This is a genomic window from Paracoccus sp. J39 (genome assembly GCF_000518925.1).
Taxonomy (GTDB): Bacteria; Pseudomonadota; Alphaproteobacteria; order Rhodobacterales; family Rhodobacteraceae; genus Paracoccus.
Window position 1 is genome coordinate 1 of the sequence record NZ_JAEN01000023.1, and the last position, 55,077, is coordinate 55,077.

Sequence of the window (55,077 nt, forward strand, 5' to 3'; positions counted from 1 at the left end):
CAGCAACCAGCAACCAGCAACCAGCAACCAGCAACCAGCAACCAGCAACCAGCAACCAGCAACCAGCAACCAGCAACCAGCAACCAGCAACCAGCTCATTGTTGTCGAAGGGGCGTGTTCGCGGCGGCATTCCTTCGTAGCGCCCCGGGCCTGCGGAGTTGTTGGCCAAGGGCATGTCTGGCAGCCGCGCCTCTCGCGGCCTTGACCTCGGCGGCGATCCGCGGATGCTGGCCGGGATCCTGACGGAGTCCCGCCCATGTCCGACGACCCCGCCGCCCGCCCTCCTTCGCCCAGCACCGCTGGCGACGGCGGCGCCCCTGATCGCCGCGGCGGCAGCAGCAGCGACGCCAACGCCCCCGGCATCGCGCAGCCCGACAGTCCCGAACCCGGTGCGGTTCGCCCCGGCTCCCGTCCGACCGGCCCGGAGGTCGTCGGCTTCACTCCGCCGCCGCTGCCCGGTCCGGCGCGGATCGAAGGCGGCCATGTGCTGCTGGAGCGGCTGGACCACCGGTGCCATGCCGGGGATCTGTTCGCAGCCAATCAGGGCCAGGACTGGGTCTGGGACTATCTGGGCTATGGGCCCTTCGTCGATCTTGCCGCCTATCGCGACTGGCAGGCCGAGATGGCCGCCAAGAGGGATCCGTATTTCTATGCCTTGCGCGACCGCGTCTCGGGCAGGGTGGGCGGGCTGGCCGCCTTCCTGCGCATCGATCCCGCCAATGGCGTGATCGAGATCGGCCATATCGAGATCGCGCCCGCGATGCAGCGCACCCCCGCCGCGACCGAGGCGATCTCGCTGATGATCGGCTGGGCCTTCGATGCGGGCTACCGCCGGGTCGAGTGGAAATGCGATGCGCTGAACGCCCCTTCGCGCCGGGCCGCATTGCGCTACGGCTTCACCTTCGAGGGGATCTTCCGCCAGCACATGATCTATAAGGGGCGCAACCGCGACACGGCCTGGTTCGCCATCATCGACCGCGACTGGCCGCGGCTTGCCGGCGCGCATCGGGCATGGCTTGCGCCCGGAAATTTCGATGCCGAGGGCCGGCAGCGGCAAAGCCTCTCGGCGCTGACCGCAGGCTGACGGCTCAGGAAATCCGCGCCGCGGCCAGCCTGTCCTGCACCAGCCCGCTGATGCGCGCCAGATCGGTGGCCAGGGCCTGCCCCCGGGCATGGTCGCGGGCCAGCGCCGTCGCCGCATCCTCAAGCGTCCGGTCATGCGCCGAGCGCGCAACCCCCGCCAGGAAGCGCGCGATATAGTCGATGGCCGCCGTGTCGTCCGCCTGGGACAGCACATCGGCGACATGGGCCAGGTCGTCGCGCAGCGCCTCGGGATCGGCGGCGATCATGTCGTCGGGCAGCACGCGCAGGCCCGGAGGGCGCGCCTCGGGCGGCAGGGCGGCCAGGATCGCCTCCTGGAATGCGGCGAGGCTTTCGATGGGCTTCGTCAGGAAACCGTCCGCCCCGGCCCGCATCACCGCATCCCGATTCGCCGGATCGCCCGAGATGCCGAGGATCACCGGCACCCGCGGCAGCGCCCGGGCGATGGTGGCGATCATGTCCGCGCCGTCGCCGTCGGGCAGGCCCATGTCGACGATCACCGCGCCGGGGCGATAGGTCTGCAGATGCCGCAGGGCCGAACGGATGCTGTCGGCCCGACGGATGCGCGCGCCGGAGCGCAGGCACAGCAGGCGCACCGCCTCGGAGGCGACGCGCGAATCCTCGACCACCAGCACCGTCAGGCCGGTCAGCGGTCGGTCGGGCAGGGTGGCCCGCCAGGTGGGGAATTCTTCCGCACCGATCCTTTCCTGTTCCATCTCGCAAAATCCTAACTGGGAATCACCGTCTGTCCCCGAGGATTGCGCGATTTCCCTAAGAAGCGGTTAACGGCGCTTTCTTTTCCTTTCCCCCGCCGCCTTGTGGTCCTAGAAGGGCGCAAACGACGGAGGAAGTGATGATCGGACGCCTGAACCATGTCGCCATCGCCGTGCCCGACCTGAAGGCGGCGGCCGCGCAATATGAAAACAGCCTTGGCGCCAGGGTCGGCGCGCCGCAGGACGAGCCCGACCACGGCGTCACCGTCGTCTTCATCGAACTGCCGAACACCAAGATCGAACTGCTCTATCCGCTGGGCGAGAACAGCCCGATCAGGGGCTTTCTGGACAAGAACCCCTCGGGCGGCATCCACCACATGTGCTTCGAGGTCGAGGACATTCTGGCCGCCCGCGACAAGCTGAAAGCCGAAGGCGCGCGCGTGCTGGGCGATGGCGAGCCCAAGATCGGCGCCCACGGCAAGCCGGTGCTGTTCCTGCATCCCAAGGATTTCAACGGCTGCCTGATCGAGCTGGAGCAGGTCTGATGAGTCTGACCGGGGGCATCGTGCTTTATGCCGTGCTGTGGTTTCTGGTGCTGTTCGTGCTGCTGCCGATCGGCCAGCAGTCGCAGGCGGATGTCGGGCAGGTGACGCCGGGCACCCCGGCCGGCGCCCCGCACGAGCCGAAGCTGAAGAAGAAGATGCTGTGGGCGACGCTGATCGCCGCGCTGATCTGGGGCGCGATCGCCTATGTCATCATCGGCGGCATCATCACCCGCGCCGATCTGGACGCCTGGACGCGCTGATATGGTAAAGGTGGGTGAAGCCCGCCGCCGCCAGCACCGGAACGACCACGTTCAGCACCGGCACGGTCAGGAGAGCCGCGATCAGCACCCCCAGCGTGGTGGCCTGCGCCGTCAGGCCGCGGCGCAGGGCGGTCGCTTGCGGTTCGTGCAGGTGGCGGCGCGCCGCCATCTGGAAGAATTCGCGTCCCAGCAGCCAGCCGTTGCCGCCATAGAACAGCACCGAAGCCAGCGGGCCGAGGAAGGGCGTCAGCACCAGCGTCGCCAGCGTGACCAGGATCACCGCGCCCATGACGGCCAGCGATTCCCAGAGCCCGTCCCAGAAATCGACCGGCAGGCCCTTGGCGGAGGGGTAATGCGTTTCCTCGACCGCCTCGGCGACCTGCTCGGCGAACAGGCCCGAAAAGCCCGCCGCCACCGGGATCATCAGGAAGATGCTCATCAGCGGAAACAGCAGCAGCGAGCTCCAGGACAGGGCCGGGGCCAGGGGGACAGCGCCGATCCAGGGCAGGGTCAGCGTCTCGGGCGCGAAGGCGCGGATGGCCCAGAAGGCCCCGGCCTGCAGCGCCGCGAACAACACCAGCGTCAGCGCCACGCCAAGCGCCACCACGCCGAAGATGCGCGGCCGCAGCAGGTCGCCCCAGGCCAGGACCAGCGCGCGGATCACCATCTAGAGGAACGTCGTCTTGGCCGCGACATCGGGGCGCGGCCGCTCGGGCGGGGTGGCGCCGCGCTGGCCGATATGGATCAGGCCGACGATGCGCTCGTCCTCGCCGATGCCCAGATGCGCGCGGGCGAAACCCGGCTCGGCGGCCGGGCCGGTCAGCCAGGCTGCGCCATAGCCCGCCGCCAGCGCCGCATTCAGCAGCTCCAGGCAGACCGCCCCGGCCGAAAGGAACTGCTCCCATTCCGGGATCTTGGGGTTGTCGACCGGGGCCGAGACCACCGCGACGATCACCGGCGAGGCGAAGGCCGAGCGGGCCTTCTCCACCGCCGCGTCGTCGCCGCCCCCCTCGGCGACATGCTCGGCCAGCACCGGGGCCAGCCGGTCCAGCGTGGCGCGTTCCAGCACCACGAAGCGCCAGGGCTCCAGCTTGCCGTGGTCGGGGACGCGGGCCGCCAGCTCCAGCAGGTCCATCTGCTCGGCGCGCGAGGGGGCCGGCCCGCCGAGCAGCTTCGGCGGATGCGAGCGGCGGCGGCGCAGGAAGGCCAGGGTGGCGGGGTCGGCATGTTCCATTCGGTCCTCGTCGGGTTCGCGCATGTCCTGGTCCCAGATAGCCCTGCAGGCCCGGCAGCGCCAGCCGGCATTGCCTTTTTCGCCGCGCCCGGCTTCAAGGGGGCATGACCGACCTGAGCCATCTTGCCCGGCCCGGCGCCGAAATCGCCGTGCGCGTCACCCCGCGCGCCTCGCGCAACGCGGTGATCCTGGACGGAGAGACGATCCGCGTCACCGTCACCACGGTGCCCGAGGACGGCAAGGCCAATGCCGCCGTGGTCAAGCTGCTGGCCAAGGCGCTGGGGGTGGCCAAGTCGCGGCTGGTGCTGGTGCGCGGCGCCACCGCCCGCGACAAGCTGTTCCGGCTCGATCAGCCGCGCTCCAGCCGGTAGTTGCCCTCGGGCAGGTTCAGCGCCGCCCGCAACTCCTCGAGCTGCTCGATGGTCATGACGATCTGCGCCAGCTCGCCGGTGTCGGGGTCGAACTGTTCGATCACCACCCGGTCGTCGAAGCTCTGGATGACCACGTCCTCGTTCAGCGGCCGCGTTCCGGCTTCGGCCTCGGGAAGTTCGTCGATCAGGGTGATGACGGTGGCGTCGAAATCGTGCTCGATGGTGAACATGGCAGTTCTCCCGTTCAGCTTTTCTCAACAATCGCGTGATATTGCGGCCGGGGCAAGCCCGGGGCTTGGCGCGGGCCGAAAGGGACGGCTAGAGTGGCGCGAACAACTGATGCAGGGGCAGGCGATGGCAAGGATGTGGCAAGCGGCGGCGGCGATCGTGCTGGTCCTGGCGGGCTGTGTCGCGCCCGTGCCGCAGCCGGGCGGACCGCAGCCCGGCGCGCCGGACGTCACCATCACCCCGGCGCCGGATACGCCGGCCAATGCACCCGCCTCGGCCCGCGCCTTCATTTCGGTGATCAGCCGCATGGAGCCGGCGGTCGAGCGCGAATGCCTGGTCCGCCGCACGCAGCCGATCAATTGCGATTTCCAGTTCGTCGTCGATGACCGCCAGGGGCTGGAACCGAACGCCTTCCAGACCGTCGATGCCAGCGGCCGGCCGATCATCGGCTTCACCCTGTCGCTGATCGGCGAGGCGCGCAACGCCGACGAGCTGGCCTTCGTCGTCGGGCATGAGGCCAGCCACCACATCCTGGGCCATATCAACCGCAAGACCAGCGCCGCCACCATGGGAGCGGTGATCCTGGGCGGGCTGGCCAGCGCCTATGGCGGCAATCCCGAGGCGATTCGCAGCGCCCAGGATTTCGGCGCCCAGTTCGGGGCCCGCTACTATTCCAAGGAATGGGAACTCGAGGCGGATTATCTGGGCGCGATCATCGCGCTGAACGCCGGATTCGACCCCGAGCACGGTGCGCTGTTTTTTGCCCGCATCCCCGATCCGGGTGATAAAATTCTGGGCACTCACCCCCCGCGCAGCGCAAGAATGGGGCAGGTCGCCCGCGCCGTGGCCGACTACCGGGCAGGCCGGGTGCGATAGTCCGACGCTGTTGCATTGCTGCATCGGTCTTGTTTTGCCTCTGGAAATCCCCGATTTGTCCAGGAAATCCCGGCTAGTACCATGCAGTTGCGCCACCGCTGCGGGGAAAAGGATCGATTTGTCTGCATGACCCGACGTCAAACTGAACGGTTCCGCCAAATTTTGCTTTCATAGGCGAGAAACTGCCGATAGTTTCCGTTCTGGGTTGTGCTGCCTCCCTTATTATCGGGCGGATTTGGTTTAGGAGCTTTCATGATCGGCGTCATTCTGTGGAGCAGTCCGGCCAAGGAGAAGGCTGTGATCTGGTGCGAGGATCATGGTGCCCTGGCCTATCTGCAAGGATCCGAAAATCTGGCAATATCATCCGAATGGCCCGAGGCGGGCGATCTGGTCGAGCTCGAGGTCGAGCTTCTGGCCGATCTGCGCCATGCCCGCGCCGTCAGCCTCGTGGCCGGCAACCGACGGTCGGAGCTTCCGGACCTGTTGCGGGGCATGGGCGAGAAGCCCGACCGCAACCGGCCGGTCCTGCGGGTGATCTCGAATCGCGAATCGGAAACGCTGGAGCGGCCGCTGAAGCTTGCGGCCGCCCGCTAGGTCCGGTCAGGCGCCGCGCGCCAGGGCCGCGACGCCGGTGCGCGCCTGATCCGACAGGCCCAGGGGGCGCATCAGCTCGGCGAAGGCGTCCAGTTTCTCGGGCGTGCCGGTGATCTCGAAGACGAAGCTCTCCAGCGTCGAATCGACCACGCTGGCGCGGAAGATCTCGGCGATCCGCAGCGCCTCGACCCGCTTGTCGCCCTTGCTCGTGACCTTGAACAGGCCCAGCTCACGCTCGACGCAGGGACCCTCGACGGTCAGGTCGTGCACGTCGTGGACCGGCACGATGCGGCCCAGCTGCGCCTTGATCTGCTCGATCACCGCCGGCGTGCCGCGGGTCACGATGGTGATGCGTGAGCGGTGGCCCAGATGGTCGACCTCGGCCACGGTCAGGCTGTCGATGTTGTAGCCCCGCCCGGAAAACAGCCCGATGACCCGCGCCAGCACCCCCGGCTCGTTCTCGACCAGCACCGCGAGGGTGTGGCTTTCGATGGTCTGGGCGTTCGGGTCGCGCAGGTCATAGGCCGAATGGCTGGATGCGCCCTTCTGGATGTTCAGTGCCGCCATGTTCTTCTCCTAAACTCAGACCAGTGCCGCGCCGGCGCCGGTGATGGCGCCTTCCGTCGAGGCCTCGCCCAAGAGCATCTCGTTATGCGGCTTGCCCGAGGGGATCATCGGGAAGCAGTTCTCGTGCTTCTCGACCAGAACGTCCAGGATGAAGGGGCCGTCATAGTCGATCATCTCCTGGATCGCCGCGTCCAGGTCGGCCGGGTCGGCAACCGTGCGCCCGCCGCAGCCGAAGGCCTCGGCCAGCTTCACGAAATCCGGCAGGCTTTCCGACCAGCTCTGGCTGTAGCGTTCGCCATGCAGCAATTGCTGCCATTGCCGGACCATGCCCAGGCGTTCGTTGTTCAGGATGAACTGCTTGACGGGCGCGCGGAACTGCACCGCCGTGCTCATTTCCTGCATGTTCATCAGCCAGGACGCCTCGCCGGCGACGTTGATCACCAGCGCCTCGGGATGCGCGACCTGCACGCCGATCGAGGCCGGCAGGCCATAGCCCATGGTCCCCAGCCCGCCCGAGGTCATCCAGTGGTTCGGGTCCTCGAAATGCAGGAACTGCGCGGCCCACATCTGGTGCTGGCCGACCTCGGTGGTGACATAGGGGTTGCGTCCCGCCGTCAGCGCCTGCAGCCGCTGCAGGGCGTATTGCGGTTTGATGACCTTGTCCGAATTGCGATAGGCAAGGCAGTTCCGCGTCTTCCACTGCTCGATCTGCGCCCACCATTTCCGCAGGCCCTCGGCATTGGTCTTGCGCCCGCGGGATTTCCAGATCTTCAGCATGTCCTCGAGCACATGGCCGACATCGCCGACGATGGGCAGGTCGACATGGATTACCTTGTTGATCGAGCTGGGGTCGATGTCGATCTGCGCCTTGACCGAGCCGGGGCTGAAATCCGCCACCCGCCCGGTGATGCGGTCGTCGAAGCGCGCACCGACCGCGATCATCAGGTCGCAGTCATGCATCGCCATATTGGCCTCGTAGAGGCCATGCATGCCCAGCATGCCGATCCAGCCCTTGCCCGAGGCCGGATAGGCGCCCAGCCCCATCAGGGTCGAGGTGACCGGAAAGCCCGTCGCCTCGGCCAGCTCGCGCAGCAGCTGGCTGGCGCCGGTGCCGGAATTGATCACCCCGCCGCCGGTATAGAAGATCGGCCGCTCGGCCGTCTCCATCAGCTCGACCAGCCGGGTGATGGTGGCCGGATCGCCCTTTTTCGCCGGCTGGTAGCTGGGCGTCTCGATCTGCTTCGGTCCGACATAGTCGCCGGTGGCGAATTGCACGTCCTTCGGGATGTCGATCAGCACCGGCCCGGGCCGGCCCGAGGTCGCGATGTGAAAGGCCTTGTGGATCGTCGCCGCCAGCTCGTCGGTCTCTTTCACCAGCCAGTTGTGCTTGGTGCAGGGGCGGGTGATGCCGATGGTGTCGGCCTCCTGAAAGCCGTCGGTGCCGATCAGGAAGGTCGGGACCTGCCCGGTCAGCACGACCAGCGGGATCGAATCCATCAGCGCATCGGTCAGGCCGGTGACGGCATTGGTCGCCCCAGGTCCCGAGGTGACCAGGACGACACCCGGCTTGCCGGTCGAGCGGGCATAGCCCTCGGCCATGTGGACGGCGCCCTGCTCGTGGCGGACCAGGATGTGCTTGATGTCGTTCTGCTGGAAGATCTCGTCATAGATGGGAAGTACCGCCCCGCCCGGATAGCCGAATACCGTATCGACGCCCTGATCGCGCAGAGCTTCGATAACCATCCTTGCACCCGTCATCTGTCGGGACATGCCCATTCTCCATTTCTGAACCAAACACGCGGCAGGCGGAAACGGCCCCCCTGCTGCGTCGCGGAAAACTATGGGCGCGGCGCGGCGGGGTCAATGGCGATTGTCCAAGAAAATGACGCGTGGCCGCGAATTCTTGAAATATTCTTACCGAGTTTGCCCTGTTTCGGTAATCATCTCCGGCTGGAGGGAAGGTTGATGCGCGCGACCTGCTCGACGATCGGGTCGATGGACAGCGGATGGATGTCGGAGGTGTGCTGCGCGGGGTCGCCGATCGGCTGCCAGACCCCGCCCTTGTAGATCTCCAGCGCCGAGAACTTGGCCTTGTAATCCATCTTCCGGCTGCCGGGCACCCAATAGCCCAGATAGACGAAGGGCAGGCCGGCGCTGCGCGCCAGCTCGATATGGTCCAGGATGATGTGGGTGCCCAGGCTCATGCTCTCCAGCGCCGGGTCGTAGAAGCTGTAGACCAGGCTCAGCCCGTCATCCAGCACGTCGGTCAGGCAGACCGCCACCAGCCGGTCGCTGCCGGGCGGGGGCGGGGTTTCGCTGCTGTCGCCCTGATGCGTGCGATATTCGATGACGCGGGTGCGGACCGGCGTTTCCTCGATCATCGCGGCGAATTCGAAGATGTCCATGTCGGCCATGCCGCCATCGGCATGGCGCTCGTCCAGATAGGCGCGGAACAGTTCATATTGTTCCTCGGTCGCCCAGGCGCTGGTGGCCAGCCGGCGCAGATGCGCATTCTTGCGCGCCACCCGGCGCTGCGTGCGCGAGGGGCTGAACTCGGCCACCCGGATGCGGGCCGACATGCAGGCGACGCAGCTTTCGCAGCTGGGGCGATAGAGCACGTTCTGCGAGCGGCGGAAACCCTGGCGCGACAGGGCGTTGTTCAGCTCGTTGGCCGAATCGCCGGCCAGCGCGGTGAAGAGCTTGCGCTCGGCCCGGCCATGCAGATAGGGGCAGGGCTGCGGTGCCGTCACGTAGAATTGCGGCGCATGAGGCAGACTGTGCCGCATCAGCCGCGCCCCCGGGATCTGGGGCGCGCCGCGCCCTGGGGCGCATGCGGTCGGGTCACTCTCATGTCGGCGCGCATCGGCGGCGGCTTGGGCTCTGCTGTCAGTTGCACTCGGGCAGAGCCTAGCAACAGTTCCTCCCCGCGCCAAGCAGGGAAAACCGCAAGAATTGAACGCTCCGGTGCAGCAGCGCGGCATTGACGCGGCGCAGGCGGCGGCTAGGCTCTGGACATGGATTTCGCCGCCCGCATCACCCGCCTGCCCATTCCCGTCGATCCCGCCCGCGGCCTTTCGGCGCTGCAGGCGACCGGCATCGCCGATCCCCGCCTTGGCGACTTGATCCGGGGCGCCGCCGGCTGCAGCCCCTATCTGGCGGGGCTGGTCGAGCGCGAGGCCGACTGGCTGCCCGGGGCGCTGGCGCATGAGGATGTCGTCGCCCGCGAAACCGCGGGGTTCGAGACGCTTTCCGCCGACGCCCTCGGCCCGGCGCTGCGCCGGGCCAAGCGGCGGGTGGCGCTGTGGACGGCGCTGGCCGATCTGGGCGGCGTCTGGCGGCTGGAGCAGGTGACGGGGGCGCTGACCGACCTGGCGGATCGGGCCGCGGACCTGGCGCTGCGCGTCCATGTCGCCGCCGAGCGGGCGCGCGGCAAGCTGCCCGAGACCGAGGCCGATGCCGGCGGCATCGTCGCGCTCGCCATGGGCAAGATGGGCGCCGGAGAGCTGAACTATTCCTCGGACATCGACCTGATCGTGCTTTACGACGACAGCGCCTATGCCCGCGACGACCAGCACGAGGCCCGCGCCAGCCTGATCCGCGCCACCCGCAAGGCGGCGGCGACCATCTCGGACAATACCGACCAGGGCTATGTCTTCCGCACCGACCTGCGGCTGCGGCCCGATGCCGCGGTGACGCCGGTCTGCATCTCGATCTCGGCGGCGCTGGCCTATTACGAGGCCGAGGGCCGCACCTGGGAACGCAGCGCCTATATCAAGGCGCGGCCCTGCGCCGGCGACCTGGCGGCGGGCACGCGCTTCCTGCGCGAACTGCGGCCCTTCGTCTGGCGGCGGCACCTGGATTTCGCCACCATCCAGGACGCGCATGACATGCGGCTGCGCATCCGCGAACACAAGGGCCTGCACGGCCGCATCGAGGTGCCCGGCCACAACATGAAGCTGGGGCAGGGCGGCATCCGCGAGATCGAGTTCTTCACCCAGACCCGCCAGCTGATCGCCGGCGGCCGCGACCCGGACCTGCGGGTGCGCGGTACGGTCGAGGGGCTGGCGCGGCTGGCCGAAAAGGGCTGGGTGCCCCCCGACGTGGCCGAGGAGCTGACCGCGCATTACCGCGAGCATCGCGAGATCGAGCATCGCATCCAGATGGTGAACGACGCCCAGACCCATGCGCTGCCGAATTCGGCCGAGGGGCTGGAGACCATCGCCCGGATGATGGGCGAGGCCGATACCGCCGCCTGGTCCGCGCGCCTGGCCGGCCGCCTGGCGCGGGTCGAGGCGCTGACCGGCGATTTCTTTGCCCCCGGCGAGCAGCGGGCGCGCCCGAAGCTTCCGCCCGAGGCCGAGGCGATGGTGGAACGCTGGCGCAGCTACCCGGCCCTGCGCTCGGCCCGCGGCCGCGAGGTTTTTGCCCGGATCGAGCCCGACCTGCTGACCCGCCTGACCGCCGCCGCCCATGCCGGCGAGGCGCTGGCCCGCTTCGACGCCTTCCTGGCCGGGCTGCCGGCCGGGGTGCAGCTCTTCTCGCTCTTCGAGGCCAATCCGCAGCTGATCGAGCTGATCGTCGACATCTGCGGCACCGCGCCCGGGCTTGCCGCCTATCTGGCCCGCCACCCCGAGGTGCTGGACGCGGTGCTGGGCGGCAGTTTCTTCTCGCCCTGGCCGGGCGCGGCCGGGCTGGGCCGCCAGCTCGACCAGCTGCTGGCCTCGGCGCTGACGGCCCCGAACGGCGGCTATGAACAGGCGCTGGATGCGGCACGGCGCTGGGCGCATGAATGGCAGTTCCGCATCGGCGTGCATCACCTGCGCAGCCTGATCGGCGCCGAGGAGGCGGGCGGCCAATATGCCGACATCGCCGATGCGGCTGTGGCGGCGCTGTTCCCGGTCGTCGCGGCGGAATTCGCGCGCCGGCACGGCCCGCCGCCGGGCCGCGGAGCGGTGGCGCTGGGCATGGGCTCGCTGGGGGCGCGGCAACTCAATGCCGCGTCGGATCTCGACCTGATCGTGATCTATGACGCCGCCGGGCAGGACAGTTCGGAGGGGCCGAAGCCCCTGGCGACGCGGGCCTATTACGCGCGGCTGACCCAGGCGATGATCACCGCGATCTCGGCGCCGACCTCGGCCGGGCGGCTTTACGAGGTGGACATGCGGCTGCGTCCCTCGGGGCGGCAGGGGCCGGTCGCGACCTCGGTTCAAAGCTTTCGCGACTACCAGATGACCGAGGCCTGGACCTGGGAGCATCTGGCCCTGACCCGTGCCCGGGTGATCGGCATCTGCGGCGCTGATGCCGCGGCGCTGGCCGAGGAGGTCGAGGCGCTGCGCGTCGAGGTGCTGCAGAGCCGCGGCGGCGATCCGCGCGTCCTGCCGGACCTGGCCGGGATGCGGGCCCGCATCTTCGCCGCCAAGGCCCCGGACGGCGCCTGGGAGGCCAAGATCGGTCGCGGCCGGTTGCAGGACATCGAGTTGCTGGCGCAATGTTTCGCGCTGCGCGCCGGCTCGGCGGCGCGCGCGGCGCAGGCGCAGCTGCGGGCCGGTCCGCGCGCCGGTCTGGTCCGGCGCGAGGAGGCGGAAAGGCTTGCCGCGGCCCGGCGCTTCCTGTGGAACCTGCAATGCGCCGGCCGGCTGCTGACCGAGAAGCCGCTGGACATGGACAATCTCGGCAAGGGCGGGCAGGCCTTCCTGCTGCGCGAGACCGGCTGCGATACGCTTGAGCACCTTGCCGCCCGGCTGGCCGAGACGGTCGAGACGGCGGGCGGCGTCATCGACGGCATTCTGGCCGGGGTGGAGGCGCGGGCCGCTGCGGGATAGCCCCGGGGCAGCCGGCCCCGGAGCGGGCCGCCTGCAATCGATCTGGGCTCCTGCGGCCTGGAGGTCCTTGAGGCACGGGTCCTTGCCGAAGATGGCACACCGGCTTGGCCGCGGCCGGTCCTTTGTGCGGTTAAGCCTAGCCCACCTCGCCCAGCACGGGCACCAGTCGTTGCAGCCGCCCCCCGTCGGAAGGTTGCGCGGCCGAATCGGCTTCGGCCCCGTTCTGCAGCGGAATCAGCCGGCCCGGTTTCGCCACGGGCCCGGTCTCGGGCGTCTCGTCCTGGCCGGCGTCGAAGATGCCGTGCTGGGTCTTGTCCCAGTAGAAGGGCTTCGCCACCACCTCGTAGATCGCCTTCCAGGCGGCCAGGCAGCCGAGCGGGAAATACAGGTGCAGCGTCGGTACCCAGGGCAGCAGATGCCGATGCCGGCGCCCGCGCACCGCCCAGCAGCCGATGGCGATGTTCAGCAGTTCCGACGCCACGAACAGCGTGAACAGCAGGGCTATGGCATTACCGCCCAGCAGGCCCGCCAGCACGCCGCGCATCGGATGCGGCAGGCCGAGGCTGAGCAGCCAGAAGCTCCACAGCACCGGCGCCAGCAGATATTGCGAGACCGAGGCGAAAAGCTGCACCTGCAAGCCGATGAAGCGCCGTGCGCCCAGGTCGCGCCACAGCGCCACCGGGTCGCGCATATGCACGCCCCAGGTCATGGCGAAGCCCTTGAGCCAGCGCGACCGCTGCTTGACCCAGGGGACCAGCCGGCAATTCGCCTCTTCATGGGTCACGGTGTCGAGCATCCGGGTGCGATAGCCGCGCCGGGTCAGGCGCACGCCGAGGTCGGCGTCCTCGGTGACGTTCCAGGCATCCCAGGCGCCGACCGCCTCCAGCGCGTCGCGGCGGAAGAACAGCGTCGTTCCCCCAAGCGGCACCACCAGATCCAGCGCCGCCGCCCCGGCCAGCGTGCCGCGAAACCACGAGGCATATTCGATGGTGAAGGCGCGGGCCAGCCAGTTGCTGCGCGGGTTGTAATAGTCCAGCACCCCCTGCAGGCAGGCCACGTCGGGGGGCGCGAAATGGAAGCCGCGCGCGACCTTGTGCAGCTGGTCGGGCTCGGGCCGGTCCTCGGCATCCCAGACGCCGATGATCGAGCCGCGGCAGAAGTTCAGCGCATAGTTCAACGCCCTCGGCTTGGTGCGGATCGGGCCGTCCGGCACCTTGACCACGCGCAGCCAGCGCGGCAGCCGGGCGTCCTCCAGCGCCTCGCAGGTCACCCGGTCGGTTTCCTCGACCACGATCAGGATGTCCATCAGCTCGCGCGGGTAGTCCAGCCGCGACAGCCGGCCGATCAGCTTGTCGGCGATGTCGGCCTCGGCGAACAGCGGCACCATGACCGAGATTACCGGCAGCGGCGCCGTCATCTCGGGGCGCGGGGCGGCGGCGCGGGCCACCGCCTGGGCCTGCATGCGGTCGCGCCGGTGCTGGCGCAGGATGGCGCCGAAGGAGAACAGCTTCAGCGTGGCCGAGGCGATCAGCGTCAGCACCGCCCAGCCGGTCAGCAGCACGATCACCGCCAGCGGCGCCAACAGCAGCCCCAGCGCCGCCGCCGCGATCACGGCCCCGGCGATTCGGCCGAAGCGGCGCTCGTTGCGGGTGCGGCAGCTTTCCTGCGCGGGCACCCGTGTCTCGGCCTGGCGGATCAGCGCGGTGCGGCGCAGGGCCAGGATCGCCTCGCGCGCGGCGTTTTCGGAGCAAAGCAGCATACGCACGGCCCCGAAGCCGGCGGGCAGGCGGGGGCGCAGCGCCTCGAAATCCTCGGGCCGGGCGGTGGCGATGAAGGTCACGCCGCCGACCCGCCGCCAGGGCACCCACCCCCTCGGCCAGGCAGAGCTGGGCGCCCATGGCATCCACAAGGCGCGGATCGGGCGGCAGCGCCTTGAGGTCCAGCACGCTGCTGCGCCATTGCCGGGACAGGGCGCGGGTCAGCGCCTCTTCCTGCACCCAGCCGTTTGCCAGCAGGATCTCGCCCAGCCGCGCCTGCTGGCGGCGGCGCATGACCACGGCCTTGAGCAGGTCGCGCGGATCGACCGCGCCGTCTTCGATCAGGATCTGGCCAAGCAGGCGCAGGTCGCGTGGCGCGACCACCGTCGCTGCGGGCGCGGCGGGGACGGCCGGGGCCGGCCCGGTCGAAAGGGGCTTGATGAGAGCGGTGCGGGCCATAGCGCGATTCCCGGTCCAGGTCATTCCGACCCGATCTCTGCCATGCAGAGGGTTAAGAACGGGTTAACCGCGCCGGCTTTTTGCCGGGATCAGGCGCGGCGGGCGCGCATGGCCTCGGTGAAACGCTCGAACAGATAGGCGCTGTCCTGCGGGCCGGGGCTCGCCTCGGGGTGATACTGCACCGAGAAGACCGGCCGGTCCGCCACCCGCAGCCCGCAATTCGAGCCGTCGAACAGGCTGACATGGGTCTCGATCACGCCCTCGGGCAGGGTCTGGGCATCGACGGCGAAACCGTGGTTCATCGAGGTGATCTCGACCTTGCCGGTTTCCACGTCCTTGACCGGGTGGTTGGCGCCGTGATGGCCGTGGTTCATCTTGATGGTGCTGGCGCCAAGCGCCAGCGCCAGCATCTGGTGACCCAGGCAGATGCCGAAGATCGGCAGGTCGCGGCCCAGCAGCTCGCGGATCATCGGCACGGCATATTCGCCGGTCGCGGCCGGATCGCCGGGGCCGTTCGACAGGAACACGCCCTCGGGATCATGCGCCAGCACCTCCTCGGCGGTGGCGGTGGCGGGCAGGACCGTCACCTCGGCGCCGCTTTGCGCCAGCGAGCGCAGGATATTGCGCTTCGCGCCGTAATCGACGGCGACGACGCGGAAAGGCTTCTTTTCCTCAGACCGGCCGAAGGTTCCGGGCCAGGACCAAAGCCCCTCGTCCCAGCGATAGCTTTGCCGGCAGCTGACTTCTTTCGCGAGGTCCAGGCCGACGATGCCCTGCCAGTCGCGCGCCTTGGCGACCATGGCGGCGATGTCGAAATTGCCCTCGGGATCATGGGCCAGCACCACATGCGGCGAGCCCTGCTGGCGGATTGCGCGGGTCAGGCGGCGGGTGTCGACGCCGCCGATGCCGATGCGGCCGCGCCGCGCCATCCAGTCCACCAGATCCGCGCTGGCGCGCCAGTTCGAGGGCTCGGTCGGGTCCCATTTCACCACGATGCCCGAGGCGACGGGCTCGGGCGCCTCGTCGTCCTGCTCGGTCACGCCGGTATTGCCGATATGCGGGAAGGTGAAGGTCACGATCTGGCTGGCATAGGAGGGATCGGTCATGATCTCCTGATAGCCGGTCATCGCGGTGTTGAAGACCAGCTCGGCCACCACTTCCCCGACCGCGCCGAAGCCCTGGCCGTGGAACACGGTGCCGTCGGCAAGCGCAAGACATGCGGTCGGTTTCTGGGGCATCGTCACTCTCCGGGTAAATCGGCGGGAACCTAGGTAAAGGGCGGGCGGGCGTCAAGGCGGGAACCGGCGGCGCGCGGAACTTTGACGGGTGGCCGGGGTTGAGGGCACGGCTTGACGGCGAGGGCGAAGCCGGGCACCACCCGGCGGAATTCATTCAGCGAGGATCACATGGGACTGCGCGAGCGTATTCTGGCCGACACCAAGGAAGCGATGAAAGCCAAGGAAGCGGCGCGGCTCTCGACGCTGCGGCTGATCTCGGCTGCGATCAAGGACCGCGAGATCGCCGCCCGCACCGAAAGCGGCGACGAGGCCGGGCTGAGCGAGGCCGACCTGACCGCCATCCTGTCCAAGATGGTCAAGCAGCGCCAGGAATCGGCCAAGGCCTATGAAGAGGGCGGCCGGCTGGAGCTGGCCGAGCGCGAGCAGGAGGAGATCAGGGTGATCCAGTCCTATCTGCCGCGCCAGCTGGACGATGAGGAAACCCGCGCCGCCATCGACAAGGCCATCGCCGAGCTGGGCGCCGAGTCGATCCGCGACATGGGCCGGGTCATGGCCGAGCTGCGCAGCCGCCATGCCGGGCAGATGGATTTCGGCGCCGTCGGGCCGATGGTCAAGGACCGGCTGATGAAGTGAGCTGATTCTCGGGCCTCGCCGGGTCCGAGCATCGCCGCAGCCTGCCCGCGCATAGCTTTCGCGGCCCGAGACTGATACAATTATTCTTCCGATGGGCAAAAGCTCGCGCGTGGCGCGGGTTTTTGTTTACAGTCGCCCCGACTCGCCGCCAAAGACGCGAGTCGAGGGCGCCGGCGCGGCGCGGCCATCAGGAGGACGGGCGATGAAGGCATTGGTGCTGGAAGAAAAGGGCAAGCTGTCGCTGCGGGATTTCGACATCCCCGCCACGCTGGGCCCCAGGGACGTGCGGATCAGGACGCATACGGTCGGGATCTGCGGCTCGGACGTGCATTATTACACCCATGGCAAGATCGGGCATTTCGTGGTCCGCGAGCCGATGGTGCTGGGGCACGAGGCGTCCGGCACGGTGATCGAGGCAGGGGCCGAGGTCACGCATCTGAAGCCCGGCGACCGGGTCTGCATGGAGCCGGGGATTCCCGACCCGACCTCGCGCGCCGCGAAGCTGGGGATCTACAACGTCGATCCCGCGGTGACCTTCTGGGCGACGCCGCCGGTGCATGGGTGCCTGACGCCCGAGGTGATCCATCCTGCCGCCTTCACCTACAAGCTGCCCGACAATGTCAGCTTCGCGGAAGGCGCGATGGTCGAGCCCTTCGCCATCGGCATGCAGGCGGCCTTGCGGGCGCGCATCCAGCCGGGCGACATCGCTGTCGTGACCGGGGCCGGCCCCATCGGCATGATGGTGGCGCTGGCCGCGCTGGCCGGCGGCTGCGCCAAGGTGATCGTCGCCGATCTCGCCCAGCCCAAGCTGGACATCATCGGCGCCTATGACGGCATCGAGACGGTCAACATCCGCAACCGCCCGCTGGCCGAGGCGGTGGCCAAGGCGACCGACGGCTGGGGCGCCGACATCGTCTTCGAATGCTCGGGCGCCGCGCCGGCGATCCTGTCGATGCACCAGCTTGCACGTCCGGGCGGCGCCGTCGTGCTGGTCGGCATGCCGGTCGACCCGGTGCCGGTGGACATTGTCGGGCTGCAGGCCAAGGAGCTGCGGGTCGAGACCGTGTTCCGCTATGCCAATGTCTATGACCGCGCCATCGCGCTGATCGCCTCGGGCAAGGTGGATCTGAAGCCGCTGATCTCGGCCTCGATCCCCTTTGCGGACAGCATCGCCGGTTTCGACCGTGCCGTCGAGGCGCGCGAGACCGACGTGAAGCTGCAGATCGTCATGCCGGAGTAAGCGCCATGTATCTGGGACTGGACCTGGGCACCTCGGGCATCAAGGCGATGCTGGTGGACGAGAGCTTCGCGACCGTCGGCGTCGCCCATGCGGCGCTGACCGTCAGCCGCCCGCATCCCGGCTGGTCGGAACAGGCGCCGGCCGACTGGATCGCCGGGGCCGAGGCCGCCATCGCCACGCTGCTGCGTGAGCATCCGCGGGAAATGGCGCGGCTTCAGGCCATCGGCCTGTCGGGACACATGCACGGGGCGACGCTGCTCGACGCTTCGGACCGGGTGCTGCGGCCCTGCATCCTGTGGAACGACGGCCGTTCGGGCCCGCAATGCGCCGAACTGACCGCGCGCGCCGACTTCCACGGCATCGCCGGCAACCTGGTCATGGCGGGCTTTACGGCGCCGAAGCTGCTGTGGGTGGCGCAGAACGAGCCCGCGATCTTCGAGCGGACCGCCAAGGTGCTGCTGCCCAAGGATTACCTGCGGCTGTGGCTGACCGGCGAGCATGTGGCCGAGATGTCGGATGCGGCGGGGACGTTGTGGCTGGACGTGGGCAGGCGCGACTGGTCGGATGTGCTGCTGGCCGCGACCGGGCTGACGCGCGCCCAGATGCCGCGGCTGGTCGAGGGCAGCGATGTTTCCGGCCATCTGCGCGCCGATCTGGCCGAACGTTGGGGCATCCCGCGGGTGCCGGTGGCGGGTGGCGGCGGCGACAATGCCGCCACGGCCTGCGGCATGGGGGTGATGACCCCCGGCACGGGCTTCCTGTCGCTGGGCACCTCGGGCGTGCTGTTCGCCGCGACCGAAACCTATGCGCCGAACACCGGCGACGCGGTGCATACCTTCTGCCATGCCGTGCCGGACACCTGGCACCAGATGGGGGTGATCCTGTCGGCGACCGACAGCATGACCTGGCTGTCCGAGATCACCGGCAAGGCGGTGCCCGACCTCGCCGCGCTGGTCGGCGAGGTGACCGCGCCCTCGCCGGTGCTGTTCCTGCCTTACCTGTCGGGCGAGCGGACGCCGCTGAACGATCCCGACGCGACCGGCGCCTTCCTGGGCCTGCGCCGCGCCACCGGGCTTGCCGATCTGGCGCAGGCGGCGATGGAGGGCGTGGCCATGGCCTTTGCCGATTGCGTCCAGGCGCTGCGCAAGGCCGGCACGCCGATCGAGGCCGCCTATGCGGTGGGCGGCGGCGCGCGCTCGCGGGCCTGGCTGCGAATCATGGCCTCGGCCACCGGCCTGACGCTGCTGGAGCCCGAGGACGGCGATTTCGGCGCGGCCTTCGGGGCCGCCAAGCTGGCCGCGGCCTGCGCCACCGGCGACATTTCCGAGCGCATCTTCGCCAAGCCCGCTGTTCGCGCGGAGGTTGTTCCTGATGCCGGATTGGCGGATGCCTATGCGAAAAAGTATGAGGCTCATCATGCCGCTTATCCGCGTTTGCGGGATCTGGCCATCCCTGCCGTCCAATAGCGACAACAATGGGTTTTCTTCGGAAAGCAGGCCAATGTCGCTGCAGCGCGGCATGGAACTTCTGCCATGCAGCATGAGCCGGCGCCGCCGCCTGCCGTCCGCTTCTTCAATTCCCGCGCGATTGCGGTCAAAAAAGTATCGGTATTTTTCCCGCGCTGATGTGGATCGCGGCACGGCTTGAAGCCTATGGTTGCTGAACGTCCGCGGCGGTTCACTCAGGCTCGGCGACGGGCAGGGGAGGAAGGCGATGCAACCCGATCTGGAACTGGTCCACATCCGCAAGGGCGAATCCTTCGCCGCGTGGATGCATGGCTATCCGTTCCGCACGGTGCGCTGGCATTATCATCCCGAATACGAGATCCATCTGGTCGTCGCCACCTCGGGCACCTTCTATATCGGCGACCATGTCGGCAGCTTCCGGCCCGGCCAGTTGATCATGACCGGCCCGAACCTGCCGCAGAACTGGATCAGCGACATCCCCCCGGGCGAGATCGTGCCGCTGCGCTCGCTGGTGATCCAGTTCCCCGAGCCCTTCATCGAGGATGCCTGCGCCGCCATGCCCGAGATGGAGGCGCTGCGCCCGCTTCTGGACCGCTCGCGCCGCGGCCTGCTTTTCGACGACGCGACCAGCGCCCGCGTCCGCCCGCTGGTCGAGCGGCTGATCGAGGCGCAGGGCATCCGCCGCCTGGCGCTGTTCTGGGAGATCCTGGACATCCTGGCCAATGCCTCGGAATACGAGGTGCTGGCCAGCCTCAGCTTCGAGCTGGACCTGACCCGCACCCATGACGGCGGCATCAACCGCGCGCTGGCCTATCTGCGCGAGCACCTGACCGAGCAGGTCGAGGAGGGCGAGCTGGCCGAGATGGTCGGGCAAAGCCAAAGCGCCTTTTCCCGCGCCTTCAAGCGCCATACCGGCACCACGCTGGTGCGCTATCGCAACCAGCTGCGCGTCGACCTGGCCTGCCAGATGCTGCTGACCGATCCCGACATCAAGGTGGCCGAGATCTGCTACGAGGTCGGGTTTTCGAACCTGTCGAACTTCAACCGGCATTTCCTGAAGCTCAAGGGAATGTCGCCCTCGCAGTTCCGCGCGACATTCGCGGCCCAGAAGGCGCTGGTCATGGCGGACTGACAAGGACCGACATTGCGAATTTCACCAATTCGGGCGGCGCGGCGCCGCCCGGAGACGCGCAGGCTTTGCCTGCTTTCATCCAGATGGGAGGGAACCCTGATGAAATCGAAACTTCTTACCGCCTCGGCCGCGCTGGCGCTGCTGGCGGCCCCGGCTCTGGCGCAGGACAAGCTCAAGATCGGCATGACCTTCCAGGAGCTGAACAACCCCTATTTCGTGTCCATGCAGGAGGCGCTGAAGGAAGCCGCCGAAAGCCTCGGCGCGGATGTGGTGGTGACCGATGCCGGCCATGACGTCGCCAAGCAGATCTCGGATGTCGAGGACATGCTGCAGCAGAACATCGACATCCTGCTGCTGAACCCGACCGACAGCGCCGGGATCGAGGCCGCCGTCCATGCCGCCAAGGCCGCCGACGTCACCGTGGTCGCGGTCGATGCGAACGCCAACGGCCCGGTGGACACTTTCGTCGGCTCGAAGAACCGCGATGCCGGCTACATGTCCTGCAAGTATCTGGGCGATGCGCTGGGTGGCCAGGGCGAGGTCGCGATCCTCGACGGCATCCCGGTCGTGCCGATCCTGCAGCGGGTCGAGGGCTGCAAGGCGGCGCTGGAAGAATTCCCCGAGATCACCCTGGTCACCACCCAGAACGGCCGCCAGGACCGCTCGGTCGCGCTGGGCGTGGTCGAGAACATGATCCAGTCGCATCCGAACCTGGCCGGCATCTTCTCGGTCAACGACGGCGGCGCCATGGGCGCGCTGGCCGCGATCCAGGGCTCGGGCAAGGACATCAAGCTGACCTCGGTGGACGGTGCGCCGGAAGCGGTGCAGGCCATCGCCGCGGGCGGCCCGTTCATCGAGACCACCGCGCAATTCCCGCGCGATCAGGTCCGCGTCGGCCTGGCCATGGCGCTGGCGCAGAAATGGGGCGCCCGCGTGGTGCCGAAGGAAGTGCCGATCGACGTCATGGTCGTTGACGCCGAGAACGCTGCCGAGTTCAGCTGGTAAGGGTTCCTCCCCGCGCCCGCCCCCGCATGTCGCGGGGGCGGGGCATTTCCCAGCCATTCAGGAGGGCATCATGCTGGAACTGAACGGAATCCGAAAAAGCTTCGGCAAGATCGAGGTCCTGCACGGCGTCGACATGCAGGTCCGCGCCGGCGAGGTCCATGCGCTTCTGGGCGAGAACGGCGCCGGCAAGTCCACGCTGATGAAGATCCTTTGCGGCATCATCCAGCCCAGCGAGGGCACGATCCGCATCGAGGGGACCGAGCGCCATTTCGCCGATTACGACCAGGCCATCGCCGCCGGCATCGGCATCGTGTTCCAGGAATTCAGCCTGATCCCCTATCTGGACGCGGTCGAGAACATGTTCCTGGCGCGCGAGATGCGCGGACCGCTGGGGATGCTGGACCGCAAGGCGATGCGCAAGCGCGCCGCCGAGATCATGCGCCAGCTGGCCGTCGACGTGGCCCTGGACGTGCCGGTGCACCGCCTGTCGGTGGCCGAGCAGCAATTCGTCGAGATCGCCAAGGCGCTGTCGCTCAATGCCCGCATCCTGGTGCTGGACGAGCCGACCGCGACCCTGACCCCCTCCGAGGTCGAGCACCTGTTCAAGGTCATGCGCGAGCTGCGCAAGCAGGGCGTGGCGATCATCTTCATCTCGCATCACCTCGAAGAGATCTTCGAGATCTGCGACCGCATCACAGTCCTGCGCGACGGCGAATTCATCGGCTCCTGCGCGGTTTCCGAGGTCGATAACGACCGGCTGGTCGAGATGATGGTCGGCCGGCGGATCGAGAACAACTTCCCGCCCAAGCCCGCTGCCAACCCTTCGGCCCCGGTGGTGGTCGAGGTCGAGGAGGTGCAGCTGAAGAAGGGCGGCCCCGTCTCGCGCTTCGCCCTGCGCAAGGGCGAGATCCTGGGCTTTGCCGGGCTGGTCGGCTCGGGCCGCACGGAAACCGTGCTGGCCATGCTGGGGGCATACCCGGCCCAACGCTGCAAGGTCAGGGTGGACGGGATCGAAAAGCGCTTCCGCGGCCCGGACGAGGGGCTGGCGCATGGCATCGGCCTTCTGCCCGAAAGCCGCAAGGAGCAGGGGCTGATCACCAGCTTCTCGATCCTGCAGAACGTCTCGCTGAACAATTACGGCAAGTATCGCAAGAACCACTGGTTCATCGACCTCAAGAAGGAACTGGCCGCGACGCAGGCCGCCATGGCGCAGGTCCGCGTCAAGGCGCAGGGGCCGCATGCCCGCGTCGACACCCTGTCGGGCGGCAACCAGCAAAAGGTCGTCATCGCCCGCTGGCTGAACCACGACATGCAGGTGCTGATCTTCGACGAGCCGACGCGCGGCATCGATGTCGGCGCCAAGGCGGAAATCTATGCGCTGATGCGCGCCTTCACCGAGAAGGGCGGCGCCATCATCATGATCTCGTCCGAACTGCCCGAGGTGATCGGCATGTCCGACCGGGTCTGCGTGTTCCGCTCGGGCGGGATCGTGGCCACGGTCGAGGGCGAGCAGATCGATTCCGAAACCATCATGACCCATGCTACGACCGGGAGAGTTGAACATGTCGCATGACGCAAACACCGGCGCGGCCGGGAAAACCGGCGGCTTCTCGTTTGGCCGCCTGCTGCATTCGCCCCTGGCGCTGCCGCTGATCGGGCTGATCGTCGTCTCGATCCTGATGGGGCTGGCCAGCGACAATTTCTTCAGCCTGAACAATATCCTGAACGTGCTGCGGCAGGTGTCGGTCGTCGGCATCCTTGCGGTCGGCATGACCTTCGTGATCCTGACCGGCGGCATCGACCTGTCGGTCGGCGCGGTCATGGCGCTGGTCGGCACGCTGAGCGCGGGGATGATGGTCAACATGGGCCTGCCCGCGCCGGCGGCGCTGCTTGTCGGGCTGCTGATCGGCCTGGGCATCGGGCTGGCGAACGGCGTGCTGGTCGCCTGGGGCCGGATGCCGGCGATCATCGTGACGCTGGCCACCATGGGCATGGCGCGCGGCCTGGGCCTGATCTATTCCGGCGGCTATCCGATCAGCGGCATCCCCAGCTGGATTTCCTGGTTCGGGGTGGGGCGCATCGGCGTGGTGCCGGTGCCGGTCATCATCATGGTGGTGATCTATGCCGTGGCCTGGGTGCTCTTGCAGCGCACCGCCTTCGGCCGCCATGTCTATGCGCTTGGCGGCAACGAGACCGCGGCGCGGCTTTCCGGCGTCAAGACCCAGCGCGTCAAGCTGGCGGTCTACGGCATCTCGGGCCTGACCTCGGCGCTTGCCGCGGTGATCCTGACCGGGCGGCTGATGAGCGGCCAGCCCAATGCCGGCCAGGGCTTCGAGCTTGACGCCATCGCCGCCGTGGTTCTGGGCGGCACCGCCATCTCGGGCGGGCGCGGGCTGATCCTGGGCACGTTGATCGGCGCGGTGCTGCTGGGCATCCTGAACAACGGTCTGAACCTGATGGGCATCAACCCCTATCTGCAGGACGTCATCAAGGGCGCGATCATCCTGCTGGCCATCTATATCGGGCGCGAATGGCGCTGAGCCCCGCCCAACCCATTCGAAAGACAGGAGAACGGAATGTCTGAATCGCTGGACGGCAAGATCGCCGTCATCACCGGCGCGGCCTCGGGGATCGGGCTGGCCACCACCGAGCGGCTGCTGGATCGCGGCGCCACCGTGGTCATGGCGGACCGCAACCAGGCGGCGCTGGCCGAACTGGCCGCGAAACTGGGCCCGCGCGCGATCCCGCAGGTGACGGACCTGCTGGACAGCGACAGCTGCGCCGCCATGATCCCCGAGGTGCTGGCCAAGGTCGATCACATCGACATCCTCTATTGCAATGCCGGCACCTATATCGGCGGCGACCTGACCGAGACGACGCCCGAGGCGATCGACCGGATGCTGAACCTGAACGTGAACGCGGTGATGAAGAACGTCCACGCGGTCGTGCCGCATATGAGCGCGCGCAAGACCGGCGACATCGTCGTCACCTGCTCGATCGCCGGGCATTTCCCGACCTGGTGGGAGCCGGTCTATTCCGGCTCGAAATGGGCGATCACCAGCTTCGTGCAGGGCATGCGCCGGCAGATGATCCCGCACGGGGTGCGCGTCATGCAGGTCTCGCCCGGCCCGGTGGTCTCGGCGCTGCTGGCCGACTGGCCCGAGGAGAACCTGCGCAAGGCCAGGGAATCCGGCAGCCTGATCGACGCGGAAGAGGTCGCGGATGCGGTCGAATACATGCTGACCCGCAAGCGCACCGTCACCATCCGCGACATGCTGGTGCTGCCGACCAATTTCGACCGCGTCTGACGCCCGGCACCCGGAACGGAGAAGCGCCATGGACCAGTATCTGATCGGCATCGACGTGGGCACCGGCTCGGCCCGGGCCGGGGTCTTCGACCGCGCGGGCCGCCTGCTTGCCACCGCCAAGCGCCCCATCGAGATGCATCGCGAGCGCGGCGTGATCGCCGAACAGTCCAGCGAGCAGGTCTGGCGCGCGGTCTGCGATTCCGTCCGGGACAGCGTGGCCCGCGCCGGGATCGATCCGGCGCAGGTCGCGGGCATCGGCTTCGACGCCACCTGCTCGCTGGTCGTGCGCGGGGCGGGGGATGCGACCTTGCCGGTGGGCGATCCCGCCCATCCCGAGCGCGACATCATCGTCTGGATGGACCACCGCGCCGTCGAGCAGGCCGAGCGCATCAATGCGCAGGGCCATGACGTGCTGAAATATGTCGGCACCCGCATCTCGCCCGAGATGGAGACGCCGAAACTCTTGTGGCTCAGCGAGAACCGGCCCGAGGTCTATGCCGCGGCGGCGCATTTCTTCGACCTGACCGATTTCCTGACCTGGAAGGCGACCGGCGCGCTGGAGCGGTCCGCCTGCACCGTCACCTGCAAATGGACCTATCTGGCGCATGAAGGGCGCTGGGACGCGGATTATTTCCGCCAGATCGGGCTGGGCGATCTGGCCGATGACGGTTTTGCCCGCATCGGCGCCCGCGTCGTCGATCCCGGCACGCTGCTGGGGCAGGGGCTGACCGAGGCCGCGGCCGGGGCCATGGGCCTGCGCCCCGGCATCGCCGTGGCGGCGGGGCTGATCGACGCCCATGCCGGCGGCGTCGGCACGGTCGCGGCCGGGGGCGATGCGACGGCCTGCCTGGGCTATGTCTTCGGCACCTCCTCCTGCACCATGACCACCACGCGCGAGCCGGCCTTCGTGCCGGGCGTCTGGGGCCCCTATTACTCCGCCATGGTGCCCGGCATGTGGCTGAACGAGGGCGGGCAATCCGCCGCCGGCGCCGCCATCGACCAGCTGGTGCAGCTGCATCCCGCCACGGCCGAGGCGACGGCGCTGGCCGAGGCGGCGGGCAAGTCCCTGCCGCAATGGCTGGCCGACCGGGCGCTGGAGCTGGCGGGCGAGGCCAGCGCCGCCGTGCGGCTGGCTGATGAGCTGCATGTGGTGCCCGAATTCCTGGGCAACCGCGCGCCCTTCGCCGATCCTCATGCCCGCGCCGTCATCATGGGGCAGGGGATGGAGACCGGGCCGGATTCGCTGGTCGCGCTTTACGTCGCCGGGATCTGCGGCCTGGGCTACGGGCTGCGGCAGATCATCGAGACCCAGGCGCAGAACGGCGCCCCGGTTCAGACGATCAGCGTCAGCGGCGGCGCCGGCGCGCATCCGCTGACCCGGCAGCTTCTGGCCGATGCCACCGGGCTGCCGGTCGAGGTGACGGAATGCCCCGAGCCGGTGCTGCTCGGCTCGGCCATGCTGGGCGCGGTGGCGGCGGGGCTGTTCCCCGACCTGTTGACGGCCATGCCCGCCATGTCGCGCATCGCCACGCGCTGCGCCCCCGATCCCGCCAGCCGGGCGCGGCAGGACGCGCGCCACGCCGCCTTCCTGGCGCTGCAATCCACGGCGCGGCAGATCCGCACCGCCATGGCGGCGCTGCCGCCGACCTGAACAGGGCGGCCCTGCCGCTGAACCGAACATGCGAGGAACCATGCAATTCTCGGGCAAGACCGTCATCATCACCGGCGCGGGCAAAGGGATCGGCCGCGCCTGCGCGCGCCTGATGGCCGAACGCGGCGCGAAGGTCGTGGCGCTCAGCCGCACCCAGTCCGACCTCGACAGCCTCGCGGCCGAGAGCGGCGCGCGCGGCATCCGCGTCGATCTGGCCGACCCGGCCGCCACCCGTGCCGCCATGGCCGAGGCGGGGACGGCCGATTACCTGATCAACAGCGCCGGCATCAACGTGCTGGAAAGCGTGCTCGACATGACCGAGGCCGGCTATGAGGCGGTGCTGGGCATCAACCTGCGCGCGGCGCTGATCTGCTGCCAGGAATTCGCCCGCGCCCGCCTGGCGGCGGGCGGCGGCGGCGCCATCGTCAACATCACCTCGATCGCCGGCCATCGCGGCTTTCAGGATCACCTGTGCTATGCCGCCTCGAAGGCGGGGCTGGAGGGCGCGACCCGCGTGCTGGCCAAGGAGCTGGGCCCGCATGGCATCCGCGTCAACGCGGTCGCGCCCACCATCACCCTGACCGAACTGGCGGCCGAGGCCTGGTCGGACCCGGCGAAAAGCCAGCCGATGATGGTGCGCCACCCGCTCAATCGCTTCGCCGAGGCCGAGGAGGTCGCGCAAGGCATCGCGCTGCTGCTCTCGGACGACAGCCGCATGGTCACCGGCGCGGTGCTGCCGCTGGATGGGGGTTTCCTCGCCGTCTGACCGGTTCAGGCCGGGGCGTGGAACCGGGGCCGGCCGTCGCGGCTTGTCTTCTGGCGCCAGAACCGGCGCGGGCCGGGGGACAGCCATGCTTGAAGACCTTCACCGCATCTTCCTGGGCGATCAGCAGCTGGGCTTCGCCTGGGAGGTCTTCTTCCGCACCGTCATCATCTATTTCTACACGCTGGCGCTGATGCGCTGGCTGGGCGGGCGCACGGTGGCGCAGCTTTCCATCGTCGAGTTCCTGCTGGTCATCGCCATCGGCTCGGCGGTGGGCGATTCACTGTTCTATCCCGACGTGCCCCTGCTGCCCGCCATGTTCGCCATCTTCCTGGTCGCGGCCTTCAACAAGCTGGTGGACGAGGCGATCCTGTCCTCGGACCTGCTGTCGCGGTTCTTCGAGGGCCGGCCGCGCATCGTCGTCACCGAGGGCCGCGTCCATCACGACCGCCTGCGCCGGCAGGGCATCGGCATGGGCGAGCTTTACGCCAAGCTGCGCGAGAAGGGCGTGGCCGACCTTGCCGATGTCAAGTTCGCCATTCTTGAGGCGGACGGCACCCTTTCGGTGCTGAAGCGCGACCGGGACGGCGCGGCGGGACTCTATCGGCCGCCCGCCCTTCCGCCGGGCGAGATGGCCTGGGCCGACAAGACATGACCGGCACGCGGCGCACCCTCAAGCGGCGGCTCCGCACGGCGCAGCCCTTCTGGGCCGAGACGCCGCATATCTCGGCAGAGCATCGGGCGGCGCCCTCGCAGCGGCGCTGGGACGTGGTGATCGTCGGCACCGGCATTTCCGCGGCGCTGCTGGCCGAGCGGCTGACCCGGCGCAAGCGGCGGGTGCTGCTGGTGGATCGCCGCCAGCCGGTGCGGGGCTCATCGCTCGCCTCGACGGCGATGATCCAGCACGAGATCGACGTGCCGCTGAGCCGGCTCATGCGCCAGATCGGCCCGGACAGGGCGGCACGGGCCTGGCGACGCTCGGTCAAGGCGGTCGAGGAACTGCTGCGCCTGTCGCGCCGCCTGGGCCTCGACTGCCAGATGCAGCGCAAGCGGGCGCTCTATCTTGCCGGGGACGAGATGGGCTTTCGCGCGCTGGAGACCGAGGCGGCGCTGCGGCGCGAGACCGGCATCGCGGCCGAGTTCATCCCCCGCCAGCGCCTGCTCGGGGAATTCGGCATCGACCGCACCGGCGCCATCGTCTCGGCGGCCTCGGCCTCGGCCAATCCGGCGCAATTGACGGCGGGGCTGCTGCGGGTGGCGCAAGCGCGCGGGGCCGAGATCGTCTCGCCCTTCGAGGTCACGGATTTCGCCGAACTGGCGGACGGCGTGGCGCTGGGTTTCTCGACCGGGCGGGTGGTGGTGGCGGGCCATGCGGTGTTCTGCACCGGCTACGAATTCCTGCCGCAGCTCGTCTCGGCGCATCACCGCATCATCTCGACCTGGGCCCTCGCCTCGGCCGAGGGGGTGCGCCATCCGGCCTGGCTGCGGGATTTCCTGGTCTGGGAGGCCGCCGATCCCTACCTGTATTTCCGCACCACGCCCACCGGCCGGATCATCGCCGGCGGCGAGGACGAGGCCAGCCCCGACGCCTATCAGGACCCGGAGAAGCTGCGCCGCAACGCCGCCGAGATCGCCCGCAAGCTGCGCGAGACCTGCGGCATCCGCATCGGCCGCCCGGCCTATCGCTGGGCCGCGGCCTTCGGCGACAGCGACGACGGGCTGCCGATCTTCGACGCGGTGCCGGGCTGCCGGCGCTGCCATGCGGTGATGGGCTTCGGCGGCAACGGCATCACCTATTCCGTCATTGCCGCCGAAGTGACCACGCGGCGCATCGACGGGCACGCCGATCCCGATGCCGACCTCTATCGCTTTCGCTGACTCCGCCGGGCATTGACGGCGCGCGCGGCGGGGGTCAGCTTGCGCGGGCGGGCGGGCGCTTCGCGGCCCGGCAAGCAGCACGCAAGCACGAGGGACGCGCATGACGCAGGACGACTATCCGCGGGGCGAGCCCGCGATCCGCACCACCGCCATGCCGGCGGACACCAACCCGGCGGGGGATATCTTCGGCGGCTGGCTGATGTCGCAGATGGACCTTGCGGCGGGCAATGTCGCCGCCCGGCGGGCGCGGGGGCGCTGCGCCACGGTGGCTGTGGACAGCTTCACCTTTCACCAGCCGGTCAAGGTCGGCGACGAGGTCTCGGTCTTCGCCCGCATCCTGCGCGAGGGGCGCAGCTCGATGCAGCTGCATGTCGAGGCCTGGCGGCGCTCGCGCGAGGGGGTGGAGATGCAGAAGGTCACGCAGGCCACCTTCGTCTTCGTGGCGCTGGATGCGAACGGACGGTCGCGCGAACTCCCACCAGAAAGCTGAGATTTGCCGGGCGAAAGGGCAGTGACGCAATGCGACACCGACTTCGTCGCCTGCGTCCTGCCCGCCGCCCTGACAAGTGAGTTGCATTCCCTGACAGGCGCCGATTACTGTCGGGGGGCGGAACGAAGAACCAACAGAAACAGGGAGCCCGCATCGTGACAGCTGACCCCGGCAACGACGCTTTCGTTGTCTTCGATCACGTCCAGAAAAGCTATGATGGTCAGACGCTTGTCGTCAAGGATCTGAACCTGACCATCGGCAAGGGCGAATTTCTGACCATGCTTGGCCCGTCCGGTTCGGGCAAGACCACCTGCCTGATGATGCTCGCCGGCTTCGAGACCGCGACGCATGGCGAGATTCGCCTGGATGGCAGGAACATCAACGACGTCCCGCCCCACCGGCGCGGCATCGGCATGGTGTTCCAGAACTACGCGCTGTTTCCGCATATGAGCGTGGGCGAGAACCTGTCCTTTCCGCTGGAAGTGCGCGGCATGTCCAAGGAAGAGCGCGAGAGCCGCATCACCCGCGCGCTGGACATGGTGCAGATGGGCCAGTTCAAGAACCGCCGCCCGGCCCAGCTTTCGGGCGGCCAGCAGCAGCGGATCGCGCTGGCCCGCGCGCTGGTCTTCGACCCCAAGCTGGTCCTGATGGACGAGCCGCTGGGCGCGCTCGACAAGCAGCTGCGCGAGCACATGCAGTTCGAGATCAAGGCGCTGCACGACCGGCTGGGCATCACCGTGGTCTATGTCACCCACGACCAGGGCGAGGCGCTGACCATGTCGGACCGCATCGCCGTATTCAACGACGGCCGCATCCAGCAGCTCGCGCCGCCGCCTGTGCTGTATGAGCAGCCCGAGAACAGCTTCGTCGCCGGCTTCATCGGCGAGAACAACGCCCTGCGCGGCACCATCGAGCAGCTTCAGGGCGACAAGGCGCTGGTGCGGCTGGGCAATGGCGAGCTGATCGACGCCACCGCCGTGAACATCCGCGAAAGCGGCCGGCCGACCACCGTCTCGATCCGGCCCGAGCGGGTCGAGTTCAAGCCGGACCTCATGCCGGCCGGCGCCCATACCATCGAGGCGCAGGTGCGCGACGTGATCTATATGGGCGACATCCTGCGGGCGCGGCTGCATGTCGCCGGCCAGGACGATTTCGTGATGAAATACCGCAATACGCTGGGCCAGGTGAAACTGTCGCCCGGCGAGACGATACGGATCGGCTGGCATCCCGAGGACGCCCGCGCCCTCGATCCGGTCTGAGTGTGCATCGAGCAAGAAACCAGGGAGTTATGATGAAACGCACGCTGATACTGACCACTGCGCTGATCGCCGTCGCGGCCGCGGCCCAGGCGCAGGACAAGCAGGTCAACCTGCTGTCCTGGGGCGGCGCCTACGGCATGAGCCATGTCGAGGCCTATGCCAAGCCCTTCGAGGCCAAGACCGGCATCAAGGTCCAGGTCTCGGATGCCGACAACCCCGCGACCCCGGTCAAGGCGCAGGTCGAGGCGGGCAATGTCTCGATCGACGTGGCCTCGGTCGAATATGCCGATGCCGTGCGGCTTTGCGACGAGGGCCTGCTGGAAGAGATCGATCCGGCGATCCTGACCCCCGCCGCCGACGGCACCCCGGCCGCCGAGGATTTCATCGAGGGCGCGATTACCGACTGCTTCGTCGGCACGGACGTCTATTCGATGATCCTGGCCTATGACGACACGAAGTTCCCGGATGCCAAGCCGGCCGGCGCGGCGGATTTCTTCGACACGGCCAAGTTCCCCGGCAAGCGCACCATGCGCAAGGGCGCCAAGTTCAACCTGGAATTCGCCCTGATGGCCGACGGCGTCGCGCCCGATCAGGTCTATGAGGTGCTGGGCACGCCCGAGGGCGTCGACCGCGCCTTCGCCAAGCTCGACAGCATCAAGAACAACGTGATCTGGTGGGAAGCCGGCGCCCAGCCGCCGCAACTGCTGGCCGATGGCGAGGTCTCGATGGCCTTCGCCTTCAACGGCCGGATCTTCAACGCCGCCCAGCAGGAGGGCAAGCCCTTCAATATCGTCTGGGACGGCCAGATCTACGAGATGGAGGGCTGGGTGATGCCGAAGGGCGCACCGAACCCCGAGGCCGCGAAGGAGTTCATCGCCTTCTCGACCGCGCCCGAGCAGCAGGCCCGCGCCGCCGAGTTCATCAGCTACGGTCCGCCGCGCGTCTCGGCCGCCGCGCTGGTCGGCAATATCGAGGGCACCGAGGTGCCGATGGGGCCGAACCTGCCCACCTATGCCGAGAACCTCGAAAACGCGCTGGCCTCGAATCTCGACTTCTGGGTCGATCACGACGCCGAGCTGCAAGAGCGGTTCAACGCCTGGCTGGCGTCGAACTGATGCGATTGCCGCGGCGGGCATCGTCCCGCCGCGGCCCGCCGAAAGCCCGAACGGGCCAAAGAACGGCCAGAGAGCCGAAACACCAACGGGAGTAAATCATGAAAACCACTCTGATCCTGACCTCGGCGCTGTGCAGCCTCGGTCTGGCGGCCCATGCCCAGAACAAGGAGGTCAACGTCGTCTCCTGGGGCGGTGCCTATGAAAGATCGCAGGTCGAGGCCTATAACATTCCGTTCGCCGAACAGACCGGCATCAAGGTGAACATGCTGGCCGCCGACAACCCGGCCACGCCGCTGAAGGCGCAGGTCGAGGCGGGCAACGTCACCGGCGACGTCTTCGATATCGAGGTCTCGGACGCGATCCGGCTTTGCGACGAGGGCGCGCTGGTCGAGATCGATCCCGCCATCCTGCCGGCCGCGCCGGACGGCACGCCCGCCACCGAGGACTTCATCCCCGGCGCATTGCAGGAATGCGCCGTGGCCAACATCTTCTGGGGCACGGTCATCGCCTTCGACACCACGAAATTCGAGGGCGAGAAACCCTCCACCGCGGCGGATTTCTTCGACACCGCCAAGTTCCCGGGCAAGCGCGGCCTGCCCAAGAACCCCAAGCGCACCCTGTATCTGGCGCTGATCGCCGACGGCGTGGCGCCCGACCAGATCTATGAGGTGCTGGGCACGCCCGAAGGCGTCGACCGCGCCTTCGCCAAGCTCGACACCATCAAGCGCGACGTGGTCTGGTGGGAGGCCGGCGCCCAGCCGGTGCAGCTGCTGGCCGATGGCGAGGTGGTGATGGCGACCGGCTATAACGGCCGTTTCTTCGACGCCATGGTCGGCGAGGGCAAGCCCTTCGAGATCATCTGGGACGGGCAATACATGGACATGGACATGTTCGTCATTCCCAAGGGCTCGCCCAATCCCGAGGCGGCGCTGGAATACCTGAAATTCGCCACCGCCACCGAACAGCTGGCCAATCAGGCGAAATACATCGCCTATGGCCCGTCGCGGCAAAGCTCGGCGGCGCTGGTCGGGCTGTATCAGGACGGCAAGACCGAGATGGGGCCGCATATGCCGACCAATCCCGAATACATGCAGACCGCGGTCATGGACGACCCGGAATTCTGGGCCGACCACTCGGCCGAGCTGGCCGAGCGTTTCAACGGCTGGCTCGCCAACTGACCTCTGAATCGTGCCGCGGCCCGCTGGTTCGGGCCGCGGCTTCCGACCAAGGATTGCCTGACGAAGGACCCAGATGGCCAAAGCCCTTGACCCCCATGCCGCGATCGTGACCGAGGCCGGCGGCCTCGACGAAGGCGGAACGCTGAGAACCGCCGACGGCCGCCCGCTGAAGTCTGCGCTTGCGCGCAGCTCGCGCCGGGCGCGGCGGCGCGCCTTCCTGCTGGTGCTGCCGCTTTTGCTGTTCGTCCTGATCACCTTCGTGATGCCGATCGGGCAGATGCTGCAGCGGTCGGTCAAGAACGAAGGCTTTTCGGCCAACATGCCGCAGCTGACCGCCTGGTTCCACGACAACCCGCGCGGCACCGAGCCCGACGATGCCGCCTGGGCGGCGCTGGCCGCCGACCTGACCGCCGCCGCCCAGGCGCGCACCGTGGGCGTGGTCGGCACCCGCATCAATTACGACATGCCGGGCACGCGTTCGCTGTTCACTTCGGCCGGGCGGCAGGCGCGCGGCGGCATCGAGCCGCCCTATCGCGAGGCGATCCTGGACATGGACGCCAGATGGGGCAACCCGCGGCTGTGGTCGGTGATGCGCGAGGCTTCCTCGCCCTATACCACCAACTTCTACCTCGCGGCGGTGGACCGCACCCGGGACGAGCAGGGCAACATCACTGCCGCCCCGGCGCAGCAGCAGATCTACGGCAAGCTGTTCCTGCGCACATTCTGGCTGTCGCTGGTCATCACCTTCACCACCTTCCTGCTGGGCTTTCCGATCGCGCATCTGCTGGCCACCCTGCCGATGCGGCAGTCGAACCTGCTGATGATCCTGGTGCTGCTGCCGTTCTGGACCTCGCTTCTCGTCAGGACCACGGCCTGGATCGTGCTGTTGCAGCAGCAGGGCGTGGTCAACGACGTGCTGGTCTGGCTGGGGGTGATCGGCAACAACCAGCGGCTGCAGATGATCTTCAACCAGACCGGCACGATCATCGCCATGACCCATATCCTGCTGCCCTTCATGATCCTGCCGCTCTATTCGGTGATGCGCACCATCAATCCCAGCTACGTGCGCGCCGCGCGCAGCCTGGGCGCGACCAGCTGGACCGCCTTCCGCCGCATCTATTTCCCGCAGACCCTGCCGGGGCTGGGGGCGGGGGCGCTTCTGGTCTTCATCCTGGCGGTGGGCTATTACATCACCCCCGCGCTGGTCGGCGGCTCGTCGGGCCAGCTGATCTCCAACATGATCGCGATGCACATGACGCAGACGCTGAACTGGTCCATGGCGGCCGCGCTGGCGGCGCTGCTTTTGGGCGGGGTTCTGATCCTCTACTGGGTCTATGACCGGCTCGTCGGCATCGACAACCTGAAACTGGGATAACGGCCATGGCGCTTCCAACCTACGCATCGCCGCTGGAAAAGGTCTGGCACTACACCTATCTGGCGATCTGCGGCGCGATCTTCTTCTTCCTGATCGCGCCCATCGTGGTGATCATCCCGCTAAGCTTCAATGCCGAGCCCTATTTCACCTTCACCGACCGGATGCTGTCCTTCGACCCAGACGGCTATTCGCTGCGCTGGTATGACAGCCTGCTGACCTTCGGCATGGCGCGGCCGGACGCGCCGCGCGACCTGAACTGGTGGGCGGATGCCTGGCGGAACGCGAAATGGGTGAACGCGGCGAAAAGCTCGATCATCATCGGCTTCTTCTCGACCATCCTCGCCACCGTGCTGGGCACGCTGGCGGCGCTGGGGCTGTCGCGGCCCGAGATGCCCTATCGCCGCGCGATCATGGCGATGCTGATCTCGCCCATGATCGTGCCGATCATCATCACCGCGACGGGGATGTTCTTCTTCTACTCGAACCCCTGCGAGCCGCTGACCTGGATCGGGCTGAACCCCGGTTGCGGCAAGCTGGCCGGCACCTATCTGGGCGTGATCCTGGCCCATGCCACGCTGGGCATCCCCTTCGTCATCATCACGGTGACGGCGACGCTGATCGGGTTCGACCAGTCGCTGAACCGTGCGGCGGCCAGCCTGGGGGCGAACCCGCGCACCACCTTCTTCCGCATCACCATGCCGCTGATCCTGCCGGGGGTGATCTCGGGGGCGCTGTTCGCCTTCGTGACCTCGTTCGACGAGGTGGTGGCGGTGCTGTTCATCGCCGGGCCCGACCAGCAGACCATCCCGCGCCAGATGTGGAACGGCATCCGCGAGCAGATCTCGCCCGCCATCCTCGCCGTGGCGACGCTGCTGGTGATCTTCTCCATCGCGCTGCTCACCACCGTCGAGCTGCTGCGGCGAAGATCCGAACGGCTGCGCGGCGTGACGCCGAGGTGATGCCGGACGCCGCCCTTCGGGGCGGCGTTTGCGCATCAGGGCAGGGCGGCAAGCCAGAACCAGACCGTCAGCATCGACAGGCCCGTCGCCACCAGCACCGCCGAGGCCGAGACGCGCTTGGCCACCCCGTAAAGCGCGGCGAAGAGATAGGCGTTGACCCCCGGCGGCATGGCGGCCGTCACCACGGCCGAGCGCATCTCGGCCATGCTCAGCGCGAAGATCCGACCCAGCCCGAAGGTCACCGCCGGATGCAGCAGCAGCGAGATGCAGCAGCACATCGCGATGGCCCGCGTCTCGCCCTCGGGGCGGTAGCGATAGAGCACGCCGCCCAGCCCGAACAGCGCCGCCGGCAGCGCGGCGCTGGACATCATCCTGACCGCCGCCCAGAAGCCCTCGGGCATGACCAGCCCGGCCTGGGTCAGCAGGTTCATGGCAAAGCCGCCGAGGATGCCGATGACCAGCGGCGTGTGCAGCACGCCCGACAGCGCCCGCAGCGCCACCCCGCCCACGGACAGGTTCTGGCCCCGGGCCCGGGCGAATTCCATCGCGGTGATGCCGAAGGTGTAAAGCAGCGGCGAATGCACCGAGATGATGGTGAAGTTGCCCAGCACCGCCTCGGGCCCATAGGCGCGCTCGGTGATCGGCACCCCCAGAAGCAGCGAATTCGAGAACAGGCAGACGAAGCCGATGGCGATGGCGTCCTCGACGGGCCGCTTCAGCCAATAGACCGACAGGCCGGTCCCCAGCGCAAAGGACAGAAGCGCGCCGCTGTAGAAGGCCAAGAGCAGCAGCGGGTTGTAGTTCGCCCCCAGGTCCAGCCGGGCGATGGCGCCGAACAGCAGCACCGGCAGGGCGAAGTTCTGCGCAAAGCGCATGACGCCGTCGACCGCCACCTCGGTCAGCCATCTGCGCCAGCAGACCAGATAACCGAAGCCAACCACCAGAAAGACCGGCAGGATGACGTCGAAAAGGGCGGTCATATCAGCTCGATCCGCATGCCGTCATGGGCGGGAACGACATTCTCGGGCGTCTCGCGCATGACGGCGTCGTAATCCAGATCCACATGCATGTTGGTGATCACGCCCCGCGCGCAGCCCGAACGCGCGATCCATTCCAGCGTCAGCGCCAGATGGGCATGGCTGGGATGCGGGATGCGGCGCAGCGCGTCGCAGATGAACACCTCGCAGCCTGTGATCGTGCTCCAGGCTTCCTCGGGGATCGCCAGCACATCGGGCAGGTAGACCAAGCTCTGCTCGATCCCGCCGATGCGGAAGCCGAGCGCATTCATGTCGCCGTGGTTGACCTCGAAAGGCGCCAGCTCGATGCTGCCGCCCGCGCCGTCGATGGCGAAAGGGCCGCGGATCGGCTGCAGGTCGCAGATCGGCGGATAGGACGAACCGGGCGGCGTCTCGAAGATATAGCCGAAGCGGGTCTTCAGCGCCGCCGCGGTCGGCAGGTCGGCCCAGACCGGCATTCGGCGGCGCATGTTGAAGACGATCTGCCGCAGGTCGTCGATGCCGTGGATATGGTCGGCATGGGCATGCGTATAGACGACCGCGTCCAGCTCACCGACCTCGGCATCCAGCAGCTGCGGCACCAGGTCGGGCCCGGTGTCGATCAGCAGCCGCGTCACCCCGTCATGGCCATGGCGCTCGACCAGAAGCGAGCAGCGCCGGCGGCGGTTGCGCGGGTTCGCCGGATCGCATTCGCCCCAGCGGTTGCCCAGCCGGGGCACGCCGCCCGAAGAGCCGCAGCCCAGGATGGTGGCCCGGATCATGCCGCGGCCTTGCGAAACAGCCGTTCGAAATTCTGCGTGGTGAGGCTGGCGAACGCGTCTTCCGTCATGCCCAGCAGCCCGGCGCCGACCCGGGCGGTATGGGCGACAAAGGCCGGCTCGTTGCGCTTGCCGCGATGGGGCGGCGGGGCAAGATAGGGGGCGTCGGTCTCGACCAGGATGCGGTCGGCCGGCGCGGCGGCAAAGATCTCGCGGATCTCGGTCGAGCGCGGGAAGGCGGCGATGCCGGACATGGACAGGTAGAAACCCAGGTCCAGCGCCGCCCGCGCGAGGTCCCGCCCGCTGGTATAGCAATGCATGACCCCGGTGAAGGCGCCGGCGCGATGCTCCTCGGTCAGGATGCGGGCCATGTCCTCGTCCGCATCGCGGGAATGGACGATCAGCGGCAGACCGGTGCGGCGCGCCGCCTCGATATGGATGCGCAGGCTTTCGGCCTGCATGGCGGCGCTGTCGGCGGTGTAGTGGTAGTCGAGCCCGGTCTCGCCGATGCCGACGAAACGCGGATGGCGCGACAGAAGGACCAGGTCCTCGACCGTGGCCAGCGGCTCCTCGGCGGCATACATCGGATGGGTGCCTGCGGCATAGAACACGCCGGGATGGGCTTCTGCGATGGCGCGCACGGCCGGTTCGTTGCGCAGCCGGGTGCAGATCGTGACCATGCGGGTGACGCCCGCGGCGCGGGCGCGCGCGACCAGCTCGGCCTGCTCGCCCTCGAAATCGGGGAAGTCCAGGTGGCAATGGCTGTCCACCAGGAGGGGAAGGTCGGGTTCGGACATCGGCAGGGTTCCGTCAGACGGCGGGCTGGTTTGCAAGCCCGATCAGCATATCCATCACCAGCGCGGAAGGGTCAAGGTTGACCGCCCGCCCGGCGCGGGCCCGCGCGGAAAGCTCGGCCTGGGCGCCGGCCCAAAGCCGGGCCGCGGCCGGGTCGGGGGCGATGCGGCCAAGCACCTCGGCCTCGCCTTCTGCCGCCTCGGGCAGGGGCGCGCCCAGCAGCCCGGTGCGCGCGGCGCGGGTCAGGAAACGGTCGAGCAGGGTGACGACCAGATCGAAGGGATCGCCCTCGGCGCCCGCGCGCCCGGCGGCGAGCTCGGCCAGGGCGGCGGCGGCGCGGCGATCCATTCGCGGATGATCGGCGAAAAGGCCGGTGATGCGCTGATAGACCGCCAGCCCGTCCTGGCCGGCCAGCCGCAGCGCCTCGCCGATCGAGCCGCCGGACAGCGCGGAGAGCCGCGCCGCATCGTGATCGAGCCCCAGATCCTGCAGCACCCGGGCCATGTCTGCGGGATCCAGCGGATGCAGCCGCAATTCGCGGCAGCGCGAGCGGATGGTCGGCAACAGCCGGGCAGGCTGGTGCGCGACCAGCAGGATCGTGGCCTCGTGGGGCGGCTCCTCCAGCAGTTTCAGCAGCGCATTGGCGGCGGCCTGGTTCATCTCGTCGGCGGCGTCGATGATGGCGATGCGGCGCCCGCCCTCGGCGGCGCTCATGTGGAAGAACCCCTGAAGGCGGCGGATCTCGTCCACGGTGATCTCGGCCCGCAGGCGCAGGGTCTTTTCATCGACCGGGCGCCGGACCAGGTGCAGCCGCGGCTCGGAAAGCGCGCGGATGCGGCGCACCGCCGGATCGTCGGACGAGGCGGTCAGGTCGGGCGACGCGGCCCCGCTCAGCAGCCATTTCGCGATGCCCCAGGCCAGCGTGGCCTTGCCGGTGCCGCGCGGGCCCGAGATCAGCCAGGCGTGGTGCAGCCGGTGCGCCCGGGCGGCGGCGAGGAAATCCGCCACCGCCGCGTCCTGGCCGACGACCCGCGCCGCCTCGCGCGGGTGCGGCGCGCCGGGCACGCGGTCGGGCTCGGGAAGCGGCTCGTCGGTCATGCCGGGCCCTCGACGGACAGGGCGGCAAGCACGCGGGCGGCGACCTCATCCTCGCTGCCGCTGCCATCGATCACATGAATGCGCCCGGGGGCCTCGGCGGCGAGCGCCAGGAACCCCTCGCGCAGCCGGCGCTGGAAGGCGAGGCCCAGCGTCTCGAACCGATCCTCGATGCCGCCGCGCGCCTGGCCGCGGGCGAGGGCGACCTCCGGGTCGATGTCGATGATGAAGGTCCGGTCCGGCTCGATGCCGATGGTCAGGCGGTGCAGCTCCTCGACCAGATGGCGCAGGTCGGCCCGGGCAAGGCCCTGATAGACGCGGCTGGAATCGGCGAAGCGGTCGGTGACGATCCAGGCGCCGCGCGCCAGGGCCGGTCGTATCAGCCGCTCGACATGGTCGCGGCGGGCGGCCGTGAACAGCAGCAGTTCCGTTTCGGGGGACCAGCGTTCGCCCCGGCCCTCGACCAGCAGGCGGCGGATTTCCTCGGCGCCCTCGCTGCCGCCGGGTTCGCGGGTCAGCAGCGTCTCGGTGCCGCGCGCGTTCAGCACCTGCGCCAACCGCCGCGCCTGGGTGGATTTGCCCGATCCGTCGATGCCCTCGAAACTGATGAACATGCGCTGGAATCGGCCTCAGTTGCGCACCGACTGGATCGCGCGCTCGCCCAGGCGGAAGGCCGCGCTTTGCATGCGGCCGAAGACGCCGCTGCGGGCCACATCGGTGGCGGCAAGCAGCGGCAGGCGGGACTGGCCCGCGCCGGGAATGTCCACGATCAGTTCGCCGAGCTGGTCGCCCTTGGTGATCGGCGCCTCGATCGGGCCCCGGAAAACCGCCTCGGCCTTGACGCCGGAGCGCGAGCCGGCGGGGATCAGCACCCGGACGCCGTCCCTGGTGGTCAGGCCGACGCGGCTCTTTTCGCCCAGCCAGACCGGGGCCTGGGTCACGATCTCGTCCTTGGGAATAATGGTGCGCATGGTGAACTGGCGATAGGCCCAGTTCACGATCCGCTCGGATTCCTCGGCCCGGGCCTTTTCGCTGGGCAGGCCGGTGATCACGAAGACGATGCGCCGGTCGCCCTGCACGGCAGAGCCGACGAGCCCGTAGCCCGCCTCCTGCGTGTGGCCGGTCTTGAGTCCGTCGGCCTTCCAGTCGCCCGTGCCCAGGCGCAGCAGCGGATTGCGGTTGTTCGCATTCGAGGGCACCCGGCCCTTGTAGTTGTATTCCGTGAGCGCGAAGTTCTTGTAAAGCTCGGGAAACTCGGTGATCAGCCGGGTGGCGAGCAGGCCGAGGTCGTGCATCGACATCCGGTGCTGCGGATCCGGCCAGCCCGAGGAATTGGTGAAATGCGAATCCATCATGCCAAGCTGGCGTGCGCGTTCGTTCATCAGCCGCGCAAAGGCCTCTTCGGTGCCGGCCAGCCCCTCGGCCACGACGACGCAGGCGTCGTTGCCCGAGTTGATGATGATGCCGTGGATCAGGTCTTCGACCGTGGGGCGGTCGGCGGGCTCGACGAACATCTTCGAGCCGCCCATCTGCCAGGCCTTGGTCGAGACGGGAAAGGTCGTGTCCATCGCCACCCGGCCTTCATGCAGCGCCTCGAACAGCATGTTCAGCGTCATCAGCTTGGACATCGAGGCCGGCGGCAGCGGCTCGTCGGCATTCTTCTCCATCAGCACGGTGCCGGTCGCCACGTCGTAGACCCAGGCCGCCCGGGCATTGGTGTCGAAGGCCTGCGCCGGCAGCGCCAGGACCATGAGCAGGGCGAAGATGCGGAACGTCAGAGCGCGCATGGATTGTCCTTGACCTGTCGCGTTTGCGCCATGGTTAGCGCAGCGGGCCCGAACCCGCAACGCCGCAGGGCCGCCTGTGCCGGGCAAGTGAACCGCCGGCGCGGGCCTAGTAGCTGCGGATCAGCCCGACGAGGCGGCCCTGGATGCGCACCTTGTCCTCGGGCAGCACCCGGGTCTCGTAGGCGGGGTTCGCCGCCTCGAGCGCGATCATGCCGCCCTTGCGGCGATAGCGTTTCAGCGTCGCCTCGGATCCTTCGACCAGGGCGACGACGATGTCGCCGTTCTCGGCCGTGTCCTGTTCGCGGATCACCACAACGTCGCCGTCGTTGATCCCCGCCTCGATCATCGAATCGCCGCGCACCTCCAGCGCGTAATGCCGATCTTGGCCGGAGAGCATCGAGCCCGGCACGGCGATGTGATGCGAGACCTCGGAGATCGCCTCGATCGGGACGCCGGCGGCGATGCGGCCCATCACAGGCAGTTCCACGGCGGAAACGGCAATCTCCATCGCGCCGCGCGGCAGCGGCGCCGGGCGGTCGGGCGCGTCCCCGTCGATCACCCGCGGCTGGAAGCCGGGGCCCTTGCTGAGGCTGTCGGGCAGGCGGACGATTTCCAGCGCCCGGGCGCGATGCGGCAGGCGGCGGATGAATCCGCGTTCCTCAAGGGCGGTCACGAGGCGATGAATTCCCGATTTCGAGCGCAGGTCCAGCGCGAGTTTCATTTCGTCGAACGAGGGCGGCACCCCGTCGCGAGCCATCCGCGCCTGAATGAATTCAAGAAGCTGGATCTGTTTCTTCGTCAGCATGTTCTGCCCCCGATCTGCTGCGGCCGCCATCATGTTCATTGAATGTTCTAGCGCGGCCAATCCCTTGCGTCAATCTTTATGGCGATTCGGGTAAACTTCGGGTTAACCGGCTAGAGCGGCAGGTAGCCCATGCGCTCGCCCGCCTTGCGGGCCGGGTCGCCGGCGGGGCGGATCAGCAGGGCATCGGCCTCGGCCAGCAGCCACAGCCGGGCGGAATCCTGGTCGGGGAAGGGTTCGATGCCGGGCAGGCCGTCGCCGGGCGAGAGCCGGGCGCGCAGGTAATGCTGGCGGTCGCCCTCGGGCGGCAGGTCGCGGGTCAGCACGGCCTGCAGGGGGTCGGGCCCGGGCGGCAGGCCCTGCATGGCGCGGATCAGCGGCTGCATGAAGAGTTTCGCGCAAACCACGGCAGAGACCGGATTTCCCGGCAGACCCAGCATGGCCGCATCGCCCATGCGCCCGGCCATCAGCGGCTTGCCGGGGCGCATGGCCAGCTTGTAGAAGCTGCGCTCCATCCCGAGATCGGCCGAGACCTTGGCGATCAGGTCGTGATCGCCGACCGAGGCGCCGCCGATGGTCACGATCAGGTCGCAGCCCTCGGCCTCGGCGAAACGGTCGCGCAGGCTTTCCTCGGTGTCGCGGGCCAGCGGCAGGACCATGGGCTCGGCCCCGGCCTCGCGCGCCAGCGCGGCGATGGCAATGTCGTTCGAGCTGATGATCTGGCCCGGCGCCGGGTCCGAGCCGGGGCGCACCAGTTCGTCGCCGCCGGCCAGCACGGCGACGCGCGGCCGGCGCGCGACCGTCAGCCGCGGCACGTTCATCGCCGCGAGCAGCGCCAGATCGGCAGGGCGCAGCGGCCGGGCGGGCTGAAAGGCGGAACCTTCCGAGAAATCATTGCCCTGGCGGCGGATGTTCAGGTTGGGCCCGACCTCGGTGACGGTGATGCGGTCGCCGTCGCGGGTGACGATCTCCTGCATGACCACACGGTCGTAACCGGCGGGAACCGGCGCTCCGGTGAAGATGCGGATGGCGCTGCCGGGGGGCGTCTCGCCCGCATAGGGCACGCCCGCCGCCGCCGTGCCGATCACCGCCAGCGGCCCGGGCAGATCCGCCGAGCGCAGCGCATAGCCATCCATGGCCGAGGCGTCGAAGGGCGGTTGCGTCAGCCGGGCGATACCCGGCGCGATCATGGCGCGGCCGAGCGCCTGTTCCAGCGCCACCTGTTCGGGCTCGGGCGGCCGGGCAAGGGCCAGGACGCGGGCGCGGGCTTCTTCGACGCTGATCATTCTTCCCCCTCAGGGCGCGCGGAAGTCGCCCGATTTGCCGCCGGTCTTGGAGAGCAGGCGGATGCCTTCGATGCGCATGTCCTTCTGCGCGGCCTTGAGCATGTCATAGACGGTCAGGCAGGCGGTCGAGACGGCGGTCAGCGCCTCCATCTCGACGCCGGTCTTGCCGGCCGTTCGGACGGTGGCGGTGACGCGGATGCCGGGCAGAGCCGGATCGGCCGCCAGATCGACCGAGACCTTGGTGATCGGCAGCGGATGGCAAAGCGGGATCAGGTCGGCGGTGCGCTTGGCGCCCATGATGCCGGCCAGCCGCGCCACGCCCATCACGTCGCCCTTGGCCGCGCCGTCCTGCGCCAGCGCCAGCGTCTCGGGCGCCATGATGACCAGGCCCTCGGCCACCGCCTCGCGCGCGGTCTCGGGCTTTTCGGAGACATCGACCATATGCGCCTGGCCTTGGGCGTCGAAATGCGTCAGGCTCATGCCGCGAGGCCCAGGATCTGCCGGGTGGCGCCGGTCACGTCGGCCTGCCGCATCAGGCTTTCGCCGATCAGGAAGCGCCGGACCCCGGCCTCGGCCATGCGGTCCAGTTCGGCGGGGGTGAACAGCCCGCTTTCGCAGACTAGGTCGCGGCCGGTCGGCACATGCGGCGCCAGTTCCAGCGTCACGTCCAGGCTGACCTCGAAAGTCTTGAGGTTGCGGTTGTTCACGCCGATCAGCGGCGATTTCAGACGCAGCGCACGGTCCAGTTCCTCGCGGTCGTGGACCTCGACCAGCGCGTCCATACCCCAATGGATGGCCGCGTCCTCGAGTTCGGCGGCCAGCGTGTCGTCGACCGAGGCCATGATGATCAGGATGCAATCGGCACCCCAGGCGCGGGCCTCGGCCACCTGATAGGTGTCATAGAGGAAATCCTTGCGCAGCGCCGGCAGGCCGCAGGCATCGCGCGCGGCGGTCAGGAATTCGGGCGCGCCTTGGAAACTGGGGGCGTCGGTCAGCACCGAAAGGCAAGCGGCCCCCCCGGCTTCATAGGCGCGGGCCAGCGCCGGCGGGTCGAAATCCGGGCGGATCAGACCCTTGGAGGGGCTGGCCTTCTTGATCTCGGCGATCAGCGCATGGCCGGTCGCGGCCTTCGCGGCCAGCGCGCGGGCAAAGCCGCGCGGGGCCGAGGCGGCGCGGGCGGCAGCCTCGACGCCCGACAGCGGCCGGGCGGCCTTGGCGGCGGCGATTTCTTCCAGCTTGTAGGCCTTGATGCGGTCGAGAATGTCCATGACGTCGGTTTACCCCGCGGCGGCGGTTTCGGAAAGGGCCCAGTCGATCACAGGCTCGCCCCGCGCCCGCAGCCAGTCGTTCACCCGGCTGAACGGGCGCGAGCCGAAGAAGCCGCGCCGCGCTGAAAGCGGCGAGGGATGCGCGCTTTCGATCACCAGGTCCTGCGGGCGCGGCAGTCCGGCCAGCGCCTTCTGCGCATGGGCACCCCAGAGGATGAAGGCCAGCGGGCGCTGCCGCTGCGCGCGGGTGACGGCCTGACGCGCCAGCTTCTCCCAGCCCCATTTCGCATGGGCCCCGGCCTGTCCGGGCAGCACCGAAAGCGAGGTGTTGAGCAGCAGCACCCCCTGCCGCGCCCAATGGCTCAGGTCGCCGTTCGGGGGCGCGGCGCCGATATCCTCGCGCAGCTCGGCATAGATGTTCTTCAGCGAGCGCGGCAGCGCGGTTTCCGGCGTGACCGAAAAGGCCAGCCCGTTGGCATGGCCGGGCGTCGGATAGGGGTCCTGGCCCAGGATCACCACCCGCACCTGCTCGGGCGGGGTCAGCTCCAGCGCGGCGAAGACGCGGGCGGGGCCGGGCAGCCAGTCGCGCTGCGGCAGCCGGGCGGCGATGGTCGGCCAATCCTGCTGAAAGAATGGCAGATCGGCCCAGGCGCGAGGGACGGCGGCGGGTTCAGTCATGAGCTTCCGGCGCGCCGACCTCGGCCGCCAGCGCGGCCAGCTTGGCCTTGGCCTTGCCGCTGTCGATGGCGTCGCGGGCGATCTCGGCGCCCTCGCGCAGGTCGCCGGCCTTACCCGCGATCAGCAGCGCCGCGGCGGCGTTCAGCACCACCGCGTCGCGATAGGCGCCCGGCGCGCCGTCCAGCAGCGCCCGCAGCGCCGCGGCGTTCTGCGCCGGATCGCCGCCCAGGATCGCCTCGAACGGATGCACCGGCAGGCCGGCATCCTCGGGCGATATCTGGAACTCGGTGATCTCGCCGTCCTTCAGCTGCGCCACCCAGGTCGGCTCGGCGATCGAGATCTCGTCGGTGCCGTCGCCGCCATGCACCAGCCAGGCGGCCTCGCTGCCCAGCTCGCGCAGCGTCTCGGCCATCGGCCGGTTCCAGACCCGGTCGAAGGTGCCGGTCAGCTGCCGCCGCACCCCGCCGGGATTGGTCATCGGCCCCAGCAGGTTGAAGATCGTCCGCGTGCCCAGTTCCGCCCGCGCCGGGCCGACATGGCGCATGGCGGGATGATGCACCGGCGCCATCATGAAGCAGATGCCGGTGGCGGCCAGCGCCCGCTCGGCGATCTCGGGGGTGGACATGACGTTCAGCCCCAGATGGGTCAGCGCATCGGCCGAGCCCGATTTCGAGGACAGGTTGCGGTTGCCATGCTTGGCGACCGGCACGCCGGCGCCCGCGACCACGAAGGCCGTGGCGGTCGAGATGTTCAGCGTGCCCTTGCCGTCGCCGCCGGTGCCGACGATGTCCATGGCGCCCGCGGGGGCCTTGATGCGGTTCATCCGTGCGCGCATGGCGCGGGTGGCGGCGGCCATCTCCTCGACCGTCTCGCCGCGCACGCGCATCGCCATCAGCAGCCCGCCGATCTGGGCGGGGGTGGCCGCGCCCTCGAACAAGGCGCCGAAGGCCGCCTCGGCCTCGGTGCCGGTCAGCGGCCGGCTGGCGGCCAGGCCGATCAGCGGCCGGATGTCGGTGACGGCGGCGCTCATGCCGCAGCGCCCAGGTTCTGGCAGCGGCGCAGGAAGTTGCGGATCATGTCGTGGCCGTATTCCGAGGCGATGCTTTCGGGGTGGAACTGCACGCCCTCGACCGGCAGGGTCTTGTGCACCAGCCCCATGATGGTGCCGTCGGCGGCGGTGGCGGTGACGCGCAGGCAGTCGGGCAGGCTTTCCGGCTCGACCGTCAGCGAGTGATAGCGCGTCGCGGTCAGGGGCGAGGGCAGGCCGGCGAAGACCCCGGTGCCGTCATGGCTGATCGCGTCGGTCTTGCCATGCACGATGCGCGAGGCGCGCACCACCTTGCCGCCGAAGGCCTCGCCGATGGCCTGATGGCCCAGGCAGACGCCGAACAGCGGCACGCCCCTTTCCGCCGCCGCCTTGATCAGCGGCACGATGATGCCGGCATGGGCCGGATCGCAGGGCCCGGGCGAGATGACGATGCCCTGTGCGCCCATCTCCAGCGCCTCCTCGACGGAAAGCACGTCGTTGCGGCGCACGACCACATCCGCCCCGGCCTCGCCCATGTAATGCACGAGGTTCCAGGTGAAGCTGTCGTAATTGTCGATGAGCAGGATCATGGCGGGGCCTTGCATTGGGGGGTGAACCCCGGAAAATCTGCGGCTATAGATGGGCTAAAGCCTTGCGGTGGGTCAAGCCCGCGGGCAAGAAAAACCGGCGTGAAAGCCAAGGGCGGGACGGTCGAGGCATGGCAAGAGGGTTCGCGACGGGTCTGGTTCATGGCGTGCTGGTCTGCGGCGCCGCGTTGGCCGCGCTGTCGCTGGCCCTGCCGCAGCCGCCGCGCCCGGCCCCGCTGCCCGCCGCCGGCGAAAGCGGGGAGAGGGAGCCGACCGCCGAGGCCGTCGAGGCGCCGGCAATCCCGGCGCCGGAGCCGTCGAAACCGCCCGCCGATCCGGCCTCTGTCGAGCCGCCTGCCGAGGCAGCCGCAACCGAGGGGTCGGAACCCGTTCGACCGGGAACGCCCGGCGAGGCAGCGGCCGGGCCGGGCGCCGCCACCTCGCTCTCGGTGCCGGCCGAATCCGAATTTGCCCGCAGCACCGACATGCAGCCGCAGCGCCCCGCGCCGCTGGCCGGCGAGCCGCCGGCGCGGCCCGCCGCCCCCGCCGTCCCGCAGCCCGCCGGCGAGGCGGCGCCGACCCGTGCCGATGCCGCCGACAGCCGGCCCGAAACCCCGGCCCAAGCCCCCAGCGCCCCCGAGATGACGCCGCCCGAGGCCGGCCCCGCCGATCTGCCCGACCCGGCGGCCGAGGCGCCGATCCCGGTGCCGCCGCCCGGCAAGGTGGTGGTGCCCAGCCTCGACCGGGCGCCCGAGCGGGCGCTGCCCGCCGCTGCCCCGACGGCCGCAGGCACGCCGGAACCGCCGGCCGCGGCTGCCCCGGCCGAGCCGGGCCCGGAGGAGGAAGCCGCCGCCCCGCCGTCTGCCGCGGGCTCGGGCTTCGACCTGTCCACGCCGCCGGATTTCGGCGGATTGCGCCTTACCGACTGAGACCCTGCCCATGCTGCCGCTCAATCCCGCCCTTGCCGCCACCTTCCGCCCGCCGGTGATGGAGGCCCGCCGCTGGCTGCAAGGGCTGGCTTTCCCGCCCGAGCGGCCGCTGATCAACCTCAGCCAGGCCGCGCCGGTCGAACCGCCGCCGGAAGCCCTGCGCCGCGCCATGGCCGAGGCGGCGCTGGAGCGGCCCGACGCGCATCTCTACGGCCCGGTGCTGGGCCGTCCCGAACTGCGCGAGGCGGTGGCCCGCGACTGGAGCCGCGCCTATGCCGGCCCCATCCGCCCCGAAGAGGTCGCGATCACCCAGGGCTGCAACCAGGCGTTCTGCGCCGCCATCCAGACGCTGGCCCGGGCGGGGGACGAGGTGATCCTGCCCACGCCCTGGTATTTCAATCACAAGATGTGGCTGGACATGCAGGGCATCCGGGCCGTGCCGCTGCGCTGTGGCCCGGGCATGCTGCCCGACGCCGAGGCGGCTGCCCGGCTGATCTCGGACCGCTCGCGCGCCATCGTGCTGGTCAGCCCCAACAATCCCTCGGGCGCGGAATATCCGGCCGGACTGCTGCGCGGCTTCTTCGATCTGGCGCGGTCGCGCGGGCTGGCGCTGGTCCTGGACGAGACCTATCGCGATTTCGACGCGCGCGAGGACGCGCCGCACGACCTGTTCGCCGATCCCGACTGGGGCGACACGCTGATCCATCTCTACAGCTTCTCGAAAGCCTATCGGCTGACCGGGCATCGCGTCGGGGCGCTGATCGCCAGCCCGGCCCGCATGGCCGAGGTCGAGAAGTTCCTCGACACCGTCGCCATCTGCGCCGGCCAGCTGGGCCAGATCGGCGCTGCCTGGGGCATGGCGAACCTGAGGGGCTGGCTGGCCGGCGAGCGGGCCGAGATCCTGGCCCGCCGCAACGCCATGGCCCAGGGCATGGCGGCGCTGCCGGGCTGGCGCGTCAAGGGCTGCGGCGCCTATTTCGCCTGGGTCGAGCATCCCTTCGACATGCCCGCGCCGGAGCTGGCGCAACGCCTGCTGCGCGAGGCCGGGGTGCTGCTGCTGCCCGGCACCATGTTCATGCCCGCCGACGATCCCGAGGCCGCGTGCCACCTGCGCATCGCCTTCGCCAATGCCGACCGGGACGGCATCGCGGCGCTGATGCGGCGGCTGGATGCCTTCCGGCCCTGATGGCGCCGACCGGATTGTGAAGGGCGCGAGGAGGCGGCGCGGCGTCGCGGCACTTGCCGCCGGGCCCTTGGCATCCTAAAGACTTGCGCTGACTGACAAGAACAAGTGGCGGGGCACGGCGACAAGATGCGGGGCAAGGGCAAATCGACCATCGTCTGGTTGCTGATGGGCATGCTGGTTCTGGGGCTGGGCGGCTTCGGCGTCACCAATTTCTCGGGCGGCTCGGCCGATATCGGCTCGGTCGGCGATGTCGGGATTTCGTCGCAGGACTATGCCCGCACCCTGCGCGCCGAGATGCAGGACTTCTCGGCCCGCACCGGCCGGCAGATCAGCGCCGCCGAGGCCAAGGCCATCGGCGTCGATCAGGCGGCGCTGGCGCGGCTTTACACCGCCGCCGCGCTTGAGGCCGAGGCGAACCGGGTGGGCGTCTCGGTCGGCGACAAGGCGGTGGCCGAGCAGATCACCGGCATGTCCGCCTTTCGGGGCATGAACGGCCAGTTCGACCGCAACATCTATGCCGACGCGCTGCGCCGCGAGGGGATGCGCGAGGCCGAGTTCGAACACGACCTGCGCATGGACTTGGCCCGGCTGATCCTGCAGCGCGCGGCGCTGGCCGGGGTCGAGGCGCCGCAGCCGGTGGTGGCGCTGACCCAGGGCTGGCTGCTGGAGACCCGCGACATCCACTGGCGCGAGCTGACCGCCGAGGACCTGCCCGCCCCGGTCGCCGCACCCGACGAGGCGACGCTGCAGGCCTGGCACAAGGCCAATGCCGACCGCTTCACCGCGCCCGAGATCCGCAAGATCACCTATGTCTGGCTGACCCCCGAGATGCTGGAGGACGAGGTCGAGGTCGATGAGCAGGCGCTGCGCGATCTCTATCAGGACCGCATCGACGAGTTCCAGCAACCCGAGCGCCGCATGGTCGAGCGGCTGGTCTTTCCCACCGTCGCCGCCGCCGAAGAGGCGAAGGCCCGCATCGACCGCGGCGAGGTCACCTTCGAGCAGCTGGCCGCCGAGCGCGGCCTGACGCTGGCCGATATCGATCTGGGCGAGGTCAGCCAGGCGGAGCTGGGCGCCGCCGGCGAGGCGGTCTTTGCGCTGGACCAGCCCGGCGTCGCCGGCCCGGCCAGCTCGGAACTGGGGCCGGCGCTGTTCTCGATGAACGCGATCCTGGAGCCGCTGGACATCCCCTTCGAGCAGGCCCGCGACGACCTGCGGCTGGAGGCGGCGGTCGATCGCGCCCGCCGCCAGATCGAGGAACGCTCGGGCGAGTTCGCCGACCTGCTGGCCGGCGGCGCGACGCTGGAGGACATGGCCCGCGACACGCCGATGCGGCTGGGCCAGATCGACTGGAGCGCGGGCGCCGAGGCCGATCCCGACGGCATCGACGCCTATCCCGAATTCCGCCAGCGCGCGGCGCAGCTGACCGAGAAGGACTTTCCCGAGCTGTTCGAAACCGAGGATGGCGGCGTGTTCGCCCTGCGGCTGGACGAGCTCGTGCCGCCGGCGCTGATCCCCTTCGAGGAGGTGCGGGACCGGGTGGCCGAGGACTGGACCCGCAACGAGACGCATCGCCAGCTGCTGGCGCTGGCCGAGGAGCGCCGCGTCGAGGCCGAGGCGGCCGCCGAGCCCGGCATCGGGCCGGCCCCGGCGGCGGCGACCGCGCCGGTCGCCCAGGCCCTTGGCGCCGCGGCGCCCGTCAGCGGCGACGCCGAGGCCGCGGCCGCGGACAAGCCCGCCCCCGCACCCGGCACGCCGGCGCCGAACCTGTCCCGCGGCGGCTTCATCAACGGCGTGCCGCAGGACGTGGTGGCCCAGGCATTCGAGATCGCCGAGGAAGGCGCGACCGAGGTGGTCGATGCCGAGAACCGGGTCTTTCTGGTGACGCTGGACAAGATCCATCCCGCCGCGACCGACGGCGAGGAGGGCGCGCAGATCCGCGCCGGCATCTCGGCCCGGCTGGCGGATTCGCTGCGCCAGGACGTCTTCGACTATTTCGCCCGCGCGCTTCAGGCCCAGGGCGGCGTCACCCTGAACCAGACTGCCGTGGATGCGGTGAACGCGCAGGTCCAGTGATGGAGATCGCCCCCGATTTCGCCGCATTCGAACGCGGCTGGGCCCAGGGCCGCAACCAGTTGCTGACCATCCGGCTGGCGGCAGACCTCGATACGCCGGTCAGCCTGATGCTGAAGTTGGCCGAGGCGGCGCCGAATTCCTTCATGCTGGAAAGCGTCACCGGCGGCGAGGTGCGCGGCCGCTATTCCTTCGTCGGCATGAAGCCGGACCTGATCTGGGAATGCCGCGACGGCAAGGCGCGCATCAACCGCAACGCCCGCTATTCGGACGAGTTCGCGGCCGACGACCGCCCGGCGCTGGACAGCCTGCGCGCCCTGATCGCGGAAAGCCGCATCGACATGCCGGAGGGCGTGCCGGCCGGCGCGGCGGGGCTTTTCGGCTATCTGGGTTATGACATGATCCGGCTGGTCGAGCGGCTGCCCGACGTGAACCCCGACCCCCTTGGCCTGCCCGATGCGATGATGATGCGCCCCTCGGTCGTCGCGGTGCTGGACGGCGTCAAGGGCGAGGTGGCTCTTTGCGCCCCCGCCTGGCATGACGCGGCCACGCCGGCCCGCGCCGCCTATGCCCAGGCGGCCGAGCGGCTGATGGAGGCGCTGCGCTCGCTCGACCGCCAGCCCAGCGAGCCGCGCGCGCTTGGCCACGACCTGAAGATCGGCGAATTGCGCAGCAATTTCAGCAAGGAAGCCTATCTCGCGGCGGTGGAAAAGGCCAAGGACTACATCCGCGCCGGCGACATCTTCCAGGTGGTGCCCTCGCAACGCTGGGCGATGGATTTCCCGCTGCCGCCCTTCGCGCTCTACCGCAGCTTGCGGCGCACCAATCCCTCGCCCTTCATGTTCTTCCTGAACTTCGGCGGTTTCCAGATCGTCGGCGCTTCGCCCGAGATCCTGGTGCGGCTGCGCGAGGGCCAGGTCACCGTCCGCCCCATCGCCGGCACCCGCCCGCGCGGCGCGACCCCGGCCGAGGACGACGCGCTGGAGGCCGACCTGCTGGCCGATCAGAAGGAGCTGGCCGAGCACCTGATGCTTCTGGACCTGGGCCGCAACGATGTCGGTCGGGTGGCGAAGATGGGCACCGTCACGCCGACCGAGCAATTCATCGTCGAGCGCTACAGCCACGTCATGCACATCGTCTCGAACGTCGTGGGCGAGCTGCGCGAGGGCGAGGATGCGCTTTCGGCGTTGCTGGCGGGGATGCCGGCCGGCACCGTCTCGGGCGCGCCCAAGGTCCGGGCGATGGAGATCATCGACGAGCTCGAGCCCGAGAAGCGCGGCGTCTATGCCGGCGGCGTCGGCTATTTCGCCGCCAATGGCGAGATGGACATGTGCATCGCGCTGCGCACCGGGGTGATCAAGGACGGCCAGCTTTACATCCAGGCCGGCGGCGGGGTGGTCTATGACAGCGACCCCGAGGCCGAATTCATGGAGACGGTGAACAAGAGCCGCGCCCTGCGCCGCGCGGCGGAAGAGGCGGCGCGCTTCGTGCGCGGGAACGGCTAGGGGCGGGACCGGTGGCTCCGTCGATCCGGCCGATCCTGCGCCCGTGGGGCCTGTTCCGGGCAGTCGGTGAAGGCGCCCTTGCCGCCGGCGCGACCTTCCGCCGGTCCGCGACGGCCGCTCTTTGCCTTGCCCTGGCGCAGCCTGCCGCAGCCGCCGACCTGATCGGCTTCTGGGACAGTCCGCAGCCCGGGGCGAACGGCTTCAACGCCGCGCCGCAGGACCAGGCCTATTTCCGCGCTCTGGCCGGAACCGGGGCGACCTGGGTGCGGCTGTCCTTCAGCAAGTGGAAGGGCAAGGGCCGGGACTTCCTGATCGGCGATGCCGACCGCTATGCCGGCCTTGTCCCCGAGGATCTCGCCACCCTGCGCCGGGTGCTGGACGATGCCCATGCGGCGGGGCTGAAGGTGGTGGTCGTGCCGCTGAGCCTGCCGGGTGGTCGCTGGTCGCAGCAGAACGGCGGCGCATACGACGACCGCATCTGGTCCGAGGCCGGTTATCAGGACCAAGCCGTCCGGTTCTGGGCCGATCTGGCGGCGGCATTGCGGGACCATCCGGCGGTCGCCGGCTACAACATCCTGAATGAGCCGGCGCCGGAAAAGCACGGCGGCCCGGCCGAGAACGGCACGGAGCAGGCGCTGCGGTCCTGGCAGGCCGAACAGTCGGGCGGCCTGCGCGATCTGCCCGGCTTCTACGTCCGTACCATCGCGGCGATCCGTGCTGCCGATCCGGTGACGCCCATCATGGTCGATGGCGGCTGGTTCGCCAATCCGCGCTCGCTGGCGGCCTGGCCGGCGCCGCTGGCGGACGGCAGGGTGCTTTACGCCTTCCACATGTATGAACCCTATGCCGCGACCAGCGCCCCGAACCTGCAGCGCGACGCGCCGCTGCGCTATCCCGGCGCGGTGACGGCCTATGCCGGGGGCGAGCGGGCCTGGGACCGCGCCGCCGTCGCCGCCCATATTGGCGCGGCCTTCGACTGGGCCGAGGCGCAGGGCCTGCCGCCCACCCGCATCGTCGCCGCCGAATTCGGCTGCATGCGGTGCTGGCCCGACTGCGGCGCCTATCTGACCGACGTCCTTGACGCCGTCGAGGCGCGCGGCGGCCATTGGGCCTTCTATTCCTTCCGCGAGGACGAATGGGAAGGGATGGATTACGAGCTTCCCGCCAGCCTTCCGCCCGGCCGGTTCTACTGGCTGACCGAAGAGGGGCGGGCGGATGAGCTGCCGCGCGACGGCGCGCTCATGGAGCTGCTGCGGGACCGGATGCGGCGGCCATAGGGCGGCCGCCCGCCCTGTCCATGAGCGATGCCGCACGCCGGTCCCGCCGGAAAACCCGGCAATCGGTGGCCAAGCGGGCGCTGGGGGCCCGGGCGGATGTGCAGGACGCGACGCGCGCAGCCGTTGCGTGCCGCTTAGTCCTCGCCGCGATAGGGCTGGACGTATTGCAGCGCCATGTCCCAGGGAAAGAAGATCCAGGTATCCTGACTGACCTCGGTGACATAGGTCTGCACCATCGGCCGGCCCTTGGGCTTGGCATAGACGGTGGCGAAATGCGCCTTGGGATACATCGTCCGCACATGTTCCAGCGTGCGGCCGGAATCGACCAGGTCGTCAATCACCAGGATGCCGTCGCCGTCCAGCATCACCGCCGGGTCGGGGGCCTTCAGCACCTTGACCTCGCCGCGCTCCTGCCCGCCCTTGCCGTGATAGGATTTCACCGAGATCGTGTCGATGACGCGAATGTCCAGTTCGCGCGCGACGATCATCGCCGGCGCCAGCCCGCCCCGGGTGATGGCCAGGATCGCCCGCCATTCTCGGTCCTCCAGCCGCCAGGCAAGGGCGCGGGAATCGCGGTGGATCTGGTCCCAGCTGATGTGGAATCCGCGTTCATGGGGCAGGCGATCGTTCATGCTGGCTCCTTAATGGTTGACGATCAACAGCAGCCCCAGCAGCGCCATGGCAATGCTGGCGGCCCGGTCGATCCAGAACTTGGCGGCAAAATAGCGCGCGCGCATGATGGCTGTCGACATCAGAACCGCCACCAGCGCATACCAGAAAAGCTCGGTCGCAAGGCAGAGGCCGTAGATCAAGCCTTGGCGCGCCGGGCCCATCGGCGCGGGAAAGACCGACAGGATCAGTGCGGCATAGAACAGCGCCGGCTTGGGATTCGAGAGATTGAGCGCGATGCCGCCCCAGTAGCCCCTGGAGGCGCCGCCCGCCGCCTGCGGCAGCGGCCGGGTCGAGGCGCGCCACAGCGCCCAGGCGAACCACAGCAGATAGAAGCCGCCGAAGATCTTCAGCGCCGTGAACAGCGCCGGATGCAGCCGGAACAGCACCGCCAGCCCGGCCAGCGCGAAGAGGCACCAGAGCGAGGCCCCGGTGGCCAGCCCCAGCGCATAGGGCAGGGCGCGGGCGCGGCCATGGGCAAAGGCGGTCTGCACCGTGGCGATGATCGCCGGGCCGGGCGTCAGGATCGCCAGCGACAGCGCCGAGACAAGCGCGATGACTTGCTCGACGCTCATCGCCGGGGATCAGTCCTTCTTCGTGGTGGCGATGTCGGGGGCGTCGACGGCCTTCATGCCGACGATGTGATAGCCCGAATCGACGTGATGCGTCTCGCCGGTCACGCCCGAGCCCAGGTCCGACAGCAGATACAGCGCCGACTTGCCGACCTCCTCCTGGCTGACGTTGCGGCGCAGGGGCGAGTTCAGCTCGTTCCATTTCAGGATATAGCGGAAGTCGCCGATACCGCTGGCGGCCAGCGTCTTGATCGGCCCGGCCGAGATGGCGTTGACGCGGATGCCGTCCTTGCCGAAATCCTCGGCCAGGTAGCGCACCGAGGCCTCGAGCGCCGCCTTGGCCACGCCCATGACATTGTAATGCGGCATGACGCGCTCGGCCCCGTAATAGGTCAGGGTCAGCATCGAGCCGCCCGGCCGCATCATCGCGGCGGCGCGGCGCGCCACGGCCGTGAAGGAATAGACCGAAATATCCATGGTCATCAGGAAGTTGTCGCGCGTGGTATCGGCATAGCGGCCGCGCAGCTGCTCCTTGTCGGAAAAGCCGATG

The 55,077-nt window shown here is 69.1% G+C and carries 54 protein-coding genes and 1 pseudogene (1 of these 55 only partly in view); 30 read left to right on the forward strand and 25 right to left on the reverse strand.

Going from position 1 to position 55,077, the window contains the following annotated elements; genetic code table 11:
- Positions 1–256 precede the first annotated feature (256 nt).
- Positions 257–1,084 carry a GNAT family N-acetyltransferase gene (locus L632_RS23060; RefSeq protein ID WP_084637779.1) on the forward strand — a complete coding sequence of 276 codons (828 nt, stop codon included), beginning with the start codon at positions 257–259 and terminating at the stop codon, positions 1,082–1,084.
- Between the two features lie 4 nt (positions 1,085–1,088).
- Here L632_RS23060 and L632_RS0117695 read toward each other — a convergent pair whose 3' ends face one another.
- Positions 1,089–1,817, reverse strand: a complete 729-nt coding sequence (locus L632_RS0117695; RefSeq protein WP_028712001.1) for a response regulator — start codon at positions 1,815–1,817, stop codon at positions 1,089–1,091.
- Between the two features lie 137 nt (positions 1,818–1,954).
- On the opposite strand from L632_RS0117695, the gene mce reads away from it, so the two are divergent.
- Together mce and L632_RS0117705 are read left to right on the forward strand one after the other, a co-directional pair.
- Positions 1,955–2,359 carry a methylmalonyl-CoA epimerase gene (gene mce / locus L632_RS0117700; RefSeq protein ID WP_028712002.1) on the forward strand — a complete coding sequence of 135 codons (405 nt, stop codon included), beginning with the start codon at positions 1,955–1,957 and terminating at the stop codon, positions 2,357–2,359.
- Positions 2,359–2,619 carry a DUF1467 family protein gene (locus tag L632_RS0117705; RefSeq protein WP_028712003.1) on the forward strand — a complete coding sequence of 87 codons (261 nt, stop codon included), beginning with the start codon at positions 2,359–2,361 and terminating at the stop codon, positions 2,617–2,619. The genes mce and L632_RS0117705 overlap by 1 nt, the downstream gene beginning before the upstream one ends.
- Here L632_RS0117705 and L632_RS0117710 read toward each other — a convergent pair.
- The gene (locus L632_RS0117710; RefSeq protein WP_028712004.1) at positions 2,585–3,286 is read right to left on the reverse strand and encodes an EI24 domain-containing protein; all 702 of its coding nucleotides are present in this window, start codon (positions 3,284–3,286) and stop codon (positions 2,585–2,587) included. The genes L632_RS0117705 and L632_RS0117710 overlap by 35 nt on opposite strands.
- Complete coding sequence (locus L632_RS0117715; protein ID WP_028717294.1) at positions 3,287–3,853, reverse strand: nitroreductase; 567 nt, start codon at positions 3,851–3,853, stop codon at positions 3,287–3,289.
- 104 nt (positions 3,854–3,957) lie between these two features.
- Here L632_RS0117715 and L632_RS0117720 point away from each other — a divergent pair, with 104 nt between their 5' ends.
- A complete protein-coding gene (locus tag L632_RS0117720; protein WP_028712006.1) occupies positions 3,958–4,224 on the forward strand; it encodes a DUF167 domain-containing protein in 267 nt (88 codons plus the stop codon).
- Here the strand turns inward: L632_RS0117720 and L632_RS0117725 are convergent.
- On the reverse strand, positions 4,203–4,454 hold the full coding sequence (locus tag L632_RS0117725) for a hypothetical protein (RefSeq protein ID WP_028712007.1): 252 nt from the start codon (positions 4,452–4,454) through the stop codon (positions 4,203–4,205). The genes L632_RS0117720 and L632_RS0117725 overlap by 22 nt on opposite strands.
- Positions 4,455–4,578: 124 nt before the next feature.
- Between L632_RS0117725 and L632_RS0117730 the strand changes: the two genes are divergently transcribed.
- Both L632_RS0117730 and L632_RS0117735 read left to right on the forward strand, forming a co-directional pair.
- On the forward strand, positions 4,579–5,328 hold the full coding sequence (locus tag L632_RS0117730; RefSeq protein ID WP_028712008.1) for a M48 family metalloprotease: 750 nt from the start codon (positions 4,579–4,581) through the stop codon (positions 5,326–5,328).
- A gap of 252 nt (positions 5,329–5,580) precedes the next feature.
- On the forward strand, positions 5,581–5,922 hold the full coding sequence (locus tag L632_RS0117735; protein ID WP_028712009.1) for a hypothetical protein: 342 nt from the start codon (positions 5,581–5,583) through the stop codon (positions 5,920–5,922).
- Between the two features lie 6 nt (positions 5,923–5,928).
- Here L632_RS0117735 and ilvN read toward each other — a convergent pair whose 3' ends face one another.
- The 3 genes from ilvN to L632_RS0117750 all read right to left on the reverse strand — a co-directional run bounded on the left by ilvN (position 5,929) and on the right by L632_RS0117750 (position 9,275).
- Positions 5,929–6,489: an acetolactate synthase small subunit gene (gene ilvN / locus L632_RS0117740; RefSeq protein WP_028712010.1), complete on the reverse strand. Its 561-nt coding sequence runs from the start codon at positions 6,487–6,489 to the stop codon at positions 5,929–5,931.
- Positions 6,490–6,504: 15 nt separating this feature from the next.
- The gene (locus L632_RS0117745; RefSeq protein WP_028712011.1) at positions 6,505–8,259 is read right to left on the reverse strand and encodes an acetolactate synthase 3 large subunit; all 1,755 of its coding nucleotides are present in this window, start codon (positions 8,257–8,259) and stop codon (positions 6,505–6,507) included.
- A gap of 170 nt (positions 8,260–8,429) precedes the next feature.
- The gene (locus L632_RS0117750) at positions 8,430–9,275 is read right to left on the reverse strand and encodes an arginyltransferase (protein WP_028712012.1); all 846 of its coding nucleotides are present in this window, start codon (positions 9,273–9,275) and stop codon (positions 8,430–8,432) included.
- Between the two features lie 228 nt (positions 9,276–9,503).
- On the opposite strand from L632_RS0117750, the gene L632_RS0117755 reads away from it, so the two are divergent.
- Entirely contained in the window at positions 9,504–12,311 is a 2,808-nt protein-coding gene (locus L632_RS0117755; RefSeq protein ID WP_028712013.1) for a glutamine-synthetase adenylyltransferase, read from the forward strand.
- A 136-nt stretch (positions 12,312–12,447) separates the two neighbouring features.
- Here L632_RS0117755 and L632_RS23065 read toward each other — a convergent pair.
- Together L632_RS23065 and carA are read right to left on the reverse strand one after the other, a co-directional pair.
- Positions 12,448–14,527: pseudogene (locus L632_RS23065) on the reverse strand (glycosyltransferase family 2 protein).
- An 89-nt stretch (positions 14,528–14,616) separates the two neighbouring features.
- Entirely contained in the window at positions 14,617–15,765 is a 1,149-nt protein-coding gene (gene carA / locus L632_RS0117765; RefSeq protein ID WP_028712015.1) for a glutamine-hydrolyzing carbamoyl-phosphate synthase small subunit, read from the reverse strand.
- Positions 15,766–15,933: 168 nt separating this feature from the next.
- Here carA and L632_RS0117770 point away from each other — a divergent pair, with 168 nt between their 5' ends.
- The 18 genes from L632_RS0117770 (at position 15,934) to L632_RS0117855 (ending at position 35,217) form a co-directional block, all read left to right on the forward strand.
- Positions 15,934–16,398 (forward strand): GatB/YqeY domain-containing protein, encoded by a 465-nt coding sequence (locus L632_RS0117770; RefSeq protein WP_028712016.1) that lies wholly within the window; start codon positions 15,934–15,936, stop codon positions 16,396–16,398.
- A 202-nt stretch (positions 16,399–16,600) separates the two neighbouring features.
- Positions 16,601–17,638 carry an NAD(P)-dependent alcohol dehydrogenase gene (locus L632_RS0117775; RefSeq protein WP_028712017.1) on the forward strand — a complete coding sequence of 346 codons (1,038 nt, stop codon included), beginning with the start codon at positions 16,601–16,603 and terminating at the stop codon, positions 17,636–17,638.
- A 5-nt stretch (positions 17,639–17,643) separates the two neighbouring features.
- Positions 17,644–19,104: a xylulokinase gene (gene xylB, locus L632_RS0117780; RefSeq protein ID WP_028712018.1), complete on the forward strand. Its 1,461-nt coding sequence runs from the start codon at positions 17,644–17,646 to the stop codon at positions 19,102–19,104.
- A 247-nt stretch (positions 19,105–19,351) separates the two neighbouring features.
- Positions 19,352–20,236, forward strand: a complete 885-nt coding sequence (locus L632_RS0117785; protein WP_028712019.1) for an AraC family transcriptional regulator — start codon at positions 19,352–19,354, stop codon at positions 20,234–20,236.
- A gap of 99 nt (positions 20,237–20,335) precedes the next feature.
- Positions 20,336–21,241, forward strand: coding sequence for an ABC transporter substrate-binding protein (locus L632_RS0117790; protein WP_028712020.1), 906 nt, complete (start codon positions 20,336–20,338; stop codon positions 21,239–21,241).
- A 70-nt stretch (positions 21,242–21,311) separates the two neighbouring features.
- Complete coding sequence (locus tag L632_RS0117795; RefSeq protein ID WP_028712021.1) at positions 21,312–22,814, forward strand: sugar ABC transporter ATP-binding protein; 1,503 nt, start codon at positions 21,312–21,314, stop codon at positions 22,812–22,814.
- A complete protein-coding gene (locus tag L632_RS0117800; protein WP_028717295.1) occupies positions 22,804–23,781 on the forward strand; it encodes an ABC transporter permease in 978 nt (325 codons plus the stop codon). The genes L632_RS0117795 and L632_RS0117800 overlap by 11 nt, the downstream gene beginning before the upstream one ends.
- A gap of 36 nt (positions 23,782–23,817) precedes the next feature.
- The gene (locus L632_RS0117805; protein WP_028712023.1) at positions 23,818–24,549 is read left to right on the forward strand and encodes an SDR family oxidoreductase; all 732 of its coding nucleotides are present in this window, start codon (positions 23,818–23,820) and stop codon (positions 24,547–24,549) included.
- Positions 24,550–24,577: 28 nt separating this feature from the next.
- Complete coding sequence (locus L632_RS0117810) at positions 24,578–26,200, forward strand: FGGY-family carbohydrate kinase (RefSeq protein ID WP_028717296.1); 1,623 nt, start codon at positions 24,578–24,580, stop codon at positions 26,198–26,200.
- A gap of 40 nt (positions 26,201–26,240) precedes the next feature.
- On the forward strand, positions 26,241–26,966 hold the full coding sequence (locus L632_RS0117815) for an SDR family oxidoreductase (protein WP_028717297.1): 726 nt from the start codon (positions 26,241–26,243) through the stop codon (positions 26,964–26,966).
- Positions 26,967–27,051: 85 nt separating this feature from the next.
- Positions 27,052–27,618, forward strand: a complete 567-nt coding sequence (locus tag L632_RS23070; protein WP_051476493.1) for a DUF421 domain-containing protein — start codon at positions 27,052–27,054, stop codon at positions 27,616–27,618.
- Positions 27,615–28,841, forward strand: coding sequence for an FAD-binding oxidoreductase (locus L632_RS0117825; protein ID WP_028717298.1), 1,227 nt, complete (start codon positions 27,615–27,617; stop codon positions 28,839–28,841). The genes L632_RS23070 and L632_RS0117825 overlap by 4 nt, the downstream gene beginning before the upstream one ends.
- Positions 28,842–28,941: 100 nt before the next feature.
- Positions 28,942–29,331, forward strand: a complete 390-nt coding sequence (locus L632_RS0117830) for an acyl-CoA thioesterase (protein WP_028712027.1) — start codon at positions 28,942–28,944, stop codon at positions 29,329–29,331.
- A gap of 155 nt (positions 29,332–29,486) precedes the next feature.
- Positions 29,487–30,590, forward strand: a complete 1,104-nt coding sequence (locus L632_RS0117835) for an ABC transporter ATP-binding protein (RefSeq protein WP_028712028.1) — start codon at positions 29,487–29,489, stop codon at positions 30,588–30,590.
- A 32-nt stretch (positions 30,591–30,622) separates the two neighbouring features.
- Positions 30,623–31,705, forward strand: a complete 1,083-nt coding sequence (locus L632_RS0117840) for an ABC transporter substrate-binding protein (RefSeq protein WP_028717299.1) — start codon at positions 30,623–30,625, stop codon at positions 31,703–31,705.
- A 98-nt stretch (positions 31,706–31,803) separates the two neighbouring features.
- A complete protein-coding gene (locus tag L632_RS0117845) occupies positions 31,804–32,883 on the forward strand; it encodes an ABC transporter substrate-binding protein (protein WP_028712030.1) in 1,080 nt (359 codons plus the stop codon).
- A gap of 73 nt (positions 32,884–32,956) precedes the next feature.
- Positions 32,957–34,258 (forward strand): ABC transporter permease, encoded by a 1,302-nt coding sequence (locus L632_RS0117850; RefSeq protein ID WP_036698793.1) that lies wholly within the window; start codon positions 32,957–32,959, stop codon positions 34,256–34,258.
- Between the two features lie 5 nt (positions 34,259–34,263).
- The gene (locus L632_RS0117855; RefSeq protein WP_028712032.1) at positions 34,264–35,217 is read left to right on the forward strand and encodes an ABC transporter permease; all 954 of its coding nucleotides are present in this window, start codon (positions 34,264–34,266) and stop codon (positions 35,215–35,217) included.
- 35 nt (positions 35,218–35,252) lie between these two features.
- Here the strand turns inward: L632_RS0117855 and L632_RS0117860 are convergent, their stop codons facing one another.
- The 13 genes from L632_RS0117860 to L632_RS0117920 form a co-directional block, all read right to left on the reverse strand.
- Positions 35,253–36,197 (reverse strand): AEC family transporter, encoded by a 945-nt coding sequence (locus tag L632_RS0117860; protein ID WP_028712033.1) that lies wholly within the window; start codon positions 36,195–36,197, stop codon positions 35,253–35,255.
- Entirely contained in the window at positions 36,194–36,994 is an 801-nt protein-coding gene (locus tag L632_RS0117865; RefSeq protein WP_028712034.1) for an MBL fold metallo-hydrolase, read from the reverse strand. The genes L632_RS0117860 and L632_RS0117865 overlap by 4 nt, the downstream gene beginning before the upstream one ends.
- On the reverse strand, positions 36,991–37,788 hold the full coding sequence (locus tag L632_RS0117870) for a TatD family hydrolase (RefSeq protein ID WP_028712035.1): 798 nt from the start codon (positions 37,786–37,788) through the stop codon (positions 36,991–36,993). The genes L632_RS0117865 and L632_RS0117870 overlap by 4 nt, the downstream gene beginning before the upstream one ends.
- A 13-nt stretch (positions 37,789–37,801) precedes the next feature.
- The gene (locus tag L632_RS0117875) at positions 37,802–38,884 is read right to left on the reverse strand and encodes a DNA polymerase III subunit delta' (protein WP_028717300.1); all 1,083 of its coding nucleotides are present in this window, start codon (positions 38,882–38,884) and stop codon (positions 37,802–37,804) included.
- Positions 38,881–39,495 carry a dTMP kinase gene (tmk, locus tag L632_RS0117880; RefSeq protein ID WP_028717301.1) on the reverse strand — a complete coding sequence of 205 codons (615 nt, stop codon included), beginning with the start codon at positions 39,493–39,495 and terminating at the stop codon, positions 38,881–38,883. The genes L632_RS0117875 and tmk overlap by 4 nt, the downstream gene beginning before the upstream one ends.
- Positions 39,496–39,510: 15 nt before the next feature.
- A complete protein-coding gene (locus L632_RS0117885) occupies positions 39,511–40,668 on the reverse strand; it encodes a D-alanyl-D-alanine carboxypeptidase family protein (RefSeq protein WP_028712038.1) in 1,158 nt (385 codons plus the stop codon).
- Positions 40,669–40,774: 106 nt separating this feature from the next.
- Positions 40,775–41,473 carry a transcriptional repressor LexA gene (gene lexA / locus L632_RS0117890; protein WP_028712039.1) on the reverse strand — a complete coding sequence of 233 codons (699 nt, stop codon included), beginning with the start codon at positions 41,471–41,473 and terminating at the stop codon, positions 40,775–40,777.
- Positions 41,474–41,583: 110 nt separating this feature from the next.
- On the reverse strand, positions 41,584–42,756 hold the full coding sequence (gene glp, locus L632_RS0117895; protein WP_028712040.1) for a gephyrin-like molybdotransferase Glp: 1,173 nt from the start codon (positions 42,754–42,756) through the stop codon (positions 41,584–41,586).
- 9 nt (positions 42,757–42,765) lie between these two features.
- Positions 42,766–43,236: a cyclic pyranopterin monophosphate synthase MoaC gene (gene moaC, locus L632_RS0117900; RefSeq protein ID WP_028712041.1), complete on the reverse strand. Its 471-nt coding sequence runs from the start codon at positions 43,234–43,236 to the stop codon at positions 42,766–42,768.
- Positions 43,233–44,024 carry an indole-3-glycerol phosphate synthase TrpC gene (gene trpC, locus L632_RS0117905; RefSeq protein WP_028717302.1) on the reverse strand — a complete coding sequence of 264 codons (792 nt, stop codon included), beginning with the start codon at positions 44,022–44,024 and terminating at the stop codon, positions 43,233–43,235. Before trpC ends, moaC begins: the two co-directional genes overlap by 4 nt.
- A gap of 9 nt (positions 44,025–44,033) precedes the next feature.
- Positions 44,034–44,702: a uracil-DNA glycosylase gene (locus L632_RS0117910; RefSeq protein WP_028712043.1), complete on the reverse strand. Its 669-nt coding sequence runs from the start codon at positions 44,700–44,702 to the stop codon at positions 44,034–44,036.
- Positions 44,695–45,732 carry an anthranilate phosphoribosyltransferase gene (gene trpD, locus L632_RS0117915; RefSeq protein WP_028717303.1) on the reverse strand — a complete coding sequence of 346 codons (1,038 nt, stop codon included), beginning with the start codon at positions 45,730–45,732 and terminating at the stop codon, positions 44,695–44,697. Before trpD ends, L632_RS0117910 begins: the two co-directional genes overlap by 8 nt.
- Complete coding sequence (locus L632_RS0117920; protein WP_028712045.1) at positions 45,729–46,319, reverse strand: aminodeoxychorismate/anthranilate synthase component II; 591 nt, start codon at positions 46,317–46,319, stop codon at positions 45,729–45,731. Before L632_RS0117920 ends, trpD begins: the two co-directional genes overlap by 4 nt.
- A gap of 128 nt (positions 46,320–46,447) precedes the next feature.
- On the opposite strand from L632_RS0117920, the gene L632_RS0117925 reads away from it, so the two are divergent.
- From L632_RS0117925 to L632_RS23075, 5 genes are all read left to right on the forward strand, one after another.
- Positions 46,448–47,245 (forward strand): hypothetical protein, encoded by a 798-nt coding sequence (locus L632_RS0117925; protein WP_028712046.1) that lies wholly within the window; start codon positions 46,448–46,450, stop codon positions 47,243–47,245.
- Between the two features lie 10 nt (positions 47,246–47,255).
- Entirely contained in the window at positions 47,256–48,431 is a 1,176-nt protein-coding gene (locus tag L632_RS0117930; RefSeq protein ID WP_028712047.1) for an aminotransferase, read from the forward strand.
- Positions 48,432–48,557: 126 nt separating this feature from the next.
- Complete coding sequence (locus L632_RS0117935) at positions 48,558–50,507, forward strand: peptidylprolyl isomerase (protein WP_028712048.1); 1,950 nt, start codon at positions 48,558–48,560, stop codon at positions 50,505–50,507.
- Complete coding sequence (gene trpE / locus L632_RS0117940) at positions 50,507–52,009, forward strand: anthranilate synthase component I (protein WP_028712049.1); 1,503 nt, start codon at positions 50,507–50,509, stop codon at positions 52,007–52,009. Before L632_RS0117935 ends, trpE begins: the two co-directional genes overlap by 1 nt.
- Before the next feature lie 11 nt (positions 52,010–52,020).
- A complete protein-coding gene (locus L632_RS23075; protein ID WP_198021850.1) occupies positions 52,021–53,286 on the forward strand; it encodes a glycoside hydrolase family 5 protein in 1,266 nt (421 codons plus the stop codon).
- A 134-nt stretch (positions 53,287–53,420) separates the two neighbouring features.
- Here the strand turns inward: L632_RS23075 and gpt are convergent, their stop codons facing one another.
- The 3 genes in view from gpt to fabI are tightly spaced (at most 9 nt apart) and all read right to left on the reverse strand, a layout consistent with a single transcriptional unit that may run on beyond the window.
- The gene (gene gpt, locus L632_RS0117950; RefSeq protein ID WP_028712050.1) at positions 53,421–53,918 is read right to left on the reverse strand and encodes a xanthine phosphoribosyltransferase; all 498 of its coding nucleotides are present in this window, start codon (positions 53,916–53,918) and stop codon (positions 53,421–53,423) included.
- Positions 53,919–53,927: 9 nt separating this feature from the next.
- On the reverse strand, positions 53,928–54,530 hold the full coding sequence (locus L632_RS0117955) for a LysE family translocator (protein WP_028712051.1): 603 nt from the start codon (positions 54,528–54,530) through the stop codon (positions 53,928–53,930).
- Between the two features lie 9 nt (positions 54,531–54,539).
- Positions 54,540–55,077, reverse strand: the 3' portion of a protein-coding gene (gene fabI, locus L632_RS0117960) for an enoyl-ACP reductase FabI (RefSeq protein ID WP_028712052.1). 290 nt of this gene lie beyond the right edge of the window; 538 of the gene's 828 nt are visible here — the last part of the coding sequence; its start codon lies off the right edge, out of view — the gene reads right to left on this strand; it ends in the stop codon at positions 54,540–54,542.

What these genes read in the sequence shown, in the direction of transcription:
- L632_RS23060 (WP_084637779.1), top strand. Translation starts at nt 257, where the DNA reads ATGTCCGACGACCCCGCCGCCCGCCCTCCTTCGCCCAGCACCGCTGGC.
- L632_RS0117695 (WP_028712001.1), bottom strand. Translation starts at nt 1,817, where the DNA reads ATGGAACAGGAAAGGATCGGTGCGGAAGAATTCCCCACCTGGCGGGCC.
- mce (WP_028712002.1), top strand. Translation starts at nt 1,955, where the DNA reads ATGATCGGACGCCTGAACCATGTCGCCATCGCCGTGCCCGACCTGAAG.
- L632_RS0117705 (WP_028712003.1), top strand. Translation starts at nt 2,359, where the DNA reads ATGAGTCTGACCGGGGGCATCGTGCTTTATGCCGTGCTGTGGTTTCTG.
- L632_RS0117710 (WP_028712004.1), bottom strand. Translation starts at nt 3,286, where the DNA reads ATGGTGATCCGCGCGCTGGTCCTGGCCTGGGGCGACCTGCTGCGGCCG.
- L632_RS0117715 (WP_028717294.1), bottom strand. Translation starts at nt 3,853, where the DNA reads ATGGAACATGCCGACCCCGCCACCCTGGCCTTCCTGCGCCGCCGCCGC.
- L632_RS0117720 (WP_028712006.1), top strand. Translation starts at nt 3,958, where the DNA reads ATGACCGACCTGAGCCATCTTGCCCGGCCCGGCGCCGAAATCGCCGTG.
- L632_RS0117725 (WP_028712007.1), bottom strand. Translation starts at nt 4,454, where the DNA reads ATGTTCACCATCGAGCACGATTTCGACGCCACCGTCATCACCCTGATC.
- L632_RS0117730 (WP_028712008.1), top strand. Translation starts at nt 4,579, where the DNA reads ATGGCAAGGATGTGGCAAGCGGCGGCGGCGATCGTGCTGGTCCTGGCG.
- L632_RS0117735 (WP_028712009.1), top strand. Translation starts at nt 5,581, where the DNA reads ATGATCGGCGTCATTCTGTGGAGCAGTCCGGCCAAGGAGAAGGCTGTG.
- ilvN (WP_028712010.1), bottom strand. Translation starts at nt 6,489, where the DNA reads ATGGCGGCACTGAACATCCAGAAGGGCGCATCCAGCCATTCGGCCTAT.
- L632_RS0117745 (WP_028712011.1), bottom strand. Translation starts at nt 8,259, where the DNA reads ATGTCCCGACAGATGACGGGTGCAAGGATGGTTATCGAAGCTCTGCGC.
- L632_RS0117750 (WP_028712012.1), bottom strand. Translation starts at nt 9,275, where the DNA reads ATGCGGCACAGTCTGCCTCATGCGCCGCAATTCTACGTGACGGCACCG.
- L632_RS0117755 (WP_028712013.1), top strand. Translation starts at nt 9,504, where the DNA reads ATGGATTTCGCCGCCCGCATCACCCGCCTGCCCATTCCCGTCGATCCC.
- carA (WP_028712015.1), bottom strand. Translation starts at nt 15,765, where the DNA reads ATGCCCCAGAAACCGACCGCATGTCTTGCGCTTGCCGACGGCACCGTG.
- L632_RS0117770 (WP_028712016.1), top strand. Translation starts at nt 15,934, where the DNA reads ATGGGACTGCGCGAGCGTATTCTGGCCGACACCAAGGAAGCGATGAAA.
- L632_RS0117775 (WP_028712017.1), top strand. Translation starts at nt 16,601, where the DNA reads ATGAAGGCATTGGTGCTGGAAGAAAAGGGCAAGCTGTCGCTGCGGGAT.
- xylB (WP_028712018.1), top strand. Translation starts at nt 17,644, where the DNA reads ATGTATCTGGGACTGGACCTGGGCACCTCGGGCATCAAGGCGATGCTG.
- L632_RS0117785 (WP_028712019.1), top strand. Translation starts at nt 19,352, where the DNA reads ATGCAACCCGATCTGGAACTGGTCCACATCCGCAAGGGCGAATCCTTC.
- L632_RS0117790 (WP_028712020.1), top strand. Translation starts at nt 20,336, where the DNA reads ATGAAATCGAAACTTCTTACCGCCTCGGCCGCGCTGGCGCTGCTGGCG.
- L632_RS0117795 (WP_028712021.1), top strand. Translation starts at nt 21,312, where the DNA reads ATGCTGGAACTGAACGGAATCCGAAAAAGCTTCGGCAAGATCGAGGTC.
- L632_RS0117800 (WP_028717295.1), top strand. Translation starts at nt 22,804, where the DNA reads ATGTCGCATGACGCAAACACCGGCGCGGCCGGGAAAACCGGCGGCTTC.
- L632_RS0117805 (WP_028712023.1), top strand. Translation starts at nt 23,818, where the DNA reads ATGTCTGAATCGCTGGACGGCAAGATCGCCGTCATCACCGGCGCGGCC.
- L632_RS0117810 (WP_028717296.1), top strand. Translation starts at nt 24,578, where the DNA reads ATGGACCAGTATCTGATCGGCATCGACGTGGGCACCGGCTCGGCCCGG.
- L632_RS0117815 (WP_028717297.1), top strand. Translation starts at nt 26,241, where the DNA reads ATGCAATTCTCGGGCAAGACCGTCATCATCACCGGCGCGGGCAAAGGG.
- L632_RS23070 (WP_051476493.1), top strand. Translation starts at nt 27,052, where the DNA reads ATGCTTGAAGACCTTCACCGCATCTTCCTGGGCGATCAGCAGCTGGGC.
- L632_RS0117825 (WP_028717298.1), top strand. Translation starts at nt 27,615, where the DNA reads ATGACCGGCACGCGGCGCACCCTCAAGCGGCGGCTCCGCACGGCGCAG.
- L632_RS0117830 (WP_028712027.1), top strand. Translation starts at nt 28,942, where the DNA reads ATGACGCAGGACGACTATCCGCGGGGCGAGCCCGCGATCCGCACCACC.
- L632_RS0117840 (WP_028717299.1), top strand. Translation starts at nt 30,623, where the DNA reads ATGAAACGCACGCTGATACTGACCACTGCGCTGATCGCCGTCGCGGCC.
- L632_RS0117845 (WP_028712030.1), top strand. Translation starts at nt 31,804, where the DNA reads ATGAAAACCACTCTGATCCTGACCTCGGCGCTGTGCAGCCTCGGTCTG.
- L632_RS0117850 (WP_036698793.1), top strand. Translation starts at nt 32,957, where the DNA reads ATGGCCAAAGCCCTTGACCCCCATGCCGCGATCGTGACCGAGGCCGGC.
- L632_RS0117855 (WP_028712032.1), top strand. Translation starts at nt 34,264, where the DNA reads ATGGCGCTTCCAACCTACGCATCGCCGCTGGAAAAGGTCTGGCACTAC.
- L632_RS0117860 (WP_028712033.1), bottom strand. Translation starts at nt 36,197, where the DNA reads ATGACCGCCCTTTTCGACGTCATCCTGCCGGTCTTTCTGGTGGTTGGC.
- L632_RS0117865 (WP_028712034.1), bottom strand. Translation starts at nt 36,994, where the DNA reads ATGATCCGGGCCACCATCCTGGGCTGCGGCTCTTCGGGCGGCGTGCCC.
- L632_RS0117870 (WP_028712035.1), bottom strand. Translation starts at nt 37,788, where the DNA reads ATGTCCGAACCCGACCTTCCCCTCCTGGTGGACAGCCATTGCCACCTG.
- L632_RS0117875 (WP_028717300.1), bottom strand. Translation starts at nt 38,884, where the DNA reads ATGACCGACGAGCCGCTTCCCGAGCCCGACCGCGTGCCCGGCGCGCCG.
- tmk (WP_028717301.1), bottom strand. Translation starts at nt 39,495, where the DNA reads ATGTTCATCAGTTTCGAGGGCATCGACGGATCGGGCAAATCCACCCAG.
- L632_RS0117885 (WP_028712038.1), bottom strand. Translation starts at nt 40,668, where the DNA reads ATGCGCGCTCTGACGTTCCGCATCTTCGCCCTGCTCATGGTCCTGGCG.
- lexA (WP_028712039.1), bottom strand. Translation starts at nt 41,473, where the DNA reads ATGCTGACGAAGAAACAGATCCAGCTTCTTGAATTCATTCAGGCGCGG.
- glp (WP_028712040.1), bottom strand. Translation starts at nt 42,756, where the DNA reads ATGATCAGCGTCGAAGAAGCCCGCGCCCGCGTCCTGGCCCTTGCCCGG.
- moaC (WP_028712041.1), bottom strand. Translation starts at nt 43,236, where the DNA reads ATGAGCCTGACGCATTTCGACGCCCAAGGCCAGGCGCATATGGTCGAT.
- trpC (WP_028717302.1), bottom strand. Translation starts at nt 44,024, where the DNA reads ATGGACATTCTCGACCGCATCAAGGCCTACAAGCTGGAAGAAATCGCC.
- L632_RS0117910 (WP_028712043.1), bottom strand. Translation starts at nt 44,702, where the DNA reads ATGACTGAACCCGCCGCCGTCCCTCGCGCCTGGGCCGATCTGCCATTC.
- trpD (WP_028717303.1), bottom strand. Translation starts at nt 45,732, where the DNA reads ATGAGCGCCGCCGTCACCGACATCCGGCCGCTGATCGGCCTGGCCGCC.
- L632_RS0117920 (WP_028712045.1), bottom strand. Translation starts at nt 46,319, where the DNA reads ATGATCCTGCTCATCGACAATTACGACAGCTTCACCTGGAACCTCGTG.
- L632_RS0117925 (WP_028712046.1), top strand. Translation starts at nt 46,448, where the DNA reads ATGGCAAGAGGGTTCGCGACGGGTCTGGTTCATGGCGTGCTGGTCTGC.
- L632_RS0117930 (WP_028712047.1), top strand. Translation starts at nt 47,256, where the DNA reads ATGCTGCCGCTCAATCCCGCCCTTGCCGCCACCTTCCGCCCGCCGGTG.
- L632_RS0117935 (WP_028712048.1), top strand. Translation starts at nt 48,558, where the DNA reads ATGCGGGGCAAGGGCAAATCGACCATCGTCTGGTTGCTGATGGGCATG.
- trpE (WP_028712049.1), top strand. Translation starts at nt 50,507, where the DNA reads ATGGAGATCGCCCCCGATTTCGCCGCATTCGAACGCGGCTGGGCCCAG.
- gpt (WP_028712050.1), bottom strand. Translation starts at nt 53,918, where the DNA reads ATGAACGATCGCCTGCCCCATGAACGCGGATTCCACATCAGCTGGGAC.
- L632_RS0117955 (WP_028712051.1), bottom strand. Translation starts at nt 54,530, where the DNA reads ATGAGCGTCGAGCAAGTCATCGCGCTTGTCTCGGCGCTGTCGCTGGCG.